General features: G+C 53.8%; 51 protein-coding genes (1 of these 51 cut by a window edge). 21 read left to right on the plus strand and 30 right to left on the minus strand.

Annotated features, from left to right (window positions below; translation table 11 throughout):
• Together aroC and VFO10_RS22300 are read right to left on the minus strand one after the other, a co-directional pair.
• Window positions 1-717, minus strand: partial view of a chorismate synthase gene (gene aroC, locus VFO10_RS22295; protein ID WP_325144195.1) — the 5' portion only. Its footprint begins 393 nt before the window's first position; the window shows 717 of its 1,110 coding nt (coding positions 1-717); its start codon is at window positions 715-717; its stop codon lies off the left edge, out of view.
• A gap of 168 nt (window positions 718-885) precedes the next feature.
• The gene (locus VFO10_RS22300; RefSeq protein ID WP_325144196.1) at window positions 886-1,581 is read right to left on the minus strand and encodes a response regulator transcription factor; all 696 of its coding nucleotides are present in this window, start codon (window positions 1,579-1,581) and stop codon (window positions 886-888) included.
• Window positions 1,582-1,825: 244 nt separating this feature from the next.
• Here VFO10_RS22300 and VFO10_RS22305 point away from each other — a divergent pair, with 244 nt between their 5' ends.
• Both VFO10_RS22305 and VFO10_RS22310 read left to right on the plus strand, forming a co-directional pair.
• Window positions 1,826-3,301: a sensor histidine kinase gene (locus tag VFO10_RS22305; RefSeq protein ID WP_325144197.1), complete on the plus strand. Its 1,476-nt coding sequence runs from the start codon at window positions 1,826-1,828 to the stop codon at window positions 3,299-3,301.
• A gap of 87 nt (window positions 3,302-3,388) precedes the next feature.
• Window positions 3,389-4,315, plus strand: a complete 927-nt coding sequence (locus tag VFO10_RS22310; protein WP_325144198.1) for a PstS family phosphate ABC transporter substrate-binding protein — start codon at window positions 3,389-3,391, stop codon at window positions 4,313-4,315.
• Between the two features lie 72 nt (window positions 4,316-4,387).
• On the opposite strand, the gene VFO10_RS22315 is transcribed toward VFO10_RS22310, so the two are convergent.
• The 3 genes from VFO10_RS22315 to VFO10_RS22325 form a co-directional block, all read right to left on the minus strand.
• Entirely contained in the window at window positions 4,388-4,765 is a 378-nt protein-coding gene (locus VFO10_RS22315) for a hypothetical protein (RefSeq protein WP_325144199.1), read from the minus strand.
• Window positions 4,766-4,802: 37 nt separating this feature from the next.
• Window positions 4,803-5,828 (minus strand): hypothetical protein, encoded by a 1,026-nt coding sequence (locus tag VFO10_RS22320; RefSeq protein ID WP_325144200.1) that lies wholly within the window; start codon window positions 5,826-5,828, stop codon window positions 4,803-4,805.
• A gap of 374 nt (window positions 5,829-6,202) precedes the next feature.
• A complete protein-coding gene (locus VFO10_RS22325; protein ID WP_325144201.1) occupies window positions 6,203-6,691 on the minus strand; it encodes a hypothetical protein in 489 nt (162 codons plus the stop codon).
• A gap of 198 nt (window positions 6,692-6,889) precedes the next feature.
• Here VFO10_RS22325 and VFO10_RS22330 point away from each other — a divergent pair, with 198 nt between their 5' ends.
• Both VFO10_RS22330 and VFO10_RS22335 read left to right on the plus strand, forming a co-directional pair.
• Window positions 6,890-7,390, plus strand: coding sequence for a DUF333 domain-containing protein (locus VFO10_RS22330; RefSeq protein ID WP_325144202.1), 501 nt, complete (start codon window positions 6,890-6,892; stop codon window positions 7,388-7,390).
• Between the two features lie 87 nt (window positions 7,391-7,477).
• On the plus strand, window positions 7,478-8,104 hold the full coding sequence (locus VFO10_RS22335; RefSeq protein ID WP_325144203.1) for an exopolysaccharide biosynthesis protein: 627 nt from the start codon (window positions 7,478-7,480) through the stop codon (window positions 8,102-8,104).
• Between the two features lie 79 nt (window positions 8,105-8,183).
• Here the strand turns inward: VFO10_RS22335 and VFO10_RS22340 are convergent, their stop codons facing one another.
• From VFO10_RS22340 to kdsB, 5 genes are all read right to left on the minus strand, one after another.
• Window positions 8,184-8,621, minus strand: coding sequence for a hypothetical protein (locus VFO10_RS22340; RefSeq protein WP_325144204.1), 438 nt, complete (start codon window positions 8,619-8,621; stop codon window positions 8,184-8,186).
• Between the two features lie 9 nt (window positions 8,622-8,630).
• Complete coding sequence (locus tag VFO10_RS22345; RefSeq protein WP_325144205.1) at window positions 8,631-9,065, minus strand: hypothetical protein; 435 nt, start codon at window positions 9,063-9,065, stop codon at window positions 8,631-8,633.
• Window positions 9,066-9,191: 126 nt separating this feature from the next.
• Complete coding sequence (locus VFO10_RS22350) at window positions 9,192-10,286, minus strand: metal-dependent hydrolase (RefSeq protein WP_325144206.1); 1,095 nt, start codon at window positions 10,284-10,286, stop codon at window positions 9,192-9,194.
• A 55-nt stretch (window positions 10,287-10,341) separates the two neighbouring features.
• Window positions 10,342-13,389, minus strand: a complete 3,048-nt coding sequence (locus VFO10_RS22355; RefSeq protein WP_325144207.1) for a hypothetical protein — start codon at window positions 13,387-13,389, stop codon at window positions 10,342-10,344.
• Window positions 13,364-14,104 (minus strand): 3-deoxy-manno-octulosonate cytidylyltransferase, encoded by a 741-nt coding sequence (gene kdsB, locus VFO10_RS22360; protein ID WP_325144208.1) that lies wholly within the window; start codon window positions 14,102-14,104, stop codon window positions 13,364-13,366. Before kdsB ends, VFO10_RS22355 begins: the two co-directional genes overlap by 26 nt.
• Before the next feature lie 172 nt (window positions 14,105-14,276).
• Between kdsB and VFO10_RS22365 the strand changes: the two genes are divergently transcribed.
• The 5 genes from VFO10_RS22365 (at window position 14,277) to VFO10_RS22385 (ending at window position 17,321) form a co-directional block, all read left to right on the plus strand.
• The gene (locus tag VFO10_RS22365) at window positions 14,277-14,729 is read left to right on the plus strand and encodes a hypothetical protein (protein WP_325144209.1); all 453 of its coding nucleotides are present in this window, start codon (window positions 14,277-14,279) and stop codon (window positions 14,727-14,729) included.
• A gap of 19 nt (window positions 14,730-14,748) precedes the next feature.
• Window positions 14,749-15,603: a hypothetical protein gene (locus VFO10_RS22370; protein WP_325144210.1), complete on the plus strand. Its 855-nt coding sequence runs from the start codon at window positions 14,749-14,751 to the stop codon at window positions 15,601-15,603.
• Between the two features lie 52 nt (window positions 15,604-15,655).
• Window positions 15,656-16,705: a glycosyltransferase family 9 protein gene (locus tag VFO10_RS22375; RefSeq protein ID WP_325144211.1), complete on the plus strand. Its 1,050-nt coding sequence runs from the start codon at window positions 15,656-15,658 to the stop codon at window positions 16,703-16,705.
• A 14-nt stretch (window positions 16,706-16,719) separates the two neighbouring features.
• Entirely contained in the window at window positions 16,720-17,040 is a 321-nt protein-coding gene (locus VFO10_RS22380) for a hypothetical protein (RefSeq protein ID WP_325144212.1), read from the plus strand.
• Window positions 17,041-17,153: 113 nt separating this feature from the next.
• On the plus strand, window positions 17,154-17,321 hold the full coding sequence (locus VFO10_RS22385; protein WP_325144213.1) for a hypothetical protein: 168 nt from the start codon (window positions 17,154-17,156) through the stop codon (window positions 17,319-17,321).
• Here VFO10_RS22385 and VFO10_RS22390 read toward each other — a convergent pair.
• Complete coding sequence (locus tag VFO10_RS22390) at window positions 17,318-18,625, minus strand: MFS transporter (RefSeq protein WP_325144214.1); 1,308 nt, start codon at window positions 18,623-18,625, stop codon at window positions 17,318-17,320. The two genes, VFO10_RS22385 and VFO10_RS22390, sit on opposite strands and share 4 nt — an antisense overlap.
• 145 nt (window positions 18,626-18,770) lie before the next feature.
• Between VFO10_RS22390 and VFO10_RS22395 the strand changes: the two genes are divergently transcribed.
• The 3 genes from VFO10_RS22395 to VFO10_RS22405 are packed head-to-tail and all read left to right on the plus strand — an operon-like array spanning window position 18,771 to window position 23,567.
• On the plus strand, window positions 18,771-19,400 hold the full coding sequence (locus VFO10_RS22395; RefSeq protein WP_325144215.1) for a hypothetical protein: 630 nt from the start codon (window positions 18,771-18,773) through the stop codon (window positions 19,398-19,400).
• 42 nt (window positions 19,401-19,442) lie between these two features.
• Window positions 19,443-21,512 (plus strand): adenylate/guanylate cyclase domain-containing protein, encoded by a 2,070-nt coding sequence (locus VFO10_RS22400; RefSeq protein WP_325144216.1) that lies wholly within the window; start codon window positions 19,443-19,445, stop codon window positions 21,510-21,512.
• Window positions 21,513-21,521: 9 nt separating this feature from the next.
• Complete coding sequence (locus VFO10_RS22405; RefSeq protein WP_325144217.1) at window positions 21,522-23,567, plus strand: adenylate/guanylate cyclase domain-containing protein; 2,046 nt, start codon at window positions 21,522-21,524, stop codon at window positions 23,565-23,567.
• 4 nt (window positions 23,568-23,571) lie between these two features.
• Here the strand turns inward: VFO10_RS22405 and VFO10_RS22410 are convergent, their stop codons facing one another.
• Entirely contained in the window at window positions 23,572-24,597 is a 1,026-nt protein-coding gene (locus VFO10_RS22410) for a hypothetical protein (protein WP_325144218.1), read from the minus strand.
• A gap of 229 nt (window positions 24,598-24,826) precedes the next feature.
• Here VFO10_RS22410 and VFO10_RS22415 point away from each other — a divergent pair, with 229 nt between their 5' ends.
• The 5 genes from VFO10_RS22415 (at window position 24,827) to VFO10_RS22435 (ending at window position 32,932) form a co-directional block, all read left to right on the plus strand.
• Complete coding sequence (locus VFO10_RS22415) at window positions 24,827-26,812, plus strand: PAS domain-containing hybrid sensor histidine kinase/response regulator (protein WP_325144219.1); 1,986 nt, start codon at window positions 24,827-24,829, stop codon at window positions 26,810-26,812.
• A gap of 81 nt (window positions 26,813-26,893) precedes the next feature.
• A complete protein-coding gene (locus tag VFO10_RS22420) occupies window positions 26,894-28,702 on the plus strand; it encodes a DeoR family transcriptional regulator (RefSeq protein WP_325144220.1) in 1,809 nt (602 codons plus the stop codon).
• On the plus strand, window positions 28,699-29,529 hold the full coding sequence (locus tag VFO10_RS22425) for a hypothetical protein (protein ID WP_325144221.1): 831 nt from the start codon (window positions 28,699-28,701) through the stop codon (window positions 29,527-29,529). Before VFO10_RS22420 ends, VFO10_RS22425 begins: the two co-directional genes overlap by 4 nt.
• Before the next feature lie 507 nt (window positions 29,530-30,036).
• The gene (locus tag VFO10_RS22430; RefSeq protein WP_325144222.1) at window positions 30,037-32,190 is read left to right on the plus strand and encodes a response regulator; all 2,154 of its coding nucleotides are present in this window, start codon (window positions 30,037-30,039) and stop codon (window positions 32,188-32,190) included.
• A gap of 16 nt (window positions 32,191-32,206) precedes the next feature.
• Entirely contained in the window at window positions 32,207-32,932 is a 726-nt protein-coding gene (locus VFO10_RS22435) for a response regulator (RefSeq protein ID WP_325144223.1), read from the plus strand.
• Window positions 32,933-32,935: 3 nt separating this feature from the next.
• Here the strand turns inward: VFO10_RS22435 and VFO10_RS22440 are convergent, their stop codons facing one another.
• Both VFO10_RS22440 and VFO10_RS22445 read right to left on the minus strand, forming a co-directional pair.
• A complete protein-coding gene (locus VFO10_RS22440) occupies window positions 32,936-34,486 on the minus strand; it encodes a hypothetical protein (protein WP_325144224.1) in 1,551 nt (516 codons plus the stop codon).
• Window positions 34,487-34,788: 302 nt separating this feature from the next.
• Window positions 34,789-35,871 carry a hypothetical protein gene (locus tag VFO10_RS22445; protein WP_325144225.1) on the minus strand — a complete coding sequence of 361 codons (1,083 nt, stop codon included), beginning with the start codon at window positions 35,869-35,871 and terminating at the stop codon, window positions 34,789-34,791.
• 166 nt (window positions 35,872-36,037) lie between these two features.
• Here VFO10_RS22445 and VFO10_RS22450 point away from each other — a divergent pair, with 166 nt between their 5' ends.
• A complete protein-coding gene (locus tag VFO10_RS22450; RefSeq protein WP_325144226.1) occupies window positions 36,038-37,384 on the plus strand; it encodes a hypothetical protein in 1,347 nt (448 codons plus the stop codon).
• Here VFO10_RS22450 and VFO10_RS22455 read toward each other — a convergent pair.
• Together VFO10_RS22455 and VFO10_RS22460 are read right to left on the minus strand one after the other, a co-directional pair.
• Window positions 37,296-37,814, minus strand: coding sequence for an HD domain-containing protein (locus tag VFO10_RS22455; protein WP_325144245.1), 519 nt, complete (start codon window positions 37,812-37,814; stop codon window positions 37,296-37,298). The two genes, VFO10_RS22450 and VFO10_RS22455, sit on opposite strands and share 89 nt — an antisense overlap.
• Window positions 37,815-37,845: 31 nt before the next feature.
• Window positions 37,846-38,937, minus strand: a complete 1,092-nt coding sequence (locus VFO10_RS22460; RefSeq protein WP_325144227.1) for a hemerythrin domain-containing protein — start codon at window positions 38,935-38,937, stop codon at window positions 37,846-37,848.
• Window positions 38,938-39,082: 145 nt separating this feature from the next.
• Here VFO10_RS22460 and VFO10_RS22465 point away from each other — a divergent pair, with 145 nt between their 5' ends.
• Window positions 39,083-39,508: a BLUF domain-containing protein gene (locus tag VFO10_RS22465; RefSeq protein WP_325144228.1), complete on the plus strand. Its 426-nt coding sequence runs from the start codon at window positions 39,083-39,085 to the stop codon at window positions 39,506-39,508.
• A gap of 3 nt (window positions 39,509-39,511) precedes the next feature.
• Here the strand turns inward: VFO10_RS22465 and VFO10_RS22470 are convergent, their stop codons facing one another.
• On the minus strand, window positions 39,512-39,655 hold the full coding sequence (locus VFO10_RS22470; RefSeq protein ID WP_325144229.1) for a hypothetical protein: 144 nt from the start codon (window positions 39,653-39,655) through the stop codon (window positions 39,512-39,514).
• A gap of 293 nt (window positions 39,656-39,948) precedes the next feature.
• Between VFO10_RS22470 and VFO10_RS22475 the strand changes: the two genes are divergently transcribed.
• Entirely contained in the window at window positions 39,949-40,218 is a 270-nt protein-coding gene (locus VFO10_RS22475) for a hypothetical protein (RefSeq protein WP_325144230.1), read from the plus strand.
• A 53-nt stretch (window positions 40,219-40,271) separates the two neighbouring features.
• Here VFO10_RS22475 and VFO10_RS22480 read toward each other — a convergent pair whose 3' ends face one another.
• From VFO10_RS22480 to VFO10_RS22535, 12 genes are all read right to left on the minus strand, one after another.
• A complete protein-coding gene (locus VFO10_RS22480; RefSeq protein ID WP_325144231.1) occupies window positions 40,272-42,101 on the minus strand; it encodes a hypothetical protein in 1,830 nt (609 codons plus the stop codon).
• 24 nt (window positions 42,102-42,125) lie between these two features.
• On the minus strand, window positions 42,126-42,947 hold the full coding sequence (locus VFO10_RS22485) for a DUF6209 family protein (protein ID WP_325144232.1): 822 nt from the start codon (window positions 42,945-42,947) through the stop codon (window positions 42,126-42,128).
• Between the two features lie 195 nt (window positions 42,948-43,142).
• On the minus strand, window positions 43,143-43,511 hold the full coding sequence (locus VFO10_RS22490; RefSeq protein ID WP_325144233.1) for a thioredoxin family protein: 369 nt from the start codon (window positions 43,509-43,511) through the stop codon (window positions 43,143-43,145).
• 184 nt (window positions 43,512-43,695) lie between these two features.
• Window positions 43,696-44,007 carry a hypothetical protein gene (locus VFO10_RS22495; RefSeq protein ID WP_325144234.1) on the minus strand — a complete coding sequence of 104 codons (312 nt, stop codon included), beginning with the start codon at window positions 44,005-44,007 and terminating at the stop codon, window positions 43,696-43,698.
• Between the two features lie 53 nt (window positions 44,008-44,060).
• Window positions 44,061-44,489: a TM2 domain-containing protein gene (locus tag VFO10_RS22500; RefSeq protein ID WP_325144235.1), complete on the minus strand. Its 429-nt coding sequence runs from the start codon at window positions 44,487-44,489 to the stop codon at window positions 44,061-44,063.
• Between the two features lie 56 nt (window positions 44,490-44,545).
• A complete protein-coding gene (locus VFO10_RS22505; RefSeq protein ID WP_325144236.1) occupies window positions 44,546-44,848 on the minus strand; it encodes a hypothetical protein in 303 nt (100 codons plus the stop codon).
• Window positions 44,845-45,894, minus strand: coding sequence for a hypothetical protein (locus tag VFO10_RS22510; RefSeq protein ID WP_325144237.1), 1,050 nt, complete (start codon window positions 45,892-45,894; stop codon window positions 44,845-44,847). Before VFO10_RS22510 ends, VFO10_RS22505 begins: the two co-directional genes overlap by 4 nt.
• A 174-nt stretch (window positions 45,895-46,068) precedes the next feature.
• Window positions 46,069-48,711: an alpha-amylase family glycosyl hydrolase gene (locus VFO10_RS22515; RefSeq protein ID WP_325144238.1), complete on the minus strand. Its 2,643-nt coding sequence runs from the start codon at window positions 48,709-48,711 to the stop codon at window positions 46,069-46,071.
• Between the two features lie 15 nt (window positions 48,712-48,726).
• Entirely contained in the window at window positions 48,727-49,683 is a 957-nt protein-coding gene (locus VFO10_RS22520; RefSeq protein WP_325144239.1) for a hypothetical protein, read from the minus strand.
• A 205-nt stretch (window positions 49,684-49,888) separates the two neighbouring features.
• Window positions 49,889-51,604 carry an ATP-binding protein gene (locus VFO10_RS22525; RefSeq protein WP_325144240.1) on the minus strand — a complete coding sequence of 572 codons (1,716 nt, stop codon included), beginning with the start codon at window positions 51,602-51,604 and terminating at the stop codon, window positions 49,889-49,891.
• Entirely contained in the window at window positions 51,601-54,453 is a 2,853-nt protein-coding gene (locus tag VFO10_RS22530) for a CheR family methyltransferase (protein WP_325144241.1), read from the minus strand. The genes VFO10_RS22525 and VFO10_RS22530 overlap by 4 nt, the downstream gene beginning before the upstream one ends.
• 87 nt (window positions 54,454-54,540) lie before the next feature.
• Window positions 54,541-55,458, minus strand: a complete 918-nt coding sequence (locus VFO10_RS22535) for a chemotaxis protein CheB (protein ID WP_325144242.1) — start codon at window positions 55,456-55,458, stop codon at window positions 54,541-54,543.
• A gap of 126 nt (window positions 55,459-55,584) precedes the next feature.
• On the opposite strand from VFO10_RS22535, the gene VFO10_RS22540 reads away from it, so the two are divergent.
• Window positions 55,585-56,133, plus strand: a complete 549-nt coding sequence (locus tag VFO10_RS22540; protein WP_325144243.1) for a hemerythrin domain-containing protein — start codon at window positions 55,585-55,587, stop codon at window positions 56,131-56,133.
• Window positions 56,134-56,283: 150 nt separating this feature from the next.
• Here the strand turns inward: VFO10_RS22540 and VFO10_RS22545 are convergent.
• The coding region (locus VFO10_RS22545; RefSeq protein WP_325144244.1) for a hypothetical protein at window positions 56,284-56,544 on the minus strand (261 nt) is incomplete at its 5' end.

Here is a 56,544-nt window from a genome sequence, read left to right on the forward strand (position 1 = left end):
CATGCCTTTTGCAAGATCGGCTTCGAGTTTATCAAAGACGGGCTCACCGAGTCCCACAGGGCATTGACTGATGCCGCAGAAGATAGTGCCGCCAACGCTGTCGCCGGTTTTCTTGGCGTGAATGATCAGTTTTTCCATGGCATCGCGCTGGGCTTCATCGGGACAGCGCAGCGGGTGTTCCTCGACCTTATCCCGCGTGAGCGCCTCACCATAATCCGTGCGGCCCTGCACATCCTTCACGCGATCGACATACGCGACCACTTTAAAACCAGGGATCAGCTGCTGCAAAACAAGTTCCGCGACCGCAGCTGCAGCCACACGACCGATGGTTTCCCGCGCGCTCGCACGACCCCCGCCCGAGGGTGCTTTCACACCGTATTTCGCATCGGTCGTATAATCGGCGTGCGAGGGACGATAGACATCCTGCAAATCGTTATAGTGATCCTTCTTCGCATCCTGATTCCTGACGATCAGAGTGATCGGAGTTCCGAGACTCACGTCATCCACCAGACCCGATAGGCATTCCACCCGATCGAGTTCCCCACGCGGACTCGCGAGGTGACTCTGTCCCGGACGGCGCCGATCGAGCTGCTTTTGAATATATTCGATGTCAATCTTATGCCCGGCCGGGCAGCCGTCGATGACGACACCCACAGCCCCACCATGCGATTCGCCGAAGGTCGTCACGCGGAATAGTTCGCCGAAAGTATTGGCCATTTTCTCTTCCCTGGGCGCGTTGCGCCGTCATGTGGACACAGGAGTGTTCCTTATAATAGGAAGTAATAGCCGAATTGAGGCTCTTTTCAAAGAGGGGATGTCGGCCTTTTCTGTCCTCAGTTTGGGAAGTTTACCGGCCTGTAGTGGGTCGGCAAGGGAATGTCCAACTCAGGCTTTGCGGAAGCGATAACCCATGCCGCGGACGGTTTCGATAAGATCCCGCGAGGGGCCCAGCTTTTTACGGATGGATCGCACATGCACGTCAATATTTCGATCGACCAGCAGACCGCCGCCACCCGTAACGGCTTCGAGGAGCTGATCCCGTGAAAGAACCATTCCGGGTTTGGCAACAAGAGCTTCAAAAATTCGGAATTCAGCCAAAGTCATCGGAATATTTTCGCTGGCCACCGTCACCTGATGCTGGGCTCTATCCAGTTCGACCGTTCCTTCCTTCAGAATGCCTGTGCTGGCACGAGGCCTTGCGATCGGCGTCTGCAGTTGACTGCGCAGCCGCGCATAGACGCGGGCGACGAGTTCCTTGATGCCGAAGGGCTTGGTGATATAGTCATCCGCGCCCAGTCCAAGCCCGAAAACGATATCGGTCTCTTCGCTCTTCGCTGTCAGCATGATAACCGGGGTCAAGCTCGTGTCAGCGTTTTGCCGAACACGCTGGCAGATTTCAATGCCGTTGACGGCAGGGAGCATGAGGTCGAGAATGATAAGGTCATGCCTTCCATGCAAGGCCTGGTCGAGCCCTTCCGCACCATCGCTGCAAAGAGTCACCTCAAAGCCTTCGCGTGCAAGATTGTATTCCAGGAGTTCCCTGATATCGCTGTCATCTTCAATGACAAGTATCTGCTTCATGTGATCTCCGTTCGACTGATTGCCATCGAGTTTTGTTTGCATTACGGCTGAAAAGTCAGGGAATGACGAGTGTTCTTATGCCTTTGAAGCGTTTGTGGCCCCACTTTCCCCGTCCATGGTCGAACACTGTATTATATAATAACCGGATATACGGAAGCTCAAAAGTCAAAGCCGGGGCATTCTTTCTCAAAGCTCCGTCCAGCGAAGACTCCAGGTCCTTGCCGACACCGATTCGAGGGCACTTATGTTTAGCTCCAGGTTCTTTTGGAATAATTTCCTGTCCTATGTGCTCGTCATCCTTATCACGACATTCATGGTGTCTTATCTCCTGGTGATCAAGGCCGAGGAATTCATCGAAGAGACCGCGCTTGAAGTCCTGCGCGAGAAACTCGTATTCTTTGAACCCTACTTCGCCGATGGCATCGTATGGCGCGATCCTGAAACGATCAAGCACCTTGTGCAGATGGCGCGTGAAGCGAAGACCCGGCTGTCCGTGCTGGACGAATCGGGCGCCATTCTTATGGAATCGGAGGTTGAGGAAATCACGCCTTCAGAAAAACAGAAGCGCACTCCCGAGCTGCGTGAGGCGGCCGAGCAGGATATCGGTATTGCCAAGCGGTATTCCGATGTGAAGGCCTCGCAAACCCTTTACACGGCGAAGAAGATCCAAACGGAAGAAGGTCCTCTCTTCATTCGATTGGGAGTGCCTGTCCTGAGCCTGCAGGACCGGGTTTCTGAAATATTCGCCGCAATCGCCATAGGAGCCTGTGTCGGCGTGATCGTGTCGCTCCTGATCGCGCTCTTTCTGGTGCGTCGCACGACAGGTCCGATTTCCGAGATGACCAAGGTCGCAGAATCCATCAGCCATGGCGACTATGAAGCGCGCATTCACGATCTTCCTCGCAATGAAATCGGTCAGCTCGGAGAAGCCATCAACCGTCTGGCGGCCGCCGTTCAGGCCAATATTGCTCGTCGTGAGAAAATGGAGCGCATCCGCCGGGAGTTCTCCAGCAATATATCCCATGAATTGAAAACCCCCCTCACATCCATTCGTGGCTATGTCGATACCCTGATGTCGGGGGCCCTGCATGACCCCAAGAAAAACATGCGATTCCTGAAGATCATCGAGTCCAACAGCGAGCGCATGAGCAACCTTGTGAACGACCTCTTGCGTCTTGCGACGATTGAAGCCAATCAGGAAACGATACAGCTGGAAGCTGTGGATTGGCACGCAGTCATCCAGGATGCGGTGGCCCGCCAGCATCCCAAATTGAGCAGCAAAAATATCGAGCTGAAAGTAAGCTTTGAAACCAAGGACACCCTGGTTCGTGGCAATGCCAATGCCATGTCTCACATCCTGGATAATCTTCTTAGCAACGCCATCCGCTATACCCCGGCTGGCGGCAAGGTCGCGATCACCGTGCGACTCCGGGAAAAATGGTGTGAACTCCTGGTCACGGATAACGGGATTGGGATATCCACAACTGATCAGACGCGAATATTCGAACGCTTCTTTCGGGTGGACCAGGCTCGCACCAAAAGCGAGGGCGGAACGGGTCTGGGCCTCGCTATCGTCAAGCATCTGGTCATGCAGCTGCAGGGCAGCGTCGAGGTGGAAAGCGAGCTGGGCAAAGGAACCACCTTCATGGTCCGCTTCGCCGCTGCCTCGAAAGAACAGGTTCTCGCTTTGGATCATGAAGCAAAGGCTGATGCGAGCTGAGCTTCAGTAATGGTTGTCCTCTTTGGACGCAATTTTTGGTAAAATGCCAAGACATGCCACCGCTTTCCTGCTGAAGGAGTGCCTTCAATGTTCCTGCACAATATTCTGCTTGGCCTGGCTCTTGCCTCGAGCGGCTTTCCCACTTTGCACGCGGATAACAGTCTTTCTGGAGAGATTCGCATCGACGGTTCCAGCACTGTCTTTCCCATTGCGAAAGCCGCGGCGGACGAGTTTCAAAAAATTCATCCCGGCACGCGCGTCCAGGTCGGGCTTTCGGGAACGGGCGGAGGTTTCAAAAAATTTGCAGCGGGTGAAATTGATGTGACCAATGCCTCCCGTCCTATCACCGCCCCCGAGGTCAGAAAGCTGGCGGCCAGCAAAGTCGAGTATCTGGAATTGCCGATAGCCTATGACGGGATCGCTGTGGTCGTGAATAAATCCAATAGCTTCGTCAAAGCCATGTCCATCAAAATGCTGCGCGAACTATGGGAGCCGGGAAGCAGGGTCAAGACCTGGAAGCATCTTGATCCAAGCTGGCCTGATCAGCCGATCAAGCTTTACGGACCCGGACCGGAATCGGGGACTTTTGATTTTTTCACCGAGCACGTGATGGGGACGGCGCGCCTCTCGCGCAACGATTTTTTGGCGAGCGAGGATGACAACGTTCTGGTCAATGCTGTGAGCCAGGACCCCCAGGCTCTAGGTTACCTGGGCTTTTCCTATTTGGAAGAGAATAAGAAGCTGCTGCGGAATATTCCCGTCCAAAGTCGATCGAAGTCGGCCATGCTCCCCACGGCCCAGAGTATACAGGATGGGTCGTACGCGCTCTCACGACCGCTTCTTCTCTATACGAATCTAGCCTCGGCGCGCCGGCCTGAGGTCAGGATGTTCATTGAGTTCCTTTTGAAGAATGCAGCCAAGCTCGTAAAAAAGGCTGGTTATGTGCCTTTGCCTGAAGCGGAATACGTCGAATCGCAGAGAAAATTTCAATCGGCATTGCAGCCCAGAAAATAGTCACAAAAAAAGATGAAAGCCCGAAGGTACCTTCAGGCTTTCATTCCAGGGATGGATTAGGGTCTAAGCGTCTTACTCATTGTCAGGGCCTACTTCGATCTCCACTTCACATTCGACTTCAAATGGCTGCCCGGACGCAATAAGTTGCTCAATCACTTTGGGATCAACCTGGGGACAAGCTCGGGCGATGGCTGCGGCCCGTTCGGCCGCCGTGCCGCTGGCAGCTCCGTCCACGGAAGCTGTTGGGGACGAACTGGCTTTGCCGTCTCGTGCGTCCTTGCCCGTGCCTCGAGCGGCTTGATCCACGGTGCGTCCGCTATCGCTCGTATCCGCGTTGCCGGCAGCTTCTGTTCCGGCGATTTTTCCTGTCGTGCTTTCTTTGGCATCGAAAATGCCGGATGAACATCCGCTGCACACAAGCAGGATCAGGGTGAATGCTGGGAATCTCATCGTCAATCTCCTCAAGGTTTGTCGGCGGAATGAATCATCAGCCCGCGGTGGGCTTATAGGTCAGACGGACTTTGGACCCATCCTTGACCTTATCACTGTTCACAAGCGTGACCGTGTTGGTGTCAGGATTGTAAACCCAGTCCGCCGCCGCGAGTTTTGCCTGATCAAGCATCACGCCAATGCCCTTGGGATCGCTTGGCTTTTGGCTCAGCGCGAAGGTCACACTCCGCTGCACCATGTCTTTGGAAAGCCTTGTAATCAAACCGGACCAGTCCGGAGAACAGATATCCAGCATCGACCCGCGGCTGGCTTGCGCGAGAGCGATGTATTCCATACCTATGCCGGAGATATCACAGTTGCCGCCTTCAATGGTGGTCGGAAGACCAACGATAGCACTGAAGGTGGCCTTGGCATTCATAGGATTGAAATCAGCGGCAAGATTTCCGTTGCCATCACCGTTGTCGTCTGAAACTACGACGACTTCGAGATTGGCGTCCTTGCGGAATGCCAGTGGCGTGGGCATGACTACGCCCGACGGTGTCCGATAGGACGCTGCGTACGTGCCTGCGAAGAGAGCATTGAGCTGACTAATGGAATTGCCTGATCCGACTTCCTGATTGATGAAAGCCACTTTTTTGGGATCGACGCCAGGGGGCAGGGCCATCATCAAGTCCATCATCATATGAATCTGAAAGTCGATGCGGCCGGTGTTTAATGCTGATATGAGTCGCCCCATATTCGTCTGCAAGGCATTGATTTCATCATCCATGCTTGCGCTCGTGTCGATGGCGAAGACCATGTCGACTTTAAGAGAAACCGCGTGTTGATCGGTAATGGCCCCGGCCGGCATGCTGCTCGAATCGCCTGAATCAGCGTCCGACGCCTTAGGTGCGCTCATGGCATCTTTGGAATCCGCGCCGGTATCCAAAGGAGGAAGTTCGGCGTCCTCGACTTTCGTGACCGTTTCTTCGGGCTTGGATTCTCCCTGAAACTCTGATTTTTCTGTGCAGGCAAGCAGACCAAGAGTCAGAGCGATGGGCAAGAACACTTGTGTGGCTTTCATATGGAGTCCTCCTTAGCATTGCTACGATGTTCCGTAATGCCTATGAGTTTGCAACTCGCATTCCACGCCAGGCGGCAATTTCGGAGAATCCTTCAAAAAACCGTTTTTACTGTTTTTTTAAAAAATCTTTACAATTCGAAAGCCAAAGGATCCTGTGGCTTTGTAAAGATTTGACAGGTATGGGGCTTCGGAGCGGAAACGGAGTTTAGGGTATATCTTAGTCGAAACAGGTGCTTAAGAGGCATGTCATGTTTCAGAGCAGGGTTTAAAATCGGTCTGACTCTTTACACTATCTTTAAATATCCTTAATTTTAATGACTTAGGGCCCTGTCCGCGACCAAGCGTGTTTGGTTTTTGACAGGACCCAGAGCGCATCAGCCGTTGAGCATCCAGGTCGCGCAGGCGGCGGGCCCAGGGTTTCCCGGGCCCGAATCCTGAAGATTCTGAGCCAGCGAATCGAGTTCCTTGGTGATCCTCGCATCGCTCACCCTGGTCTTCACAAGATTCACCATCTCCACGGGACTCGGCCCACCGATCGCATCGAAGCAGGAAAGACCATTTTTAAGCTGCGCTGTATCCTGCTCGGCCAGATTCTGCTGCAGCCAAAGGCTTCCGACGCTGATCACGAAGCCTTCCATCCAGCCGCGATTGGGCAGTACGACATTCGCATCCCCAGGCGATGGATTCTGAGGATCATTCCAGGTTTGCAAAGTTTCCTTGGCAAACACGGCTGATTGATAAACAGCATAACCCACGCCACCGATGACCAATGCGAAAAGGGCCATCAGGGTCACGCCGATCACGATGATTTTCTTTTTATAACGGGCCCAGAGCGAATACTTGATGCTGTTCTGATAACGCATAAGGGTCTCCTTGCTTGTGCCGGACTTGCCTCAAAGGCGAGTATGAACGAAAGCGATGACTTTGTTAAAATAGATAAACACTCTATTTTACTTCGTTTGATGCGATATGGGGTGCTTCCCCTGCTTTTCAAGCCTTTGGTTCCGTGTTACGAGAACACCTGAGTTCAAAACCATGTTGTTCCAACCGCTGGAGGTTTTATGAACAGATTTTTTCCCACTCTCGCTTCCCTGGCGCTGTCTTTATCCCTTCCTCCCTTGTCCATGGCTGGTGTCGCACTTCCCAACCCGGCCTCGCAGCTCTGCGTGGAGTTGGGCGGGGCCCTGAAACCCTATGTCCAGGAGGACGGCGGTGCGGTGAGTCTTTGCGCTTTTCAGGATGATGTCTATCTCAACGGACTGATCGAAGAATGGACCCTTTATCGTTATAAAAAGGGTGACGCCGCGCAGTCGTTGGCGGTGAAAGCCTACTTTGATCACGTTGCCTATCAGGCTCCCACCGAGGGACCTGTGGGCCATCCCGCTCTGCGTTACTGCGAGCAGGTCGGCGGAACACGATACATCATCACCGAGGCTTCGGGTGATGAATCGGGTGTTTGTAAATTTGAAGATGGATCGCAGCTTGAAGAGTGGACCCTCTTCCGTGGGCCGGAGGTTCATAAGAGTTTGACCAAAGTGCTTGAAAACGGAACTCAAGATTAACGTCAGACGCTGTCCCTGCCAAATCCAGCTCCCCTCCAGAGTATTTTTTTGAGATAAGATCAGGGAATACTTCTGAAAGGGGTTGGCATGGAACAAAGCAAAAGTCGTGGACCACTTCTCGATCATTTGGACGAGATCGAGGCGCGTTGCCTTCAGGGTGACCCGCGTTTGAAGGACATCATCGACATCTTCGGAGCCGATGGTCATTACGTCCTTATACTGTTCTTTATCCTGCCTTTTCTGCAACCGATCCCTTTATTTGGTCTCTCGACACCCTTTGGTCTTGTGATCGCAGCGATCGCGGTCTTATCCTATCTGCAAAAACCTGCCTTTATTCCAGAGCGCTGGGCCGAGCGCAAACTGAGTGCTGCGACGGTGAAGCGCATAGCTGTGGGTTCGGAAAGGATTTTTGAAAAGATCGGCTTTCTCTTGCACCCCCGCATGAAGTATATGCTCCAGGGGCCTTTCAAGTTACTGAATGCCATCCTCCTTGTGTTCAACGCTGTGCTCCTGGCCCTGCCCTTGCCGATACCGTTTTCCAATACTCTTCCGGCCTGGATGATTATGTTTCAAACTTTGGCTCACCTGGAAGAAGACGGTGTGTTCGCCATCTTATCTTACGTTCAGACGTTGATCTGTCTCATCTATTTCAGCTTAATCTGGTTCGGACTCGGCACGGGCATCGAATTTCTCGACAAGCAAAAACTGTTTTAGCGACCAGGATCGCTATCGAGGAGAGCGGGATCGCGCGTCGAGCCGTGACGAAGATATGTCAGGGCCTTTACCATTGAAATCAATCGACCAGGGCCCCTGCATTGCGATTTTCCAGATAAGCCACCAATGCCGCGCGATCAGCTGGGCGCAGAGTATAGCGCTGCTGCGTAGGTGGCGGCATCAGGCTGTCCTTGACCTGCATCAGGATATTCGGTGACGCCATCACGGTCGTCGCATCCGCATGACAGCCTGCAAAGATGCAGCTGCCGCGAACCAAAGCCAAGGCCTGAGCTTCATTCAGGGGTGCTGGAGCCGGAGTGGCGCCCGGCGTTGGAGTTGCTTTGGGAGTGGTCCCAGACGTGGGAGCGTCCGACCCTTGCGTCTGTTTTTCGCTGACATCAAGCTCCCCTGCTGGGGAAGTTTCCTGCACCGAGCGTCCGCGATAATCGCTCGACTGCTCGGTGCAGGCCAGTCCAGAAAACATAATGCTGAAGCTTGTCATCCAGGCCTTTGCCATGACACCGCCTTAATTAAATGTTCTTTCGGCCACTGCCGGGCAAAAGTTCTCGCTTGTGAAGCCCTCGGCGCGCATATCACGGACGGTTTTGCCGTCAAGCGTTCGCTTATCAAAGAGGATATAGGTTGCTGGAATGGATTGGGGGCCGATCGCGACAGGGCATTTAAGCAAGGGCTTGGATGTGGCGTCGAGAACAGGAAGCGTGGCTGGGCAAGGACCAGCCTTGGTTTCAAAACTCTGGATGGTATAGGCGGCGGCATCAAGTTTGGCCTTATCAACTTCCACGCAGCCCCAGGCTACCGAGAAAAAATGAATGTACACACTTGAGGCAGCGGCAGGCTGTCCATCGGCAGCCTGCTGGGCGCCTCCCGTGGTCGATGACTGGGAACATGCCGAATACATGGCCGCCATTGCCAGCATGCAGAGTTTGAGACGCTTCATCATTCTGAGCCTCATCTATAAAAATGCTTTTACGGGGCGCGTAAAGGATCGGTAAAAACGGCTGAAAACTTGAGGTTTTTTGTCCCTGTACGATTTAACATAAAGGTTTTGATAGGTTTCCACCGTGATTCAAAGGGGAACAAAAGTTTCGACCATTCCAATCCCCCTCCCTTCGTTCTGATCAGGACGCACATAGCGGAGATCACGAATCACGACTCGATAACCCTGTTCAAGCACCTCTACGTCATAGATTGGAAAACGCATCCAATTCACAAAGCCACGAATATCAGGGTTGGAAAGCGCCTTATGAATGATGGGATCCTGTTTGGGAAGCGGTATGCGTTCAAAGCGTTGCTCTATCTCAGCATGATTGAAAACAGGAACCAGCAATCCATAGTAGTGCGTGGAACTCACCGCAACGACTTCGCGATAAAATGGATTGGCAGGCAAAGGTCCTGTCATGACGTCTGTAACATCCTCACCATGATTCGTACGAATCCAATCTCTGACCTTGTTCTGGACCTGCTGATTTCCTGCGGAAGTGGCAGCCAGATAAAGACAAAACGCTGCCACGCATCCCAAAGCTAGCATTCTCTGTCGTGATAAGGAGAGGCCACGGATACGCAAAGCTCCAATCACCAGAATACCCAACCACCACACGAGCTTCGCGGCCCAAGGTACAAAGGCGGCTCCCGTGACAAGAGCGGATGTGGCAAGGCCAAGACCAATCCAAAGGACCTGCGACCAACGTGTTTGGGAATAGCCCAGAACAACCGCAGCGCCCATGAGAAGCCACATCCAGGCATCCACAATAAAGAGTGTGTCGCCATAAAACCAGCGTCCGCTGAAGGGCATGAGCAGGCGCACGCCATAGGTATTAAGCCAATCCAGAAGGGGATGACTGATCACTCCGATATAAGCCAGCAGCATGATTTGAAGGGGCCTGGCTGGGCTGAGATCCGTGCGGTGTCGCCTTCGTACCAGGCGATCAAAAGCCAGGATAGCAGCGGTCAGCAGAAGAGGCAGGAGCAATTGCGCGACAATTCCATGGGTCAGACCCCGACGGTAAAAGAGAGACGCATCCGAACCCAAAAAACTCATGACACCGTCGATATCCGGAAGATTCGCGCCGATGACCAGAGTCGCCGTGGCAAGAGGCGTGAGTTTACGCAGACCTGTTTGAGCCAGAGTAGCTCCAGCCAGAGTATGGGCGATGGGGTCCAAGGCAAGTCCTCCACTTCAAACCAAAAAAGCAGTGTGCAAACAGCGCAGCTCCAGCCTAACGTTTATCCTGATCAATCAAAGCATCAAACCCAATCAAGCCGAAAACTTCCCAATCCTGTCCAACGACCTGACCGGTACCAAGCCCCACATTGAGTTTCACGCCTTTGACATCCGCCTGAAGATCGAGCTTATAACCATGCGCCGCGGTTCCGCTATCAAAGCGCGGATCAATCTGCTGAAACCAGGCGCGGCCGTAGTTATAAAACGCAGTCGCATCAAGGCGCTGCAAATAAACGATATGCAGAAGCTTGGCAATATCCGCGACCAAAGGAGTGGTCCAGGCGAATTGCAGACGGCCCTGGGTATCACCGTACTGAAGGTTGGTCAGATAAGGATCGCCGTAAAGCTGGGAATTGATCTCGTTCAAACCGCCGCCGCTGCCGGGAATAAACGTTCTTAGAGGACTATAGGCTTCCTGCAGGAACTTGCGCCGGCTCCCGCGGACGCGACTATAGGAAGCTCCCCAGCTTTGCGAGGTCGGCTGGCCGAGGATCGAAATGGGAATGCCCATGTTGATGCCGACGCCGGTTTTCTCATAGTCGTAGTTGGCATTGAACTGCTTGGAGGCAATCGAACTATTCAGATAGTAACTCAGATAGCCCCAGTGAAAGCCGTGCGATTTGCTGAGGCCGATGTTGAATTCGCGCAGATAACCCTTGGCCAGAACATCCCAGAGCGCATCATCACCGAGATAGGGAATCATCCAGGCGTTCTTAAGGGAAAGGCTCAGACTCAGACCCAGGGAATGAATATAACGCAAAGCGCCGATTTCAGCCCCGCGTTCATCAAAGTAATAGGAATCCGGTCCATAGTTTCTGTTCCAGGTCTGACGCCGGAAAACATCCAAAGTATAAGTCGTTTTAAAGCGGGTGGTGTAAGCACTTAACTGAATATCTGGATAACGGCTCTCGGCCCCATAAAGCGCAATCAACTGCACATGCTCGTTCTGCATATGATCCATCAAAGGAACTGTTAAAGCACCATAGGAAAGCCCGAGCGCATCATAACCAATCCAGGGAAAGGCAAACACCGGTCGTCCGCGCCAGTTGATATCCTCAGCATCCTTGATCGGAGCCCCTTGTCTTTGTCCCAGGATCGGCGCACTGGCTATCCGTTTCTGATCATCGGCAATCGAAGCTTCCGCCCGGTTCTGCCAGGGATCGGCCTGGGCCATGAGTTCTTTCAAAGGCTTCTGCGTATCATGCATGGCCCTTATCAATGGGGAAGTCGGTTCATCATGCAAGCGGCAGGGTTTTACCGGCGCATCAATGTGATTGGTCTTCACCAGCAGCGCTCCGCTTTCCTGCCAGAGGGCCATCATCAGAAGATCGCTGGTGCTGTTATGAAGACTCGTCACGATATTTGCAAGATCCCGTTCCTCGACGCAGCGGCCGTCCTTATCCAATCGCCGCAGAAAATGATGCGAGCGATCCGCGAGCGCCAACCATGTATCCCGCGCATTGAATGCTACAGAAATAGGCTTCCCACGCAGATTCTGAGGCAAATCCCGAAGCCGCCCATCCTCAGGTGACCAGCGCAGAATCTGATGCCGATCCCCGTAAAGCGTTTCTTCCGAACGATTCAGCCAGACTTCGGTCATCGTATCGTTCTCACCGAGCGAACGATACCCGAGGATATTCAAACTCTGCGGATAGGTCGCAACCAAAGGACAGCGGATATCAGCATTCTTCAAACGCTGACCCTTTTCCACCAGCTGCCGCGGGGCCCAGCATAGCTGATTCTTCTCCAAAAACTCTTCAAACCAGACCAGCTTGTCATCACTCATAAAGAGCTGGGAAATATAAGCCGATCGCGTCATCAGCGGAACCTTGGCCTCGCCCTTTTGAATCCAAAGAGTCCGCTTCGGATCCAGATTGTCATTCACTTCACCCGTGGTGAAGAGAAGATAATTCTTCCGCACCAGCCTCACCGTTAAGGCATCATCCGGCAGGCTTACCCCGCGCTTATAATCCTGCGCGATATCGTTCTTCCAGGTCACTTCCGCTTCAAAAAGATCCCCGCCCTCACGCTGCACAAACATCAGTTTGTCGCCGCGGCTCTGAAAGGAGAAGGTGGAGTTGAAGGTGATGGCTTCTCCCGGCAAACCCAGACCTGGCGTGCTGGCCGGAAGCGTTTCGTAAGGTTTGAGTTCAAGACCCTTGTTCGTCCACCGATAGAACGCAAGATCCTGCTGGCTCTTCCAATATTTGGTCGCTGCCGCCTTATAGTCCTCGTAAAGCTGCGGCCCGTTTTTCCCCGTATAATTTTCCAGAGCCTGGTCCATCGGCATGAACCCATTGAACGGCACAAAAGTCCAAGGCCACCACCAGGGCATGCTGTAGTCATAAAAATCCCGCATCACCTGTGGTAGCTTACTCGCATCGTAGGTCCTTAAAATATAGGATACGAAGGCCCCCGAGATCGCATAGCCAATCGTCGAGAAGCGACTGCCATCATAAAGCGCATGCAGCTTGTCATAACTCGGCCAGTTGCCATGGAGCGCATAATACCGTTCGATCCCATACTGAAGATCCGAACCATTCGAAACGCTCATCGCCTCGGCCAGGCCCTCGATCCACCAGGCCGGCATCCAGGGCAGGTGAATGATACTGCCTGCCGGTCCGAAGATATTATCAAGGTGCCGATACATGCTGCTGTGCGTGTACTCATGCCAGGCAAGGTCGCGCCCCCCACGACCCAGCGTCTGAAGTTCCACGGCATCGGTAATGAAGTTGGCAAACGAGGGGTTGGATGTGGTCGACGACAGGATCACTTTCAAAGGTTCCGTGCGCTTCACCTGCAGCCACTCTTCCAGCTTCGGTCGTGCCGATTCCAGGGATTCCAGAACCAGCTGACCTTCGTGCGGCGTCCGCGCATCGTGATAGATGAAAAAGTTGGGTGTTTGAATTTCTTTGTAGATAAGGTCGCCCTGGTTACGGCCAAAGCCGATCGGCAGGGCGAGCGAGACTTCAGGGACCAGCGGCGCGAACGTGAGCACAAGCGTAAGCAGGGTCCGCTTACGAAGGGGGCGAAAAGCGAGCACGGGCAGCCTCTAAATCTTCGGGTGTATCGATCCCGATCGCGGGATGGTCGGCAACACTGACGACAATGGGAATATTGTGCCCGAGTGCGCGCAGTTGCTCCAGACTTTCCGCCAACTCCAAAGCATGCTGGGGAAGTCCACAGAACTTCTGCAGAGTCTCTGAAGAAAACGCGTAAACCCCGAGGTGCTGCCAGAAATATGTGAAAGTTTGTGGTGCTCTGTAATAGGGAAGAGGCGATCGGGAAAAGTACAAAGCCTGATGCGCGTCATTCACCACGAGCTTGACACAGTTGGGATTGTCATAATCCGCGCGCCGACTATTCTTATGCATCATGGTCCCCATGCCCGCGCCGCGCTCGCTCATCAGGCGGGCCAGGGTCTCCAGGTCCTTGGTGTTCACAAAAGGCTCGTCCCCTTGAACATTCATGATAAAGGCCCTGGGCCGTTTCCGGGCCACTTCCGCACAACGATCGGTGCCGCTTTGATGAGCAGCGTCGGTCATCACGCTTGGGACCTGATGCTGGCGGCAGGCGTCCATGACCCTTTCGCTGTCGGTGGCGACGACGACATCCGCACCCATGTCGGCCAACGGTTTCAGGCGTTCATAAACGCGCACGACCAGGGGTTTGCCACAGAGGTCGGCCAGAGGCTTTTCGGGAAGACGGGTCGAGCTGAGACGGGCTGGGATTACGATAAGCCAATTGTTCCAGATCATTTGAAAGGCCTTTTTGCTAAAGGGGCACAAACCTCGGCAGTATAATCGGGAACCGCCGAAGGCTCAGCAAAAACCGCAGATCCCGATCCAATGGGCAGTCATACTTGCCACTCCCTCTCAATCGGGGGTATTCTATTAATTGCATTCAAATAAAAATTTGGGGTGCCGGAACATGGCTCAAAATGGTGCGCGAAAATACGATGCCGGGGCCGCTGCGTTTTTCGTCGAAACGCTCTGCCAGGACGCAGACACCTTGCTTCGCTTTGGTTTTGCGATGACGCTCAGCGAAGAAATCGCCGGGCGCCTTGTGTACAAGACCTATGAATCCATCGTTCCGAGCTTGCCGGAACTTTTGAACAAGGACGCAGGGGTCATCCGCCTGCAGCTTCTCCGCCGGGCGTGGGAACTGCATCACGAGATGAATCAGGAAGGCAGCAGCAGCGAGAACGTGCTCTATCCGCTTCTGAAGCCCCTGGACCTGGAAACCAGGAGCTGCCTGTTCCTGGTCGATGTCGTCGGCCTGTCGATGGACGAGGCGCGCGAGATCACCAAGATGGACGAGAACGAACTCCGTCGCTACCTGACTATCGGTCGCAAAAGACTGCTCAGTTTTCGTTTTGAATAAGTGAGGGGAGGACCGAGGCATGGCGCAGAAATCCGCGGCATTGAGCGATGAAGAATTTGTATTTGGCTATCTCTCCGAATATCTGGACGAGACGCTGCCCAATGATCAACGCAAACGCTTTGAAGATGTCGTTCAGCGTTTGAAAATGGACAGCCTCGCGACCGACTACGGCATCCGCCGCGGTCGTCTGCAGATCGAAGCCCAGAGGCTTTATCTCGACGAAAAACACATGCATGACATCCACGACCTCGTCGAGGATGATGCCGCCCGTGCGAATCACGAAGCCCATGACATTGATGATGTCGGCCGTTCGGAGCTGGTGGGCAACGCCTTCCGCTTCGTGATCCTGATCGGCTTTCTGGCCCTCATGATCTTCGGTGCCATCAAATTCTTCGGCCCCGAGAAAAAAGCGCCTTTCAAAGCTTTGGATTCGCTGATTTATGAAGCCATCGTCATGGCGGAAGACGCCGAGGGTCGCCTCGATTTTCCCACCGATAAACTCAGCGAGCTGAATTCCTACTTCAAACGCTATCCCGAACTCGGCTTCACACCCAAGGATATGCGCGAGCCCGGTGGTGATTGGGAGCTGAACGGCGGAACGGTCATCGACTACGAAGTGGCGAAGATCATGGCCGTACAGTTTGCCGGGAAAAACAGCCGTGAAAAACTCTACCTCTTCCTTTGGGACGGCAAGCTCGAGCAGCTGCCCAAATCGGAACCCGGTAATTTTCAGGGTCTTGTGTATCAGACCTATGCTTCCGACAAATGGAATATCGTCGCCTGGCAGGCGGCTCCTGGTGTGACCGGCATGATGGTCGGACATCGCGGCGCCAAGGAACTGGCCGAGCTGGCGTTTAAAGTTGTCGGTCTTTGATCCCTGCGGTATGGTCGCACCCTCGGTTTCATAAACGGAGCACAGTGCGACCATGGCCCGGAATATCCTCCTCATCCAGCTTCGTCAACTTGGCGATATTTTGCTGACCACACCCTGCTTCCGCGAAATCAAACGCGCCTGGCCTGATGCCCACATCACTTTTCTTTCGCATCCCATGGGTCGACTCATCGTCGATGAAAATCCTTATCTCGCGCGGCATCTGACCTATGACCCGAATGGTGGCTGGCGGCAGGAGCTGCAGCTGATCAAAGAGCTGCGCGCGGCCCGCTATGACCTCGTCCTGGATTTCATGTATAACCCGCGATCGGCGCTTTACGCCCGGGCCAGCGGCTCGCCCCGGCGGCTGGCATTTCCTTCGCGGCGTGCGGTTTTTTTCACCGAAATCATTCCGCAGGCCGGTTTTATTGATTACATCGTGCGCGAGAAATTCCTTTATCTGAAGCATCTCGGCATTCAGCCCCAGGAGCAGCGCCTTGATCTTCCCTGGAGTGAAAAACACACCGGCCCTCTTCTGAAATTCCTGCAGGAGACCCCTGACTTTTCCCAGGCGCCTTTCCGCGTGGCGATCAGTCCCACGCACAGGCGCGACGAACGGCAGTGGCCGATGGAACGTTACGCGGCGATTGCCGATCGCCTGCATCTGGAATGGGGCGCTTCGATCGTCTGGCTTTGGGGACCGGGTGAAGAAGAATTTGTGCGGCGGGTGATGTCCTTTTGCAAGCAGCCCACGCACCTCGCTCCGAAAACCAGTTTCCGCGAACTGGCCGCGCTGATTGCCAACTGTGATGTCTTTATCGGGAATTCCAACGGACCCAGCCACGTCACCGTTGCTGTTGATACGCCGTCTTTACAGATTCATGGTCCGACCTACGCTGCGACCTGGTGCCCCATGAGCGAACGCCATCAGGCCGTGCAGGCCCATGCGGGCACAGCGGAAGGCCGGGGGCCGATCACCGCCGTTACGGAGGCCGAGGTCTGGCAGAGTTTGGAAAAGATGCAGCCACTCTTCAGGAAAACAGCCGAGTCAAGGCAACAAAACGGTGTTAGGATGAGCTGGTCCCCCCTCCTTTTCTCAAAGTAGCGATGGAGTCCATCATGTTCGTCAATCTTTTCCGCGTCGACCCTACTGAGAAGAGCCGATCGCGCAAGTTTTCCTGGCTGCCTCGTTTTGGGATCGTCGTAGATTTTGCAGGGCGTCGCTTTTCATTGCGTCACGCGCCCTTACTTGAAACAATAGCTAATCTGATCGAGCGCGGTCCCACTCGGGGGAATCTGGAAAAGATTGTCACCGAGCAGCTCTATGAGATATCCTTACCGTCCTTGATTCGCCGGAAGACTGTGGATGTCAAGGCCCGTACCATTCATGAAAGGCCGCGGAGGCTGAAGGAACGGGGCAAAAAAGAGAGCGAGAGTTAGTCATCCTTTGGGTTCGCTGGTCCTTAAATCCGATAGGATTCCAATCCATAGCAAAGGTAGAGGTCGTGTCGTTTATGTTACCGTTTCGCGTGTTTGACAAAGAAAAAAAGCAGATGTGGCAAGTGATCAACTATCATCCGGGTGCCAACGAAGGCAGCTATCTCGCGACCAAGGAAGATGACGATGCCACTGATGGTGACATGCGTATCATTCCTGCTTCCGAGATCGTGAACTATAAGTTCGTCGACTTCCTGGAAGAAGTCGAGCCGTTTGAAACTTAAGTCTGGGCCCGGCGTTTGCCGCGCTCGATATCGACCCGACTGAGCAGTATCATTCCCATTATAAAAAGCAGCACGATAAAGAGCACACTGAGTCGACTGCCTCCGGTCTTTTCAGCCAGAAGTCCGAAAACCAAAGGCCCAAAGAGTCCTGCGAATTTCGAGGAAACGCTGAAAAGACCGAAGAATTCCCCGCTATGCTTCAGGGGAACCATCTGGGCGAACACCGATCGGCTGATCGCCTGGCTCGCCCCTTGAACCGCCGCCACACCCCCAGCTAAAATCCAAAAATGCCAGGTCGTTGTCATGAAATAGCCGACCATGGAAATCAGGGTGTAGACCAAAAGGGTCAGCATCAGGGCTTTTTTCGGCCCGATTTTATCTGTGATCGGTCCGAACGCGAATGAACAGGGCACTCCCAGGAACTGCACGACCAAAATCGCTTTGATCAGATCATTGGTGCCGATGCCCACCTCGCGGCCATAGATGGTCGCCATGTTCATGATCGTGCCGATGCCATCGCTATAGGCCCAGAAAGCCAGGAGGAACATCAGGACATCTGGATACTTCTTCAGCTGCGCCAGCGTCCTGAACAGTTGAAATACGGCCTGGAACGACGTTTTCAAAACCTTGTGAGCGCCGGGAGCCGAAGTCTCGGGTTCCGGGACGTGACGGAAAAGGGGCAGGCTGAAGATGAGCCAGCAAAGACCCACCGAAATGAAGGAAAGCTTGATTCCGGCCACTGTGTCAGGAAGCCCGAACGTGTTGGGCGCCATGATCCACGCCAGATTCAGCGCCAGCAAGACCCCGCCCCCTATGTATCCCACGGCATAACCGGAGTTGCTGACGCGATGGATCTCCTTCTCATCGGCAATATGCGGCAGCAGCGCTTCGTAGAAGATGTTGCCGACGTAAAACGAAAAGCAGCCGAGAACGAAAAGTAAGCCCGCCAGCATCCACTGCCCGGGCTGGACCCAGGCCAAAGCGATGGAGGACAGGACCCCCGTGACTGTGAAGACCGCGAGGAATTTCTTTTTTGCGCTAAAGACATCAGCAATATAGCCAAGCGAAGGGGAAACGAGCGCGACCACGATCATCGTCACCGAATTGAAATAAGCCCAATAGGCCGTTCGCATATTCTCTGGCAAATCCTTGGCCAATGAATCATGAAAATAAAGGGGCAGGACGGCGACCATGATCGTGGTGGCAAAGGCTGAGTTTGCTACATCGTAGAGTGCCCATGATCGAAGTTCCCGTCGGTTGAGTCCGAGTGATGCTGACAAACGGGACCAAAGGTTCAACGCCATGGGTCATACCTTTCGAAAATGAGAGGAGACTTTAGTTGTTTTCACCAGTGTAGCCGGATGGAATGGAATCTGCACGAAAAACGTGGTAGATCATGTGTCTCGATTCCCCACTTACCCGTGCCGGTAGAGAATAAAGAGTAGAGTTATGAAGATCATGCTGGAATTTCTTGAATCCATAGGACTGGGAATCTGTCTGGTTCTTGCGGCTCCGCTGAGTTTTTTTCGGCGTCTTGATCATCTCTTTCAGCTGGCAGATCATGCGGGCTATCTGATGCGTCAGCGTCTTTTTGCAGCGTTGCTGCGCGCGCGCCTCGATTACCGCATGGGTAACTACCAGCAATCGGTGGTTTTATTAGGTCCCGTCGTTTTGCATCTGGAACAGAAACTCAAAACGGGCAAAGCCCTTCCGCTGAAATTACGCCGCCTGTTGTGCCTGCTATACAGTGACATGCAGAGACTGTATCTCCTGAGTGGGCAGGTCGAGGATGCGGTGCAGGTCGTCATTCGTGCTCAGCAGAACCTGGGTATTGATCGGCTGCCAAGCAACCCGGACCTTGATATTCGGACAGCGCATGTGATTCGAGCCGGGCTGGCTGCCAGCAAATTGCTGGAAGAGGGTGGCCTGGCGACCCTGATGGTCCGTCAGGGCGAGGAGCCGATCGTCAGTCGGACACCGTCATCGGACCAGAGAAACAAATCCGCGACACGTCCACAGGCCATGAAATCCGAAGGCCGCGGGGCCCAGATTATCGAATTTCCCAAACCCAGTCATTAAGACCCTGACTCCCGTATCCTTCAGTCACATCAGGAAATTCCGATGCGGACCGAAGAATACGGGAGTTTCATGCTGCGACTCTTCATCATTCTTTGGATAGCGATCAGCTCAGCGTCATTGGGCCTGGCTGTTGACGTCCAAAAAGATCTTGCTGACCTGAAAAGTCTGGTCTTCGATGCGCCGCAGATGGCTATTCAGCGGGCCGAGAAGATCGAAAAGGATTTGGGTGGTGTGCAGGCCGGCTCGCTTTGGCTTCAGGTCAAAGCCTTGCAGGCTCTCGCCATGACCAAGCTGGAACGCGTGGATGAAGCGCGGGCGGTGGCGACTCAGGCTTTGGAACAGGGCGCCTGGATCGACGACAAACTCACGAAATTTTCTTTGCAGTTGACTCAGATCGATGCCGGGTCGGCTTTGGGCCTTGTGGAATGGGACCAACTCGCTCCGCGATTCGATCAGTTGCTGGAAGCCATCGAGGCTTCAGGTGATCCCACGATCCTGGCGCGCGCTCTGACGAGTTATGCGGCTGCGGCTGCGACTTCAGGGCGCCCGCTTTTAGCAACCGGCATGATGCAGAAGGTGCTCGCGCTTCTGCCCCGTCTGCAAAAAGATGAGTTCTATTATTCCATCCTGAATGATCTGGTCGTCACCTATCAGAACGTGCAGGAAGGTGCTGACCTGGGAACGATCCTCGCCCTCGCCGAAGAAGTCCGGGGCTTTTTGAGAACCGAGCTGCGACGCTTCCTGGGTGCCGAGATCATGTATAACCTCGGCTTCGCTTACATGAGTTCGGAGAATATCCCAAAGGCTCTGGAAACCATGGAAGAGGCTCTGCGCTATGGGGAAGCCTTGGGCAATCCCACGGTGATGGCTTACGGTTGGCTTGGCATGGGTATGATACAGGCGCAGGCAGAACAGTACGAAGACGCCGAAAAAAATATTCGACGAGCGCTGGAGGAATTTGAAAAAGTCGATAACCAGGTGCGGGTGGAAAATGCCCTTCTCGTTCTGGTCGATATCCTTCTGCATGAATCCGAAACGGATGAAGCCGAGCGCCTGATCCAGCGTCTGGATGCTGCGAAGGCCAAAAGGCTTGAAAAATTCAAGGCGCGACTGTTCGCCAAACGCGGGCAGTATGAGAAAGCGGCTCAACTCTATTACGCGATCTGGCAGAAAAATCGCGACGACAATATTCGTCAAGATGCGGACAGCACCCAGCGCATGCTGATGGAATTCGCCGCCTCGCGCCAGGAAATGGAAAGGCTGGAGCTGGAGGAGAAGGAAGGCCTGCAACTTCTGAAAATCGAGCAGGAACAAAAGCAGCAGCAGCTGAAAATATGGATCCTGATTTCCATAGCCCTTATTTCCGCGTCCCTGATCTTTGATTTCATCCGTGTCAAGCGCAAGACGAGCGAGCTCTTCCATATGCATCGGCGTCTGCGCGAGCAGCTTTTGAGCCGCTTTCTGCCCCCGGACCTTGCGCATGCCGTCGCGGAAGGACAGACCGTTTTCGATGAAAAGCCGCGGGAAGTCACCGCCACCATACTCTTTGCCTCCATCGACAGTTTCAAGCCGGGAACCCGGAGCCTTCCGACAGCCCAGGAAGCCGAGATCATCCATGATCTGATGACTGTTTTGAGTGGAGCCGTGCATGCTCACGGCGGAACACTCGATCGCTCGGGGGCGGGTCGCGTGATGGCCTTGTTCGGAGCGCCGCTTCGCATGGAAGCCGCGGAATCCGCGCAAAAAGCCCTGCAAACCCTGCGCGAGATGCAGGCGGGGCTGCAGGTCCTCAATGACAAATGGCAGACGCGCCTGCAGCGTCCACTTTTTCTTAAAGCCGCTGTGCATCAGGGCAAGATCATAGTGGGAAGTTTCGGCTGTGAACGGCGCAGCGATTTTACCGCTCTGGGTCTGCCTGTTCAGATTACGGATGCTTTGGAATCCAGCGCTCATGCCAGCCAGTGTCTGATTTCGGAATCCATACTGCCCTATGCTCAGGGTGTGGAAATGCGGGACCTCGGTCCTCAGCAGGTGAAGGGTCTATCCAGGCCGCTTCGCGTTGCGGAGTTGACTCTGGACTTAGGCCCCATGATGAAGGCCAATGCCTCGTAAGGAGTGCGCATGCAAAGGATCATGATCCTGCTTTTGCTGCTGAGCGGCCTCGCTGCCACGGGCAAGGTGCATGGTCAATCGCGTGAAAGCATTCAAAAGGAGCTGGATGAAGCCACGATCCTTTTAAGGGATATTCCGGCCAAGGCCTATAAATTGATTGAATCCATCAGCAGTCATCCGACCCTCAGGGATCATCCCGATCTTTATTTCAAGACTATGCAGCTGCTCCTGGAATACGAAGGGCGGATGAAGATCTTCACGCAGACCGAAAGGCTTCTTGAAGAAAGCGCTGCGCTCGTGCCAAAGCTCAACGATCCCAAAGCGGAAATCGATCTGCTCCTGGCCAAAGCCGCTTATGCCTATGACGATGAAAAAATCGATGGCATCAGGACTTCGCTTGATCGAGCCTATGATCTGAGTCTTCAGATCGGAGACGTGGAGTCCCAGGCCATCATCCTTTCCGAGCAGGGGAACCTGGATCGTTTGGAGCTGAATTATCAGGCCGCACTGATCCATTACCTTCAGGCCTATGAGCTGATCAGGACCCGGCCCAAATCCGAAGGCTATGCGCGGGTGGCCAATCAGCTGGCCGTCTTTTATCTGGAAGGCTTAACGGTTCGCTATGACGAGGGCATCCGGCTTTTGGAAGAGCTGGTGGCCTTTGCCGAAGCCTCCCCCCATCCCAGGCGCCAGGATCTGCAGATTTTCGTCAGTAACCTCGGTTCGGCCTATGTGAAAAAGGGCCTGCATGATAAAGCGCGGCATAGCTTTGAAAAGGGAGTGCGCCTCGCCTATGAAATTGAGGACTGGACGGGCCTTGCCTATTGCCAGGGTTATATCGGCAATGTCCTGAGCAAGGAAAAAAAGTGGAAGGAAGCCCTATCCTACTTCACCAAGGCGCATGCTTACTTTGAGAGGACCAAAAATCGCCAGATGATCATCAGCGGGGCTCAAAAGCTGATGAGCATTCACCTGGAACTGGGGCAGCAGAAAGAAGCCGCCGAATACTGGAAGATCGTCCAGACCGTGAATGAGAAATCCATGCCGCTGAATCAACGAGTCGAGCATATGCGCCTTCGTGGACGACTCGCTGCGCTTGAAAAACGCTGGAAGGATGCCTACGAGGCATTTGAGCAGATGAATAAGCTGGAAGATAAGCTCAACGCCCAGCGCAATGCCGACAGCGCCCGCTACTACACAGCCCTTTTCAACATCGAGCACAAGGGGCAGGAGAATCGCCGCCTCGAACAGAAGGGCCGCGTTCAGGTCATGCAGCTGGAAAACAAGCGCAAGCAGAGCGAGGTCCTGAGCTGGATCCTGATCTCCGTCACGGTCATCGCCATGATCTTCGCCGTGGATTTTTTCCGGGTTCGCAAACGCCGCTGCAAGATTCAGAATCTTATGGACGGCGTTCAGAAAACCCTTTTGCAGCGCTATCTTCCAGAAAGCACGGTCGAGGCGGTGATGGCCGGTCAGCAAAAGCTGGAGGATGAGCCGAACTATCGAATGGTGACCGTCATGCACTGTGAGATCTGTGATTTCACGCGCGCGGCGGAGCTGCTCGGTCCGCAAAGAATGGGCCGGATTCTGAATGTTTTTCTGAGTGAGATGATGTCTATCATCGGCAGTGAAGGCGGGATGATCGATCGGTTTTCCAATGGATCGCTCCTGGCCGTCTTTGGTGCGCCTGCGGCCCAGTCTGTCGAGGTTCAGGCGGCTACGGCCGCTCGCTGCGCGCGCCGCATGCAGGATAAGCTTCAGGAGCTGAATCGCAGCTGGCAAAGGACGGATGGCTGGGTCTTTGCCATGCGCATGGGACTTCATCAGGGGGAAACCCTGGTCGGCAGTCTGGGGGCGGAAGCGCGAAAAGAATATACGGCTGTAGGTCCGGCTTTGGATCTGGCTCTGAGCATCTGCAGCCGCGGGGCTCCTGGTGATATGCTGGTGTCTTCGTCACTGGCCCAGCATCTGGAACCGAAGAGCCTTCAGGTGATGAATCGTCTGCGATCCGGTGGCGAAGGCGAGCTTTATTCGCTCCTTCGCGCCAGCGCCTGATCCCTTAGGGAGCTGTCAGCAGACGGCCGAGGAAAATACAGTCCCAACCCATGGAATCCTTTTCGGCGCTTTCCGCGGTATCCCGCTCCCAGGTCCACTGTTTTTTATTGTCAGGCGCTTCCCGCGGGCAAAGATTCTTCAGGGCCTCCTGCAGCCTCGGGCTCGAACCTTCATGCAGATACTGGAAAAAAAGATTGTCCGGTTGGCGTTCGCTGATCGTGTTGATGAGATCCCACTCGAACGCAAAATTTCTCCCCATCTTATGATAAAGGAAAAAGATCACCGCTTTCAGGTGCAGCGCATAACCCAAAGGCGCCTGCTCGGCCTCCATGATCAGAGTCTGTTCGCCGTTGGTTTTCATTTCCTTATGCAGCGGCAGCTCCAGATGTTCCCAGACCCGACGCATCACCGACCACATGCCGGGGGTGATGAGGCAGCGACCATCGGCATCATCACGGCAAAAGCGGTAGGTCCGCAGCTGACACACGCCGCCGACATTCAGCTGACACACCGAATTCTGATCCACCCACCGCAGCCATGCTTGTGCAGCAGCGCTGTCTTTGGTGGCGAGCAGATAACTCAAAGCTCCAAGCGCCATATCGCGGGAAAAGGAATTGCTGCTGTCCACGCCCACGCGTCTGGGCGAACGCCAGAACTTCCCTGCCGCATCCTGAGCGGCCTTCACCGCCGCGCAGCCGGACTCTTCACCCGCAAGGCATAAAAGTCCCGAAAAAAGCGTTCCATCTCCGTCATCACATGCGGCCTTGGAGGGATGCCCTTCGCAAAGCGGTGCCCAACTGCGCCATGCAGTAAGGGGCAGGATTTCGGGGGCTTTTTCCACGGGGCCTGAATACGTGGGTATTCCTGGCGATTCTGTCGTGGGGGCATAGTCCAGCGAATTTTCGGTCGCAACCGTGGCATCCGCGCTTGCGGTCACCGGCGGGGGTGGGGGAGCGGGTTCACTCACCGTCTCACCACAGGCGGTTACGAGAAATATTTCGAGAACGAATAAAGTCTTTAAATAAGCCATTGTGCAGCCTCCACAGGGGAGGGATCGGACTGAGTGGAGCTCTCGTTGATGCAGGAAGGGCAAACCTTCTCAAGTGTTGAGGCTTTCCTTGGGAAAAAAATACAGCCGAACGCCCGTGCAGTCGGTCCCCGATGATTCCGTCTTTTTAAGAGTCATCAACACCTGCTAAGATGCAGGCATCACCGGGACAGCATTCAAATGGACATGGGGAAAGATCTGGTACTATTCTGTGGACTCTAAAGAAGGTCAGGTAAAATTTTCTGCCACAGGTTTTGTGGAATTCGAAGAGTCGGATCTGCCGCCGCTTTTGGGACAGTCCGGACGGGCGGGCGCGCGTCTGAACGCAAAAGAGCAATATCTGGCGGTGAACAAGGATTTTTCCCAGCTCATGCAGACGATAGGTCCAGTGTTCCATGGCTCGACGCTGGCGGATTTATGGGAACCCTATACCTTGTCTCGTATCCAATCCGGCTTGATAAAATCTGTGCACGCGGGTCCGCAGATGGTTCGCTCGTGCGCCTTGCGGAGCGATCCTCTGCGAAGACTGTTTGATATCCTCTTTGTCAGCGAATCCGAGGATACGATACTCCAGCTCCTTTTTTCTGCGGTAGACGCGGCCGAGCCCCAGGACACCCAGGATGAACTCCGGCGTCTCCGTGCGGTCATAGATCTGGCTCCCGTTTTGATTTCCATCAAGGATCGCCACGGCATTATCCGCTTGACCAATCGCATGTTTGGGATTTTGAACGGGCCGGAGCCCGAAGAGTATGTGAATCGAAGCGTCTTTGAACTTTTTCCTCCCGAGATTGCCGCGCAGCTTTGGAAAAATGATCTGGCTGTCATTTCCAGCGGGCAGATGGTCGAGGCCGAGGAGACTGTCATGCATAGGGATGGCAGCGAGCACATCTATCTTACCTATAAATATCCGCTTTTGAAGAAAGACGGTGAGGTCCTCGAAGTCTGCGCGATTTCCACCGATATCACGGCGCGCAAATACTATGAAGGGAAGGCCCTCGAAGCCATGCGCAAGGCCGAGGAGGCGAATCGGGTGAAGTCGGATTTCCTGGCTCATATGAGCCATGAGATTCGCACGCCGCTGACGGTGATTCGCGGCTATGCGGATATCATGGCTCGTAAAACGGAAGCCGACGCCGGGATGATGCGGCCATGGATCAGCAGCGTCATGCGCGCCAGCAAGCAGCTGGAACTGATCGTCAATGATATCCTCGATCTGTCCAAGGTGGAGGCCGGCATCACCGAGATTGCCAAGAGTCCTGTGGATTTACGCCTGGTTCTTCAGGAATTGCAGCAGAGTTTTGTGCTGAAGGCTTTGGAAAAGAATCTGAACCTCGTGGTCGAGGTTCGGGATTCGGTGCCGGCCTTGATCAAGACGGATGCGCTGCGACTCAGGCAGGTGCTGGATAACCTTGTCAGCAACGCTCTGAAATTCACTGAAGAGGGTTCGGTCGCCATTACGGTGGAAACCGCAGCGCAATCTGAGCAGCTCCTTCATATTTGGGTCCGGGATACCGGGATAGGTCTGAGTGAAGACGAGCAGAAAAAACTGTTTCAGCCCTTTGTTCAGGCCGATGATTCGATCACCAGAAAATACGGCGGCACCGGCCTCGGTCTTGTCCTGGCTCGCCGACTGGCGCAGCTTTTAGGTGGTGATGTCAGAATCCATCGAAGCGCGCCCCAGTGCGGTACCGATATGCTGGTCATCATCGCGACCGATGATGCGCGAGAGGATGCGTCCTTGATTCCGGCCGTAGTTTTTTCAGGAGGCGGCTTGGATCCTGATCAAAGGCTGCGGGGCCGCAGTCTTTTGGTTGTGGAGGATGCACCCGATATACGTGAGCTTTTGCGCTACTTCCTTCTGCAGCATGGGGCTCATGTGGAAACGGCCTCGTCAGGTCAGGACGCGCTGGCCTGCATGAAACGGAGGGCCTTTGATGGGGTGCTGATGGACCTGCAGATGCCCATACTGGATGGCATGCAGACCATGAAGGCTCTGCGGGCCTCCGGTTTCGAAGGGGTCGTCATGGCTGTTACAGCCCATGCTTTGCAGGGAGAGCGGGAAAAATGTCTGCAGGCAGGCTTCGACGAGTTCGTGACCAAGCCGCTGCAGATGCCGGAAGTTATAGAAATTATTGGGAATATTATAGCATCCAAAAAGGCTGGCCTGATTCCTATCAATTCATGTCACGAGCCGTAAGGAGCGTTGACTTCACCCTAAAGTTTCCCTATGACATGCTTCACCCGTGGCAGAGCTGATCAAGCGTCAAAGTGAGGCGATATGGAAAAGGTGGAGAACCTGGAGGAGCTTTTTGTTCGGGGTGAACACAAGGCAATATTGGATCAAACGATAGATAACCCAAAGTTCCGCCGACCTTCTTCCGGATTTGAATACCTGATCGCCTCCTTATGTTTCGTCGGTCGCCTGCCGGAAGCCTTGACGCTTTATTCCATGTGGCGGGAGTCCATGACGCCTGAAGCCATCGCAGCGTCAGAGGCCTGGTTGAGTATTGCCGAAGCGCGGGCCGGTCGTCTGAAGCAGGCTCTGGTTTTTATAAGGTCCCTGGAGAAATTCCGTCGCGTCCATCGCATCCCCACTGTGAATTTCTATTACGAGCAGGCGCAGGCTTTTTATTACTGGCGTCGGCATCGTTTGCGCTTGGCTCTGCAATTTGCGGAAAGAGCCCTGGATGCCGCGTGGCGTGCGGAGTTTTTCTTTGGTCGCGCTCTGGCCACTGACATCATGGGGCATCTTTTGGTGGACCTGGGCCAGGTGCAGCGGGGGATGGCGGCCCTGGAGAAGGCGCATCAGTATTTTACGAGCCTTGGTTACTGCCAGTATGTGGAAGTGATTGAGACGGCTTTGATCGGCTATCAGCTCGAATTCAATCCCTACGGAACGGATGCGCTGGCCAACCTGCGTCAGCGCATCGACAGTCTGAATCCGGAAACCAACAACTATACGCTCAGTTTTCTTTATACCGAGCTGGGTCATCAGCTCGCTTTGCGCGGTGATCTGGTGGGCGCAGGCGAGGCTTTGGAAGACGCCGGCTCTTTGATTCAGCGCTATGGTTTGAAGCGCGATCAGGGTTGGCTGCTCTTCCGTAAGGCTTACCTTGCTCATCTGAGCGGCAAGGATTCGATGGCGCTTCAGTATCTGAATGATCTGATCAAGCCCCGCATCGCCGCCGGTGATGAGGACCTTCTGGTCAAGGCCGAGGGCCTGCAGCAGCTGGTGGGCCTGAATTTGGGGCTCAGCCTTCCGGTCCAGCGGGAGCATGGGAGCTTTCACCGAAAGTTCGGCTATGCCGTCGCCGAACGCATTCATCGGCGCCAGCATGGACAGAAGGAAACAGCGGAATGGGCTCAGGATGTGATGGGTGATTTCCTGGATAGCCTCCAGTCCGATGATCTTACGGTTCTGGAGAAAATCCAGGCGGTCTTAAAATCCGGGCTCTTATCTTTCCTGCCGGAGCTTTTGTCGATTCCGCGTGCGGAGCGCGTCCTATATTTTGATATCGAGCCGCAGACTCTGGTTCTCTTTGATCACGGATCTGTTTATAAGGCTGAGGGTGCGGTCACGACCCAGATGCAGAAGTTCGTTCGCTTCCTCATCGACGGCCCGAAAACCAAGGCCGAGCTGGTCCACGCCATCTGGGGATATACGTATCATCCCCTGCGGCATGATCCTTTGATCTATGGGCTGGTCTATCGGCTTCGTTCGCTGCTCGGGCTGCGTGAGGATTGGATTCAGGCGCAGGGTGAAGGTTATTCCCTAAGGCCTGATATCAAGGTTCACTTCTTTCAGCTGTATGCGAATATTTCGAATGCGCCGCTGCCTGAAGAGGAGGCGAAGAAGACGGCGACCGATCTGAACATTCGGCAGCTCAGAATTCTTCAGTATCTGCAGCAGCATGAGACGATAGATATTCAGGGTTGCGTGGAACTCTTTCAAACTTCCAAGGTGACGGCTTCGCGGGATCTCTCGAATCTAACCGAACGAGGGCTCCTCATGCGCACCGGCAAAGGCCGCAACACCTGCTATGGTTTGCCTAAGAATATAGATAGAAACAAGGAGATGGATGTATGAAGATTTTCAAGATGATGCTGATGGTTTGGGCCCTGGCCCCGACCGGAGTGATGGCGCAGGATTATTACGCGCCGACGGATAAGGAGAAGGAGCCGGTAGCGCGATTTCCGTTTGACGTAAAACCGGAAATCAAAACCGAAAATGGTGAGAAAGTCCTCAAATATACTCTTCCCAAGATGCTCACCGGCAACGTGAACGTCATCCGAACCACTGCCGTGGATCTGCCTGGACTGAATGATCTTCCCAATCCGGTGAAGATGTTTGTCGGAGATAAGGCGACTATCACCTGCATGGGAGCCGATTCGAATCCAGGCTGTATGGTCACGCACCGGAATTTGAGCTTGAATAAAGACCTGGCTTATCAGGAAATCGACAGGACCTACTACGATCCGCAGCTGCGCACTGCAGCACGGGCCGTGGTCGATGAATTTCAGAGTCCTGTGGAGCATTCGGGCAACCAGCCGATTGGAATAATCGGAGCTTTGAAGGAACGGAAGGATAGTGGCTTTCCCAGGGGGACGGTGAAAACCCAATTCGATCGAGCGGGAAGCATCACGACTGCATGGATTACGTGGAAGATCGAAGATGGGACTGGAAAATTCGCCAATACCGCCGATTTTAAACTTAATGGACGCGATGAGAAAGGCTCTCTCACGGACGTGAAACAGTTTGGCAATCGTGTTCGCGGTCGTTGGTCAGTTGCCAATGAATCCGGTTGGTTTGATTTTGAATTCAATAACGACAAGACTCGTTTTGAAGGGTTCTATGGCGTTGGTGATAACGGTTCGCCACGAGTCGGGCGCTGGACGTCGGTTTCTGTGCGCTAGGTGACGGCTTGCGCAATAACGCTATCCAGGTGCTGCTGGCAATCGGGGTGGACGCTGCTCGACGGGGCTGTCACCCTTGCCATTGAGCTGGGCTTGAGCGCCGCAGGGTATCGTATCGCTGGAGTTCGCTCTTTCATCGTTTATAGAGAAGCTTTGCGTATAAACATGGCAATCTCGCCTTCGTTTTCATCAAGGTCATCAGCCTGCTTTCATGCATATTCTTGAGGATCTTTGTCTGCGAAGTCAAAAAGCTATCATATTCATTCCTTGTTAAGCTTTTGAAATCATATTCATGAGACAATTCCTTTTTAAAGATTTCTTTCCATGAACCATCTTGCGGTTTGGTGCAATCTGAGTTAGCTTCAAATCAAACACGCTTGGATGATTTGAAGCCAATCGTAGCTTCAGAATGTGCCTTTAACATTCTTCGCAACATCATTTCAAAAAATGCTAACAGTTCCCTCCCCCCCTCCCGATACTGCTGAAAAAACTCATTGTGAGGATTGAATGAATTATTATTTCGCCAAACCTAGTGAAGCAAAAGTTCATGTGGTGGAGCCGCAGGTAACGCTAAGGTCTGTGATAGTGGAAGCATTGCGGGCCCAAGGATTCGTGCAGATATCGGCTTTTGGCGATCTGAAGACCCTTATGGACAGGCTTTCTCAAGAGACTGCAGATTGGATCCTGGCGGCGCCTTGTCTGGAAGGTGAAGTCAATATCATGCACCTGCTTAATATTTGCATCGAAGAGCCTCGCCTGAGAAAGACGAAGGTCAGCTTAATGATTCGCGAGCACGAGAAAGATATACTCCCCTTTGCTTTTGAATGGGGGCTGCTTTCATACCATAGCACTACTTTGCCAAGTCGAATTGCTGAGGACATTGCTGATCTTTTGCGCGTGCTCCGATCGGTTTCCTACAATTGCACCCTGGCTGCCGCCAACTTCCTGAACCGGGTCCTTAAAGAAAAGCGTCAGTGGGATGCGATTATCAACTGTTCTAAGAACCTATTGGAAGTTTTCCCCGGTTCTCCGCAAGTTCTCCTGAATATGGCGGAAGCGGAGCTCAGTTCTTCCAAGGAGGAAGGAAAACAGACACTGAAACAGGTCATGCTCTTGGATCCAGGGTTGAACGAAGTGGTCGAGCACGTTGCACGACGTTTCTCTTTTGACGAAGAAATGGAAGCACCACTGGATCTTGAGATCCTGGCCCTGAGCCGGCCCATTAACAATGCTCTTGGTCTTGCTTCGTGTGTTGTCATTGATCCCGATACTGATGTGCACTTTGCAATTCGTCAAACTTTGAGCGCAGCAGGCGTTCAGAATATCGAAACCTTCGAGACTGGCGAGTCCGCCTGGCATTGGCTAATCAATGGGCCGCCCCCTTCATTGATTCTGATGGAGTGGCGCATTCCTGATCTGAATGGCCTTCAACTGATCCAAAGAATTCGAAATAGATTTACGACCGTAAACATAATAATAGTGTCGTCTTTGGTAACGCAGAAGGAAGAGCCCTTGCTCCAAGAGTTGGGAGTCAAATGGGTGGTGGAAAAGCCCTTCGATATCCCAACTATCCTGCGAAAAATAGTGACGGCCGTGCAGCAGTATCGCTATCCCACTGAGCAGGATAGCATGGATATTAGGATCCGCGATTGCCTCAGCTCAAATAAGCGCGAAGAAGCCAGCCGCCTCGTGGCCATTTATCTTTCCCATCCTAACTTTGATAACGCCGGAAAAATTCGTGTTCAAGCAGAATTCGCCTTCTTTGAAGGTCGGTTCAAGGACAGCTGCAATTTAGCCTACGAGGCCTTGAAGCTGAACGGTGACTCCGTGGAGCTTCTTAATCTTTTAGGCAAGGCTCTCATGAAGTTGGGCGACTTTGAGAATGCCCTGAGGATATTTGAAAAGGCTAATGTTTTAGCTCCAAAAAATATTGAACGCATATGCAATATGGTTTGCGCATCCACTGGCGCCGGTGATGCACAGAAGGCTGAAGACCTGCTTGCTGAGGCTAAAACCATCGATTCCAGGAATGCGCTCGTGATGGAGACGGAAGCCTCGCTGGCGATTGAGTTGCACGATCAAGAGCGTGCCCTATCGACTATGCAGAATGTCGAAAGTCTAAACCGAATCGTGGCCTATATAAACAACAAAGCAGTGGCCAAGATTCGGAATGAGCAGTTTGAGGAAGGGATAAAACTTTACGTCACAGCGCTGGAATCCTTGCCAGAACCTTGGGGAGCGACCCATGACACGGTCTGTTTCAATCTAGCGTTGGCGAAAATTCGATACCTGCGATATAGCGAGGCCCTGGAAGTCCTGGACCGGACCAAAGCGAATCCCAGCTCCATTATGGGTCAAAAAGTGGCGGCGCTTCAATCCAAACTCAAAGCTGCGATTCAGACGAATACGCATCTTCAGTTTTCTGTAGAGAAAAATCCGAAGGATGCTGGTGAGAAAAGCGAATTCGTGGATATTGATTTCTCGAAAATGATTGATGCGTTGGTTCCGGCGCGCGGTGATATTTGTTGCTACAGGATCTTCCATGCTCAAGACCTTGCTGATCCTGGAATACGAAAGCTGCTGGATAATAAGCCACGATTGACAGCGCGGCCAATGATTCACAGGGATGACATTCAGGCTCCCAGAAAATACACACCATGAGAAGTGAGGAGGAGCAATGTCGCAGTTGAAGGTTTTGGTTATCGACGACGAAATCGAAATTGCGAACGTTCTGCGAGAAGCGCTTGAAGAATTGAAATGGCAGGTCGTCAGCGTTCATGATGGGGAGACAGCCCTAAGAAGGATCAAGGCGGAATCTTTTGATGTGATCATTTCTGATGTCTGCATGCCCGAAGTGAACGGGGTTCAGCTTTTGCGAACTCTCAGTGAAAGCAAATTGGAAGCCATAATGGTGCTCATGAGTGGCTTTGCCAGCATCCCGCTTTGGGAGGCCTATGATTTAGGGGCGCAGGCATTCTTTGGCAAGCCGTTTCCATGCAGCGATCTCATTGAGGCAGTCCATAGGCTGCGTACTCCTCTATCGGAGCGTTGGAGCAAACCTTTGGCTGATGATTTGAATCTATCCGGCCATATTCAAGTCGACGAGCGTTCCCCATTAGGGAAATTCAGTCTTGGTCGTGGAGGAATCTTCATTGCCTGTACTGCGCATGATTTTGCCAGGGGCAAGTTGGTAAGTTTCAGCGTAAAAGCTCAGAACTTGTCCTTGGAAGGGATCGGCAAGATCCTATGGACGCGTGGTGCGAACCATGCCAGGCTCTTGCCAGGGGTTGGATTGGAATTTCTGTACCTTGAGCCGCCTTGCCGTGACATCATCATCAAGGCGATTAAAAGCAGCAAGGAAAAGGCCTATATCCCCAGGGGAAACATCAGCGAGAGCGCCTAAGCCTTATTCTGCCATCCTTTTCAAGTTGCTCTTGAGCTGTTCCTTTTGATTTGTTGTCAAAGTCCGATAGGGCGGCATCTGTCCCGCCCCGGTTTTCCCTATCCGCTCCAGGATTTTGTTCAGGCCTGCATTATCATCCGCCTTTAAATAATCCCGAAAAGCCCCGGTCCGATCAAACGGGATCTCCGGAATTCCACGTTTGCTGGCTTCCAGACTATGACAACCCATGCACTCCCCAAACACTGTCGGCGCGGGCTGGAATTTTGTGAGAGACGGCGTTGTGGTCTTCACATTCTGGAGCTGCAGCAGGCTCTCATCCTGGAGTTTTCGGCAGTCGAAAACCGCCCAGGTATATCCGTACCCTCCGCCATTCGACAAGGCTGGCTTAAGCTTCTGAAAAAGATCCTGAGCGATCAGAGTAAAGTCGGTTCCCAGATCAAAATCAAGATTGCTCGGCACCGACAGCATATAGGGATTCAACCCCTGACTCATCGCAAAATCCCGGGTATTCACGCCCGCCAGTTCCAAAACAAACAAGAACTGCGCTGTTGTTAAAGTTTCACCCGCCAGCCGCTCATGATCTATAGGAAACAGGGTCTTTCCCTTGGGAAAAAGTTTCTGATACCGTGCCGCCTGGTAAGCGATGAACCGCTTCCTCTCCTCCTTCACTTTCTGATGCCAGGCGGGAAAGCCGGTCTCAATCACAGCCTTCCAAGCAGGAGGAAAAAACGTCGCCAGTTGCCGCGCCGCGTCCTTGTCATTCTCATAAGCCGCACACTGATTCAAAACCGCAAGCAGAGCCGGCACCATCGGCCGAAATGAAGCCTCCGTCTGCCAGCGCTGAAGGCTCGCAAAAATCTGCAGCTGCGTAACGTACTGTGTAAACGCTTCGATCCCATCCATCCCGGTATTGTTATTCGCAGGCGGCATGGGAAAATTCAACCTGGCATAAATGCCTTTTTTCGCTGGATTCAGGCGCACCGCATCATAGGCCTTCTTCTCGGCATCGGTCTTAAACCGCGCAATCGCACTTCCATAAGCATTCGGCCAGAAGTCATAAGGATCCCAAAGAGGTTTTCCATTGACCCCATGGCAGCTCTGACAATTCCCTGGGTCCTTTTGAAAGCTCGCTTCAGCCGGAGTAAACTTCAATTCCGCAAACTCAAATGCCTTCCCATTAAACGCAATCACCTCAACCGTCCGCTCGTCCCTTCCCGGATCTTCAGCAAACGCGAGCATCAGCCCGTCACCAAACAGAATCACCCGCGGGTGCTCACGATCCGCATACTGAAGACTCCCGCTGTCATGAATAAACACCGGACTTTCAAATAAAGACGGCCGCCGCGCTGCGAGAAAATCCAAAAACTCTTCATAAGACCGCAGTTCCGCCACGCGTGCCTGCAGCTCCTGCAAACTCAGGCGATCCGCAGGCAGAAAGGCACTCATATCCAAGCGATAATCCGCACCCAGACGCGGACCAAAAGCCGTAAAATCCTGAGGCTTCGCCTCCAGAAGCGTGGATAGAGCCAAAAGGGTAAGAATAAGATAACGCATGAAAGCCTCGTCGCCAGGGATTGTTATCCCTTCACTAGGCCTCGCTGGGGCTGCTGTCAATAAAAAGTGAGTGTGCGCCGAAACTTCCAGGTCACATCGTAAGGAAAGAGCAGGCCCCGCAAATCTTGCCCAGCGGAGCCCACTGTAAAGAATCTAAACTTTCCATGGAACGCCATCAAGCGCCCGCCCGGAATCCTTCCAAGCTTCAAAATAAGCAAGGGCCGCCGCTGTTTGCAACAGGGTTCATATCCCGTGCAACCGAGAAAGCAGGCGATTTCACTGAGCGGTTGAATGCGGTTGAACTAAGCCTGCTCCAGTATTCGATACCGATAAAGCGTCAGCAGAACCTCGTCAGCAAGGTCGGCCTGCAGTTCCTTCTGGATCTTCTTGCGCGTTTCGGCTGTGCTTTGCCTTCCATCGAAGGCCACCAGCAGGGGATACACCATCCCCGGCAGGGCCAGCGCATCGTATTCACTGTAGGCGGACAAGGCGACCTCGCCTGTGTCCAGCCAGCGAACGGTGACCTGCGGATTCAGTATCAAACGATCCGGCAGTTCCTCACTCCGGGAACTCTCCAGTTTTCGCAAAACATCGCGACGCTTGATCTGCCCATCCAAACCCAGGATCTTCTGAATTTCATCCGCTGTCAGACTGGAAACGATCGCATAGCAATCCCGATAGAATTCCTCTTCACGACCTGCATACTGCCGCCAAAGCCTTTCATAGAACGCGGGCGACGGCGGCTCTTCATCCAGATGCTCCTGGGTCAGGTCCTCCTGATTATAGAAGGTGACCAGCCCATCATCGAGGATATAAGCCTCATCCAGTTGCAGCATCGCATATTTGGACAGCTGTTTTTCCACAAGGTTCATATAGCCCTTGAGCGATACCCAAAAATTAAGCCCATCCTTGCCCGCCTCGTATTTGCAGTACCAGGTCGAGCACACGGCTTCGCGATAGGCCCATATCGTGCACGATCCTTCCTCGGCCGCATAATAGGGGCAGCGGAGACGCGCAGACTTTCCAAACGAAGCCTTCGCATGACTATAGATGTGCTGATCAAGCTGCGACGAGGAAACCCACCAGGGCGTTACACCAATGCGGGACGCGAGACGCTCACGCATGCGCCGCTGCCCTTCGCGCAAAGCAGGGCGTTCATCCTGCAATAAGCCGCCGACCAGATAATTCACCAGCCGCGGATGATAGGTGCAGCATTTGGTATCACTGCGGAACAGATGCTTCTGCGCGCTGCCAAGGGCCGGATCTCTGAGCGTCATACTGCAGTTGGCGCAATGGGCTTTGGATTCACGCGGAACAGTCTGGACCATGATATCGGGGAGCATGGTCTGATAGAAGGCCGGAAACTGATCATAGAGAAAAGGCATGGCATCACTCCCTTTTTCCGGGCGACCTTAACACAGCACCCGATCTTTGCCTGAACTTTTTTTCGATTAGGCAATCTCACCAGTGCAGGAGCGATCGTTCATTCCATTGAAGACCCAGGCGTGTTATGGTGGGAAACCGCTAGACATCCAAGCGGAGCTGCGAACCATGGACAAGCCCTTCGAACTTCTTCAACTCACTGGCCGTCATCTGCGGCCCGGACAAACTCAATTCCCTGACCGAACACCGGCTGATCCCGTGGTCTTTGTCGAAGGCGCGACAGGCGCCGCCATGATTTATGGAACCCAGGTGGAGGGTTCGGGCCTCACATTTCTTCGCTATCCCGATTTGAAGACTCTCCTGGCAGCTGGATCCTTTGCAAGAATGACCCGCGAGGTTTACCTGACCAACGGTCAAAGACTGGAGGGAAGGGAAGCGATCTGGGATGCTCTGCGCCTCAGCTATCATCATCTCAAAGCCTGTTTTCCACAGCTCGATACCTTCTATCACGAGCAGAAGATTAAGGCGGCCAGCGATATATACTACGGCGGGGTCGCCCTGAACCCGGACGGCACCCTTGGCGATTTCCCTGCTGATAACTGGCGCCGCCGCATTCATGCGATGGTGGAACGCGAGGACGGACGGCTCGAAATCATCGCCGAGCCTGTCTTCAACCCGATCCCTGCCAACGCCAAAACCAGCGATTATATAGGCTTTGGACTGTTGCCATCCCTTCCTGGAAATTATCTGGGTCACGCCTATGGGCCCAACTTCAAAATCGAGGGCGGTGAACTCTGGATGATCCATGAAGAGGTCTCACGGCGGGCTCTTATTCAGGGTAAACACGTCGAGATCACAGAAATCTTCGCGCGCCGCATGCTGACGCCACTTCATGCAGAAGCCGGAAGTGTTCGCCTCGTCTCCGTGGAAAGCCCTGATGGAACAATGTCACCTGACGCCTGCCGCGGACCGCTTTTGAACTACACCCAACTCCTCGAAGGCTTCCGCCCCACCCAGGTGGACGCGGGCGGAATTCATCTTGATGAAGCCCCCGGGCGGGAATTTTTTTTCCTGACAGGAAGCAGCGGAAACTTCGCGGGTGATGACTATGATGTGATCATGGCGGTTCGGGAAGGATCCGCGATTGGACCTTACCGCCTGATCACAGACTCGGATACAGGACGCTGGAAGCGCTATCTCAGAGACATTAAAAAAGCCCACGGATTGTCCTGGGCCGGTCGCGGCAGCTTCGTGCAGGATAACGACGGCGGCTGGCATCTTCTCTTCCATGCCGTGGACAAATCCATAAAACCGGAGGGCTCCTATACCGGAGCCATTCCTCCCAATACTGCGGACTACCATCGCAACCTTTATCTTCTGCCTTTGGAATTTTTTATGAACGAGACCGGCGAGCCCGATGTCTGCATCAGGAATCCTCGCATAACGCTAGCGCCTCACGCAGCGTCTCGTGCGCCCTTTGGTAAAGGACAGGATCACCGTCCTTCAAAACTTTAAGAAGCGCCTCGGCCTCGCGAATATAAACCCGGCCGAAGCCTCTATCATGCTGCGCAATGTCCCTTGCGTTATGAATGATATCCGCGAGCTTCACCGTCATGGCTTCCGGCCTCGCCCGGGCCAGATGCTCGCGATCCAAAGCTTTCCTCTGGGCCCGATTCCCATCCGAGGGTCGGGAAATATCGGTGAGGTTTTCCACGAGTTCGGCGACATCAGGACCGAAGGCGGCTTCCACCTCGTCCAGAGTCACATCGGTGTCCTCGACCACATCATGAAGATAAGCCGCGGCTATGGTGCGCTCGTCCTGGGTGACGCTCGCAACGATGGCCGCGACAGCGATGAGATGAACTTCATAGGGTTCGCCCGAGTATTTACGCCGATGATCCTTTTGCCGATGAGCCTTCTGCGCAAACTCCCGGGCCCTGGTCACAAGATCCAAACGTTCTGATCCTTTCCCGTCTTCACATCATGGCGGGCGGTGGAACCTCAGGCCCCCTGGGAGCCATACCCGACACAATATGCGGACTCAATGCCCTTTGAATATGGGCTTTTCGTGTGATGAAATCCTGAGCCATGCGAACCAGTTCGTCTTCGCTCACTTTCGAACGAATCACCTTGAAGATCTCATCCTCTTCCTTGTCCACATGCTCCTGCACGATGGACTGAAGATCCTTCATGCGATCCGTAAACATCTGGCTGCCCGCATCGATATTGCTTAGGATATCCATGACGCTGCGCATTTCATCATGCTCGCTCCAGGATTCATCAAACAGCTCCTTCACCTCGGTGAACTGCTGGCAGCGGCGGTAGACGACCTGCTCTTCAGCCTCGGAATGCGCGAGGAGGTCCAGGCGCAGCTGATAGAAAAGATCGTTCTTGTCCAAAGGCACAGCCGCTTTTTCAATCTCGTTGAAAAGAGTCCTGACCTTCAGATGATCCATTTTCAGGATATTCAGAACGCTCATTTCATCCCCAGGCTTGCCGACCGTATTGATCACCGCGCCGGCGACGCTCACGACCGCATCGCGCACCGTGCCGGCCACGCCGCTCGGCGGCAGTTCCCCGGTCATGAGCATGACATTGGCCTTTTCCACAAGGCCTTGGACCTGGCTCACCTGTTTCATCATGGAGCTTTCCACACCCGCGAAAAGCCCCATAGCCTCTTTTACATCAAGTTTGGAAACCTGCGCAATCTTATGCGCAAGGGTGCAGCACATCGCCTGATTTTGCTTCACAAGGGCATAGGCCCCCAGCTTTTCCACGACCTGGGCGCCAGAGTCCGCCATGCGCTGGGATACAAGGTCCGTGAACCCTTTGGTGAACACTTTGGGTTCGACGCGGACGCCGAAGCTGGTCATCACGGTTTCAAGCATGCGGAGATTTCTCTCGTCCTCGTCTGCGATTTTTTTCATGATCTCCTCACCCTCTTTGATATTGGGAAGGAGACCGCGCAGCATGCTATTCCATTGCACAACCGCTCGTTGGCGCCATTCGATGTCGGCCAGCTCGCTGGCCAGGGCCAGTCGTTTGTTCTGTTCTGATAGTGACTTCATAAGAGATCCTCCATGTTGGGAACATGTCGGCTTTACTATAGGCGGGTCCCAAGGGTGCGTGCACCAGTCGAATTCTGATTTCGGCGAAAACAGCCATTTTATGTTAGAATTATTCTCCAGCAACTATCACAGAAGGAGCCCCGCTTTGGATCCAGCATTTCTGCAGCTTGCATACATCAGCCGTGCCACGGAACCCTTCGAAGAGGACGAGCTTTTTCAACTGATCGACCACTCGCAAAAAAGCAACAAGGCCCGGGGACTGTCGGGCATGCTCGTCTATAATTCAGGCTATTTTCTGCAGCTTTTGGAAGGTCCCGCCCCGACGGTGGAGGCATTGATGGAAAAGATCGGCCGCGATCCCCGGCATGTGGAGATCAAGCGGGTCTTTGAAAAGCGTGGGGCTCAGCCGATCTTCGGCAGCTGGTATATGGCTTACAAAAATCTTTCCACCTTCAAGCCAGCCCTGCGCCAACGCGTGGAGGCCCTGATCGTGCAGCTGGCCGGCAAACCGAAGGTGGAGTCGCCCGAAGAGTTCATGAAAGTCCTGCAGATGATGCGGCAGGAATTTTAATTCCTATTCCGCAGGACTGTAATCGTTTTCGTGCGCCTTGCGCGATAGAGTCAGGTCCTGAAAGGCCGGTGCTTCACCAATGGCGCCAGCCCTCCACACCGTTCCATCCTGCGGAAGGATCCGGATGGCAAACTCCAGATGACTCATGATAGAGCTGCCGCGTGCTGCCACCTCCACCGCCTGGATCTCCGCCTTCCCAAGCCCTGGTCCCAAAGCTCGAATACCTGGCTTGCAACCGACCCTGGCCAGGAGTCGTGATGCCTGATCACGTTGCGCTTCATACGGTGCATAGGTGATAGCGGCGTCCAGCAGCGCCTGAGAAAAATACCCTGGGCAGCTTGGGTTATAGGTGCGACCGACAGCGGTCAGCTGCCTGGCAGAATTATTGCACCAGGGTTAGCGCGTTGTGTTTGACTGCTTTCACGGAAAGAGAGGAAATAATGACACTTTCAGCTAAAAACATCCTGGGTCAGGAACACGATCATAGCGAAGGCCCTATTGCAAAAACGATTGAAGAGCAAACCGCCCGTTTGCCTTCGGACCTTTTCCTTTGGGCCGCTGTGGGTTCGATCGCAGCGTCGGCCATCTTCCAGCTCCGCGGCCGCAAACAGACCAGTAATTTCATTGGCCAGTGGGCTCCCACGCTCCTTATTCTTGGCCTTTATAATAAGCTGGTGAAAGTTGCAGGCTCGGATCAGTATTCGCAATGAAGCATTCGGTCCGCAAGGGATAGGGCGTTGGATCGCGCCAACGCCCGCAGCCTTTAAAGGCTCAATTCAAAGCGGCTGACGCGGTGATAGCCGAAATCCGCCACATAGAGAGTATTGCCCTGAATCGCCACGCTCATCGCGGTGGAGCTGATGGCTCCTTCCACCTGCTGTGACGACTCATCAGCATACCGGGGTGTGATGCCGGTCCACTTGGTCAGATAGCGGCCTGTCTTGCGATCCAGCACGACGAACTGATAGTTCTGCAGAATCACGATGTAATCCTCACTGACCGCAAAATCCTGCGCATAACCGAATTCATCTTTGGCAGTTTGCTGAATGAAGTTCAGCTTTCTGAGGCTGTGACCTTCCAGATCGAGCACTTCGAAATACTGATTGCTGCTCTCAAAGCCCTGATTATCATAAGCCAGCACCCAGATCTCTTGGCCGCTGACCCTAAAGCCTTTGACGGTGTAAGGCAGGGTGAATTTTCTTTGATACTGACCATTGTGATCAAAGACGGCAATCGAGTTTTCATAATAGGAAAGGACATAGAGCGAAGTGCTGCTGGCCTCAAGCTGCACAGGAAGTTCGATCATGTCGGCCGGGATGCGCTGCGACTGGACCAGTTCGCCTGCAGCATTATAAAGATCAAGCGTTGGATTTTCGAGACCCGACAGGGTTGCCGTGTTGCCGCTACCATACGGGGCGATATCCTGCAGGGGACGGCTGATGGCCTGCCTGTCGAGCTTCTGCTCCGCGCTGCTATATTTGAAGAGGGCGGCTTCCTGATAGTCAGCAATGAAAAGTACGTCGTTTTGAATATTCAACTGGCGCGGCCAGCGGAATTCCTGCGTTCCAAACGAACCGAGGGCTTTCACCTGATAGGACACTTCGAAGGGATAGACCTGCTCGGTGCGGAAGCCTTTAACGTCTTCGGCCTCGATTTTCAGCTGCACGGAAGTTTCCGGGTACAGTAGCGCGGTATCTATGAAGACGGACAGTCCCTGGGTGGTCACGGGCTTGCCATTGATTGTGGCAGTGAACTTTTTCCATTCGTGAATATTCGAATCGGCGAAGGCGATGATTTCATAACCGGCCAGGCGTGGGCTATTACCGTTCTGACGATAGGGGCGGGGACCGATCTGGTAGGTATAAAGACGACCATCATTATCATCGACCAGAGTTTTGCCCGCGACCACATATTCAAGTTTGAAGCGCAGTTCAGTCGAGCGGGGCGGTGTCAGAGGAATGCGGAAGGTCCAGTCGTTGCCGCTGACATAACGGGCCGCGACGCGTTCCACAGTTCCCTGGTCCCTTTGAAATTGAACGATGATTTGCTTTTCGGGCGCAATGTTTTTGACCTTCAGGCCGCCTTCAAACCAAAAGCCGCTGGCATCCTCTTTGGTTCCGGTGCGGGTCAGGAAAATGTCGCGGTTCGCGAAGTTGCCGATCAGATGATTGTTCTGCACGTCCCAGATGGTCTGACCGTTGACCTTGATATAGGCGGCATATTCAACCGTATTCACATGCTGGGCAGGAAGATTCACATCCACGCCCCATTTTTCACGACCCGCATCCAGGCTGCCTTCATAGACGGCCTTTGCGGTTTGACTCGTCTTCCAATCATCGACGGTCCAGACGACACCGGCTTCGGTGAATGAGCCTGAGCCCTTGCTGACAGCAAGGTCAATCCAGAAAGAATAAGAAGGCGGCTGAAAACGGCTGGACGGCGGTACGCGCATCCAAAGGCCATCACCCAGACGGCTGACGCTCGCGCTGCTGCGGGGCGCTTCCTGAAGGGTGGAGGCCGAATCCTGCTGACGGCCGCAGGCGCTGATCAACGACTGGCTGAGTATAAGAGAGAAGAGAATTTTCTTAAGCATGAGTCTTTCCTCGCTGAATAGAAATCAATTCAGGGTGAAATGAAAGTTTTTGCCGAAGTCGGAATCGTAAGCCATGCAGGAGCGTCCTGCGTAATACTCATAGCCGCTGTTTTCAAACCAAAGGGTCAGTTCCTTGCCTTCAGGCAAAGTTACGAGGACATCCTGCTGTCCGCGGCGGCTCCAGTAGATGGGGTAGGTGATGGTCTGAGCGGGCACAGGCTTGCCATCCACAAAAAGTTTCGGCGTCACATCCCACGAAGCGGAACCATGGTAACCGCCGGTGCGGCAGGTGGTGGCGCGGTCGAGGTCATAGTGCAGACGAACGGGTTGTCCGGCTTTCAGATTACCATTCTGCAGGACATTCCAGCGGCCGGTGAAGGTCAGGTTGGGAATATCGTCAAGGCGATGGATCGTATAGGAATAATTTTGATTCTGATTGGAATCCCACTGCACGCAGCCATTCACATCCGAAGCCTTGAACCACACTTCCAGACGCTTGCCATCGGGAATCAGGACATTGGCAGGAGCAGTATAAGGAAACTGCGTGCCGCGGCCTTCGATCAGATCAAGGGCCAAGGGAGCTTCGCCGTCGATGGCAAGGAAAGCCTGGACAGTCCAGTCTTCCACGCCGCTGCTGTTTTTTCCGCGGCATTGAGAAAGTCGGATGGGATCGTATTCGATCGTCAGGTTTTGTCCCGACAGCACAACGCCTTCCGTCACAGCACTGCCGTTCGCTGCAAAACGCAGAGTGGTGGGCGCGATGCGATCGGCTTCCGTAGCGTGAGCCAGAGATCCGACAGCCAGGCAGGTCAGAAGCAAAACGGGCGAGAGCTTGTGTGTTGTCATGCGAGTCTTCCTCAAAGGGCTAGTGGATTATTGCGAAGTCCACTTGGCTATACCGGGAGCCCCAGGGAAGGTCAATGTTGTTTTATTACATATTTTGCGGTATTTGTGACTATTATGACGTGGTTTATGTAGTTTTTCTACAAACAGGAACGAAAGCCGGGCTCCTGCTGAGTTCGGCAAAGTTCGGAGAGTGGATCAACGCTTCACAACGCTGTCATCAAAGTGTTGGTACGCTTTGACGAAGCGTTTTTTATCCCAGCCTTTCAGCACAAGATCGGGTCCGCCCGGTTTGGCGAAGCGGAAGACTGGAAGCGAACTGTAACCCATGCGTCTCATCAGCCGCAGGTCATCGGCTTTGACAATGACCACCCGATCGCCCCGCAGCCGCGCCTCGCGCTCCACCACAGGTTTGGCCTCGCGACAGGGTTCGCATTCATCCGTCGAAAACATATAGATGGTCGGCTCCTTCGCTTGCGTCGCGGGTCGGTACTCATGGATCGTCATGGTTTCGGTTGGGGTGGAGGCGCACCCGATCAGGCAGGACAGCAGAAGCAGATGTTTCATGGGGCTTCTCCGGTACAGTTATAAAGTTTATAACCGCGGGGGCAGCTGTGTCTTAATGTGGCAGCCGGCCCTTTGATATAGGAGAAGTCGATGCAAGGCGTTTGCCATTTGCGACAAAACGCATTTCCTGGTTTGCGCGGCGGCCCGGACATAGGGCCCGGACACCCACGAAACCTTGAGACTGTCATTTTTTGACGAGAAGGTTCAATTTTGGATCGAATTTGCCATTCACACCAAGTCGCAATCCACCGCGAGGACCGCGAACAACTTCCAGCTTGCAGCCGGGCTCATTGAAAGCCCGTAGAAGATCAGCCACGGCCTTGCAGGATGTATCCGCACGGACCTTGAAGGTCACGAGCCCCTGGGCTGTTTGAATATGCACGGTATCCACGCTGGTCCCGGCCGATACCGAATCGTCCACCCATTCGTCCCTGTTTTCCCGACCTTTAATCAAAGTCTCCAGCTGGGAAACCCAGCCTTCCTTGAGTTTTGCCAAAGCCAACCTCGTCCATGGTATGATGAAACATTTCAGTTCCATCATACATGAAATCAAGGATATTGGGGATGTCGCGTCGGGAGATAACGTTGCCGATTGATCTCGTCAATTTGCCCATTCAGCGTGAAAAAATCATAAAGCACGCCGACCAAAAACAGGCCGCCCGAAATCAGATAGAGAAAACCCGAGATCCATTTGCCCATGACAAAACGATGAACGCCGAAGACGCCGAGGAAGGTCAAGAGCAGCCACATGATATTGTAATCCAGCGGACCTTCCTGATACTTCCGATCCGCCTGTCGATCCATCGAGGGGATCAGAAAGACGTCAATGAGCCAGCCGACCCCCAGGAGCCCCAGCGTAAAAAACCAGATCGTGCCCGTGATTTGTTTGCCGTAGTAAAAGCGATGGGCGCCGGTGAAGCCGAAAATCCAAAGCAAATAACCGAAGAGTATGCTGTGTGTGTTGTTCTGGACCCGCATGATGAAACTCCTGAGTGGGAGGGCTGGGGATCTGCTCCCCAGCGCGCGGGTGGGATTCAGGTTGTGGCCCCACCCCAAAGATCGAGTGCGCTTTTATCCGAACGCTCATGAACAAAAGGTTTTTTCTTGATCAGCGTCGGTTTTTCCATATCGTCCGGCCTCAGCGTATCAAACTGATGCGGGAACTCCCGTTCTATCATGACAAGGCCTTTGATGGCCAGAGCCTTGAGCAAATCAGGCCCAGCCACGTAGAGCACATCCGCGATCTGAATGTGCCGTCTTTCTTCAATCGCCTGGGCTATCCTGGACTCCAGAGGATTTTCGGTCGACAGGGATATGCTGATGGTCTTTTTGCTCAATGCATGGTTCCTTTCGCCAGAGAAGTGCACACCGTATTGGAGTTGCCAAAGTCTGCGATCAGATAGGTTCCGGGATCAGCCGCCAATTCGATGATCTTGCGGTAACCCAGAGCGGCTGATTTCATCGCCAGTTCCCGCGGCACATAGACGAAAGATACGTTATGGTGGTCCGCAAACTTTTTGGCGATATCCTGAATCGGCGAGTAAATCGAACCGCCACCCGTGACAGCAATGCGGAGGTCATCCGTTTCGAGTGAATCGAGCAGCGAGCGAACGTGTGGCTTTAAAGTTTCATTCGCGTACTGTTCCAGCACCTGATCGGCAATATCCTTCAGCTCGGAACTGGGAATAATTCCCTTGTTGCTGTTCAGATTCGGAACCTTGGCCTCATGATAGGAACGATAGAGCCACTCATCGTAAATCTGATCATTGCCCGCCGCCGAATCCGGTTCCCGTATGGCGTAATCGTTGAGCAGACGCCGTCTGAATTCCTTGACCGCATGCCGGATGCCGGTCTTCATCGAGTGAATCGAGTTCTTGATCGGCTGCCCGTCTTCCCGCAGAAGAACGGATTCCACCGTGCCGTAGCCGATGGATATGGTGAGCAGCTTGCCAGGAATCGACAGTTCATGCTTGATACCCACCGCATGTCCGATGGACTCACGGAAGGACACGACGCGTTTGATCGAGATGCTTTTGCGACCGGCGGGTTCTTCCCAGGACAGCTGGCGACCGTTATAGGTCGCGGCGAGTTTCATGTTCTGTTCAAACGTGAGATCGGGAAAACCACAGGCCAGATTGATGGAACCTGTGACTCCGGCGTGCATGGCCGAGGACACGACCAGGAGTTCAAACTCCCGCTCCTCGACGGAAAGATTCAGCGCCTTAGACGAACGGAGCTGCTGCGTGCGCACCAGATTGCCCACCGCTACATATTCATTCTCATAAATGAATTGACAGGAATCCCCGTCAGATTCGAGAAAGCTTTTATCAGAGAGACGTGCAATTAACGAGGGAAAGCTGACAACGTTTACAAAACTTTCCATGCTGGACCCTTCTGTGTGCATTTTACGACCAAATTCATCCGGCTTCGATAGATGAAGTCTAAGCAGAGTGCAATCACATTCATGGAAAATTTTTTGAAGGAAATTCGTGACACGAAAAATTATGCAGAAGCGGGACGCGGGGCGCCCCTTGCCGGAGAGGCAAGGGGACCTTGATTATTTCGCAGCCGCTGTGACTGTCAATTTCGGAAAGGTGGTGGTGGGCTGGCAAAGTTTGATCGTGACGTTCTGATCTTCACTCAGTTCGAGCACGAGGTTTCCAGGTGTTTCGTTCAGCTCACCGAATTTGTTGAGCGTGCGTGTTTCCTGGTTCCATACCAGAGCGTTGCCATCACGGCTGCCGATATCGAGTTTTTTCCAGCCCGCGTCGGCAAACTTGAAGATTTTTTGACCTGCGCGCATCGCGACGGTGGCACCCAGGCAGGAATCATCCAAAGGCTCCAGTTCGTAGGCGGCATCCACCGACCAGGAGTTGAAGCTGCCCATCAGGTAAACCGGGTATTCCGGCAATTCAGCCTGGGCTGTTTTTCCGGTTTCGCGGGTGAAACTGATATCAGCCAAAACTTCCTTGTCTTCGCACGCGGCGGGCAGAATAAAGGCAGCCGAGCGGCCCGGCAGGGTCGGTTCGGTCGATGAACGGGGACGCAGCACGGACTGATCCGCCTTCACTTCGAAGCGGCGGCCGCTCATCAGTTCCACATAGCAGCCGGCTTTCAGGCTGGGGAATTTCAGGTTCTTAAGAGCCAGAGCCTCTTCGCCGGAATAAAGAATCGCCAGAGCCTGATCACCGCGATCGACGAAGAGAAGATCATTCCGCTCGCAGTTGTCACAGAAATCCTTGCCCTGGAAGCGATCGGAATAAGGCAGACGACCGGCTTCCTGACGGAAACGGTTGGCGGCCAGTACGACTTTTTCCTTATAATCCGCACCTGCGTTCACTTTTACATTCTCATCCGAACCGTAGACCAGAACACGGCCATCGGTCGCGGTCAGCATATAGGCATGACCCAGCATCGCCTGCTGATAGTTCTTGATGATGAACATATCGCCGACCACAGAGTCGTGAATACGAGAGAAGCGAATCGCCTGCTTCAGGTTCTTATGGAAGCGTTCAGCGCTGAAGTCATTCAGCGTGAAGGAGGATTCCGCCTTGCTTGCGCCTTCCGGATAAAGAGCCACCTGCCAGTTTTTGTTGTTACCGGCTTTCAGGGATTTTTCCAGAGCGCTGCGGCGGAGCTTTTGCAGGTTTTCCTCACCGCGACCATAAAGATCGAAGCTTTCATCAAAGACTGTCGTATACATGTAGGTGTCGAGCAGGAAGAAGTCCGTCACATCCATGTTCTGACGGTAGAGGTTGGCAATATCCGCTTTGCTGGTAGCCATTTCACCGTAAACATAGAGCGGCTTTTGCAGAACATTCACGCCATCGACAACAAGGTCTTCACCCTGCAGGCGATCTTTCAGCTGTGTGACGAGACCCGAGAAATACTCCTGGGGAATGTGCTTCACAGCATCCAGACGGAAACCATCGATGCCGAGGCGCACCATTTTTTCCAGAAGGTCCACATGGGTTCCCTGCACCACGCTGCTGCGTTTATCGAGCGAGGGAAGGCCGGGGTACCACTTCACGGCGACTTTTTCGAGGCTGTCCCATTCATTTTGATAGATGGGATGCTTGTCGGCCGTCAGCTCATAGTAGTAGGAACGTACGATGAGCGCGCCCTTGCCAAAGAGCGAGGTGAAGGTGCTTTTGAAGCTGCTGTTGCTTGCGCAGTCCACCGCCTGGCCGAACTGGGTACAGCTGGGGTAGTCCCCTTTCCAGCTGATGGTCACGCCCTGATCGCGGGTCAGGCGTTCCAGGTCGGAATACATCCACGGCATCACCTTACGGACGAAAGCCGTTTCATAAACCATGCGACTGTCCTGATCTCTCAGAACGTCCTGGCTGCTCTGTCCCCGTTCCTTCAAAAAGGCTGTGAACTTTTTATAAAGCGCGCGATCCGGTGAATAGAAATATTCGATCTCATTCACATCGCCGGCCAGGACTTCGAACTTATAACGCACATGGTCCAGGAAGATGTCATAGTTCAAAAAGTCTTCGGGCTGGTAAAGGTTGCTATAGCGCAAAGGATCCTGAGGCGCGACGCGCAGAGGATCGGCCATGTGGTTCAGGACCACGTCGGCAATCACGCGCAGCCCGCGGTCATGAGCGCCTTTCACGAGCTTCCGCAGTTCCTCTTCGGTACCCAGTTTGTTTTCGAAGACGCGGTGATCGAGCGGCTGATAGAGTTCCCACCAGATGCCGTACTGATTCAGAGTTTTTTGGGGGGGCGAGATCTGAATGATGGAATATCCAGCATCCTTCAGTTCGTCCAGCTGCTCATAAATATAGTTATAGGACATATTGAAGGCCTGAAGTATGGTTTCTTCATCCTTGGATTCAGACGCCGTTTTCTGCTTCTGAATAAAATCAAGTCCCGACCAATCGATGGCGCGGTCAGCACCATAGAGCGTCTTCACTTCATTGACGCCTGGGGCCACGACCTGACCGGATCCATTGATATCATCTTTTTTGCCGATGCTGGTCTTGATGCCTTTGCTGTCCGGCACGGTTTCACCGAGCGCAAACGACGTTTCCTGCGGCGGTTTAGGGCTGCAGTCAGGGTCTGTCTCGGCATCGCAGACAGGAGGCAGCGGCGCATCTTTGGACGTGCGCTCGCCTTTTTTGTGAATCCAGGAGCAGCCCCCGGCGATGTTGCCGATGAGCAGGGCATGAACGAGGAGTTGCGAGTATTTCATGGATGAATCCTTCTATTAAAGCGCAAGTTGCGTTTGGAGTTGAAGGGACCAATCCTTCTGATCCACATAGGTCCCGTCCTTCTCGCCCACGGCCGTATCCACAGCCAGGGCCGCGCCCAGGTTCAGGCTCTCGCTCAGCTGATAGCGTCCACCGACTTCCAGACTGCCGTGCGCCGCCGTCTCGGCATTCAGTGTGCTGGCCTTATGAAAGGCCGCTGTTTGATAGCCGATGGCGCTGTCGAGGGTGAACGCGGATCCGATGGGAACTTCGGAGAAGAGTTCAAGGCTATAAGCATCATGAAGATCCGTATCGACCGCATGGAAATTCAGAACGGCCACTTCAAATCCGACCAGCGCCGGCAGAAGATTGCGCGTGCTGCCGAAGACGGAGTAACGATCCGCTTTCTGAATGTCGACGCCATTGATGGCCTTTTTATAGCCATCCGCGATCGAAAGACCCAGCTCGGTGCCGGCTTCCGGATGAAAGGCGACGCTGGCAACGCCCTGACGCACATGACGGGAGCTGCGATCGACGTCACCGTCGAACGACTCGTCTTCCTGGTTGATGATGGTCAAATTTTGTTGATAAGCGAAGGTCACGAGGGGCGAAAGCTGAAAGCTGACCCAGGGATTCAGGCCATAGAGACGAACATCGCTCCGCTTTTGAATAGGCGCGCTGACGTTTACATTGGTGCTTTCCAGATTCAAACCGAGCGACCACGCACCCATGGTCAGGAGCTTGCTTGCGACCCGCAGATCATAACGCTCTTCGTCCGCTTCACGACGGTCCGCCGTATTATCTTCTGTCAGATAAAGGTGATGAATGCTGAGAGAGGCCGCAAGGGACTGAGGACGAATGGAATCATACGAAGCCGCATGGCGTTGCGCGGGTTGAAAGAAGCCGGAATTCCGGGTCTCCTCCGCCTGTGCCACACCTGTCAAGGCCAGTAAGGCGCACAAAGAGCGTTTCATGTCATCTCCAAGAGAGGTTAGTCGACGTCCCGGAGTAGACAGAAAGTGTGAATATTTATTGCCAGTCTTGTCGTAAAATTACATCAGATTGGAAAATTTGTTTTCCATGATGGTTAGAAATTCTAACGCTTAAGGTTAATTTCAGCAGGAAAGGTTAATAATTTTCGATGAAGTGTCCTTGTAATAAAACGACAAAGACGATGCGTCAATGAAGCTCCTGCACCCGGCTCTTCCTGAGGTCCCGTTCCTGGTGCGCCCATTTTTTCACGGTGTCGACCAGCGGTTTAAAGCCGATGGGTTTGGTGAGAAAGCCGTCAAATTCTGAGGAGTGAAGCACCCGATGCCGCTCCTCATGAAAGGCATGGGCCGTGAGTGCGAGAATGGGTTTGGCGAAGTGCAGTCTGCGCAGCTCCAGAGTTGCCTTATACCCATCAAGAAGAGGCAGCTGCAGATCCATAAGGATAAGGTCGATGGATTTTTCCAGAGCCAGGGATATCGCGTGAACCCCATCATTGGCACAGAACACAGTGCCACCCGCAAGCTCAAGCATGCTGCGGACCATAAGCTGAACATCAGGGCTGTCTTCGACCAAAAGCACGCTGACGCCCTGCAGCTCGCTGTGTTCAAGCCGGGGAGACTTGGGCTGCGTCGCGAGGACGAGTCCATCGCCGACAGCGCGCATATTGATGCAGACGCGAAAGGTACTGCCGCTTCCGACTTCGCTTTCCAAAAGACTCACATCTCCACCCAGAGCCTGGGCCAGACGCCGCGAAAGATAGAGCCCAAGACCTATGCCTCCAAACTTCCGCGCATCGGACGCATCCGCCTGGGAAAAGGGCTTGAAGAGGGAAAAATAAGACGAAGCGGGAATGCCGCAGCCGGAATCCTGAACATCGAACTGCAAAAGCCAGGGCGTCTCGGCATCCGGGCCGGGCACTGCGGAAGCCTCGATCGTGATGCCGCCGCGTTCGGTAAATTTGATGGCGTTGCTTAGGATATTCAAAAGGATCTGCCGCAGGCGCGTGGTGTCGGTGAGGATGGTCGGGGGAATATTTTTCTTCCAGATCAGATTGAGCGAAAGGCCCTTGGCCTCGGCCTTGGGCTGCATGCTGTCGACCAGCTGCCTCACTTCGATTTCCGGCTGACTGGGAGCCAGGGCGATCACCATCTGTCCGGCTTCCACCCGTGAAATATCGAGGATATCGTCGATCAGCTGCAGAAGATGCTCGCCGTTGCGTTTGATCGCCCGCAGTGGATGACTCAGGGAAGGATCCCTTTCCTTTTCAGCGAGGGCCAGCTCGCTATAGCCAAGGATCACGGCCAGAGGCGTCCGCATCTCATGGCTCATGTTCGCCAGGAATTGGCTTTTGGCGAGGCTCGCCTGCTCGGCCTTTTCCTTGGCGTGAATCAACTCGCCTTCAATGCGCGTTTGGCTGGTGATGTCGCTCAGAATGCTGCGAACCAGCACCTCGCCCGTTTCATCCTCGTGCCAGGCCACGCTCTCGATCTGCCCATAAAAAGGCTCGCTGCTCTGGGTCATCAGGCGCAGTTTGCAGGTCTGCTTTTCACTTTTGCCAATCACATCCTGAAGATGCCTTTGGAAGATTTCCCGATAGCCATCATAAATGAAGTCGTAGAAGACCGAGCCGATCAGCTGAATGCGATCCTTTTGCAGGCTCGCGGCTCCCTTCAGATTGATCTCGCGGATCACAGCGTCGCGGGTCATGGTCAGGTACCCCACCGGCGCGAAGTCGTAAAGGTCGCCGTAGCGCTTCGCCGCCTGTTTGAGTCGATATTCTGCGTGCCGCAGCTCTTCGTTCTGCAGCTCAAGTTCGATCCTCTGCGTTTGCAGCTCATGGATCAAACGCTTCATATCCATCATGCCGACCAGCTTGCTGTGGTGAGCTTCTTTACGATTCATGCATGTGACTCAACTTTGTGAACGATCAAAAGATAGTGGGGCATCGCCTGCAAAAAATTGACTTCCGAGATGCTTACATCGGCAGTGATCGCATGCTCCAGGCGCCCTTGCAAGCGGATTTTTCCGGTCCAGCTGCGATTCTCATGCTGTGGGATTCCGTGAATGACCAGTTCGTTGAGAGTCGAGGTATGAACGTCAGCTGGCCTCATGTTCAGATGCGTGCAGAATTCCAGATTGGCGAATACCACTTTTTTGTTTCGATCGTAAACAAGAAGCCCGCTGGGGATTTTCTCGCAGATGGCGCGGTACATGGCGGCCCGGGTCTCCAGTCTATTCTGCTCTGTGATATCGGAAAAGCCGATCACAACGCCGTCGATGACATTTTCGGCTGTTTTATAGGGTGTAATACGCATGAATAAAGTGCGATTGTCCTTCAGCTCCACAATGCGTTCAATCGGAGCCAGAATATGCAGGACTTCCTCGGCATCCTGCAGCACTCTGTCGTACTTCATCTGCGTGGCGAAATCACCCAAAGAGCGGCCAATGTCCGAAGGGATCAGATTGAATATCCTGGTGGCCGAACGCGAATAGCGGGTGATCAAAAGGTAGCGGTTCAGAAAGATCGTCGCGATGCTGGAACTCGACAGAAAATTATCCAGGTCATTGTTCGCGGTCGAAAGCTCCTCGATCTTGATCTGCAGCTCGGTGTTTAGGGTCACCAGCTCCTCGTTGACCGCCTGCAGTTCCTCCTTGGCCGTTTCCAGCTCTTCATTGGAACTTTGCAGCTCTTCGTTCGAACTCTGGAGTTCCTCGTTCATCGACTTCAGTTCTTCATTCGAAGTTTCCAGCTGCTCGACCAGCGCCTGCATATGTTCACGGGTGAAAAGAAGCTCGCGTTCCAGATTCTGGGTGTGCTCGTCGATGCGCCTCTGATCGAGCTGGATCACATTCTCGGCCGTCAGGGGTTCGACATGCGTCGCCTCGAAGCTGACCATGATGAGTCTTTGCTGAAAGGAACTTTCGGTGACCGGACGGGCCACGATATCCACGCTCAGGAGATCGTGCGGGCGCTTGACCTTCACATCCTTGAAACGCACCGGTTCCTGATGGCTGACGACTCTTTGAAAGCAGCGGCTGAGTTCCAGTTTGATTTCGTCGCGGGCCATGGTGAAGATGTTCATATGCGCTTCGCCCTGGGCCGTTTCCAAAAAATCCGACATGCGGCCGTGGACGAAAAGTATGTCGCCCGCGCTATCACAGATGAGACTCGGCGGGACATAGGACGTCATCAGAAAACCCTGGCTCAGGTCCCGGATCGAGGGCCGCCTTTGCAGGCTCAGGTCCGCCCGCGCGCGTTCGGTTGGCAAAGGTCGCGACATGGATCGCGCTTCGATATCAGCAGCCCGCGAGGTCGAGCCGGTGCTCTTCCTTTCAAAGAACTTCCACTTTTTATCCAGCGGCGTGAAAAGGCCGCTCGCGTCGCCGGTGGTTTCCGAACTGCCGAGGAAGAGGAAACCGGAAGGATTCAACGCATAATGAAAGATGCGCAGGAGCTTTTGCTGCAGGACGGGTTCCAGATAGATCATGAGATTGCGGCAGCTGATAAAATCCACCTTGGAAAAGGGCGGATCGCGCACGACATTGTGCACGGCAAAGATGATCCGTTCCTTGATCTCGGGTTTGACCTTGTATTCATGCACGCCTTCATAAAAAAAGTTCTTCAGGCGCTCGGCGGAAACTTCGCTGGCTATGCTCTTCGGATAGCGCCCTTCCCGGGCTATGTCTATGGCGTCCTTATCAATGTCGGAGGCGAAGATCCGCAGATCCACCGGGTTTTCGAGACCTTCGCAGGCCTCCATGAGGCAGATCGCGATCGAATACACCTCCTCGCCTGTCGAGCAGCCGGGAACCCAGATCCGAAGGCTGCCTTCCTGGGCCGCATTCTGGATCAGTGGGGCGATGACAAGGTCTTTCAAAACGTCAAAGGCATCGTGATCGCGAAAAAAGCTCGTGACACCGATCAGTATCTCCTTGAGCAGCCTTTCCCGCTCCAGGCTCTCCGTTTCCAGCAGTCGAATATAGTTCGATAGGGAATCGACCTTTTGGGCGATCATGCGCCTTTCAATGCGACGCCGCAGAGTATTTTTTTTATAGAGCGTGAAGTCATGACCGCTGTGCGCCCGCAGAAGGCTCACGATCTTTTGCAGTTCGACGCTGGTGGAATGCGAGATGACCACCGGCTCCGCTTCCGGCACGAGCCTCCCCTGATTGTTGATCCAGTGGAGGATATGCTGGGGAATTTCGAGAGGACGCGAGACGAGGTCGGCGATCTTCACATTGAAGGGGTCGCCGCCAGTTTCAAGGTCCTCCGGCTCGGCTTCCTGTACGATCACAAGGCCGCCTTCCTCCTTGATCCTTTTCATCCCCTGCAAGGCTTCCTGACCCGTGCCGGCCAGAATCACCGCGATGCTGCGTTCTTTTTGATCTGCAGCCAGAGACTGCAGAAAAGCATCGGCTGACATCGGGCGCTCGGCATTCCGTGTCAAAGTATTTCCCTGGAGGAGCACCTCATGATCGGGCGGTATGATATAAACATGATCCGCCACGACCGGCAGCTCCTTGTCCACGGGCAGCATGGACATGCTCGTGTGGAATTGCATAAGCCTTTCGCGAGGGGGAACGCTCGATGCGTCACAGGATAGAAGCAGGAAGACGACCAATCCGCGGCCGCTCGGCATGTGACTCAGGATGTGCTCCAGCACGACAAGGCTGGATGCGGTCGAACTGAGACAGATGTAGGATTGCGGCTTGGGGGTCAAATGCGGGCCTTGCGGATCTTGAGATTCCATCCTGTCCTCATGCGTCGAACTGTTAGGATGCAGCACCTGGGAAAGGCTCCATTGTAAGCATCGCTTACGAAGAGAGGTACTGCTTTTTCAATCCAGATCGCCAACCTTGCGTTGCACAGGTGGACAGCGATCCAGAATCTGTCGAATGAGTTGGATATGCACTTCCGTGCTGTCGATCTGCTTTTGATATTTGTGGGCGGCCAGAGTCTGATTCAACTCCTCGGCCCTCTGCATGAGGCGGCGGGTGAGCGCAATTTTTTCATCCAAAGCGCGAACGGCACTCCAAAGAGCGGTATGCAAAGCCTTATCCTGTCCCTCAGGAATAATGTAGGGCGAAAAGGCATAAGATTCGTGCTGCGGCATGTCGCAAAACGAAAAAGTTTCAGGCCTCGTTATGACCTCGCGACTCGGCTTAAGATCCGTCGTCATAGCTGGGGCTGGATCCTTGCTCAGAGTCAGAAGAGCAGCCGCGATGTCCTTGTGAGAGAGCAGAAAGTCGGGATGCACCTGCTGCAAAGCATGCCGCGGCATGTCATGAAAGGGCGTATCGGCGGGGTCCTGGATGATGACGCGACCACCTTCTTTTCGGATCGCGAGGAGTCCATCAGTGCCGTCATCCAGATATCCCGACAGCAGAACGCCGATCACCGCGGGTCCGAAGGCTGCGGCGGCTGAGCGAAAGAGGGGATCTATGGCTGGCCGGCAGCGATTCACATGTAGCCCGCGATGCAAAAGGATGCGGTTTTTATGGATGACCATGTGGTGATCGGGTGGCGCGACATAGATGTGCCGCGGCATCAGGAATTCCTGAGTCTGGGGATGTTTGGCTGGAATGCCGCTTGTGGACTCCAGGAGCATAGGCAATACGCTACGCGCGTCGGGATGAAAATGAATGACGACACAGATGGGCACAGGAAAATGCGCGGGTAATCCGCGCATGATCTCCATCACAGACGGGATGGCTCCCGCTGATCCGCCAATCACGATAAGTCTGGGTCGTGTCATGTCTTTACCCTTGCCTCGTGTCGTGAGGCGCTCCTTTCGTTTTTGGTATGCATGGATCATTCCTGTTCCATGGCACAGCGATTGCTTTGTCTCAGCCGGCACATCTGCAAAATCAGGAGGACGATCATGCCACGTTCGAAGAAAAATCAGGAAACCGAAGTCAGTATCGACGCGATTGAACTTCTTCAGGATCAGCATCGTGAAGTCGAAGAGCTCTTTGAAGAGCTGGAAAATACCTCGTCGCGCGCCATGAAAACCCGGCTTCAGCTGGTGCAGAAATTGGCAGTCGCCATCGAGGCCCATGCTCAGATCGAAGAAAAAATATTCTATCCAGCCGGCCGCGAAGTGGATGAGGGCATGACGCTGGAAGCTTACGAAGAGCACAGCGTGGTCCGCCACCTTATCGAAAAGCTGAAGCAAACAGAGGCGGATGATGAAGTCTTCATGGCCCGCGTCACGGTTCTGAAGGAAATGATCGAGCATCACGTCGAGGAGGAGGAAGGCGAATACTTCCCTAAACTTGCTAAAAAATTCGGCAATAAAAAATTATCGGCGCTCGGCATGGAACTTCAGGAAGCCTATGATGAGGCCACCGAGCAGCTGCAGCAGGATATGCAGGGTCGAGCACCTGCAGCGTCGCGGAAAAAGTCTGCTCCAGCTGATATGCATGCCTGAGCCTGTAAAAAGCTGACAGACATCCGCGATCTCAGGCGCGGGTGTCTGCCCCCTGTATCTTTTTTCGTGCATCCAAAAAAAAGAAGCGCCCGGATCGGAATAAGACCCTGGCGCCTGGGATATTGGGGTATAAAGGAGGATCGAGTCTCCTTATTGGGCGAGACGCTCGGAGGTCGACAGCACTGAGCCCTTGCCGATGAATCCGCGAGCTTCTGCGCTGCCGGTCTGTGAAGTGGTCGAGCTGAAAATTTTGGCCTGAACTTCGATCGTATGAACACCAGAAGTCAAGTTATCCGTCAGGAAGTTGAAGGATGCCGCGTTCATGGTGCTCAGGAGGAGCGAGAGCTCTTCATCAAGAAATTCACATTCGCTGGCCAGGATGGTGCCGTCGCCATTCGCATCGGTACAGCT

Source organism: Oligoflexus sp. (assembly GCF_035712445.1).
In the GTDB taxonomy this organism is placed as follows: domain Bacteria; phylum Bdellovibrionota_B; class Oligoflexia; order Oligoflexales; family Oligoflexaceae; genus Oligoflexus.

What these genes read in the sequence shown, in the direction of transcription:
- VFO10_RS22310 (WP_325144198.1), top strand. Translation starts at nt 3,389, where the DNA reads ATGTTCCTGCACAATATTCTGCTTGGCCTGGCTCTTGCCTCGAGCGGC.
- VFO10_RS22475 (WP_325144230.1), top strand. Translation starts at nt 39,949, where the DNA reads ATGACACTTTCAGCTAAAAACATCCTGGGTCAGGAACACGATCATAGC.
- VFO10_RS22515 (WP_325144238.1), bottom strand. Translation starts at nt 48,711, where the DNA reads ATGAAATACTCGCAACTCCTCGTTCATGCCCTGCTCATCGGCAACATC.
- VFO10_RS22340 (WP_325144204.1), bottom strand. Translation starts at nt 8,621, where the DNA reads ATGGCAAAGGCCTGGATGACAAGCTTCAGCATTATGTTTTCTGGACTG.
- VFO10_RS22540 (WP_325144243.1), top strand. Translation starts at nt 55,585, where the DNA reads ATGCCACGTTCGAAGAAAAATCAGGAAACCGAAGTCAGTATCGACGCG.
- VFO10_RS22430 (WP_325144222.1), top strand. Translation starts at nt 30,037, where the DNA reads ATGAATTATTATTTCGCCAAACCTAGTGAAGCAAAAGTTCATGTGGTG.
- VFO10_RS22385 (WP_325144213.1), top strand. Translation starts at nt 17,154, where the DNA reads ATGTGGCAAGTGATCAACTATCATCCGGGTGCCAACGAAGGCAGCTAT.
- VFO10_RS22365 (WP_325144209.1), top strand. Translation starts at nt 14,277, where the DNA reads ATGGCTCAAAATGGTGCGCGAAAATACGATGCCGGGGCCGCTGCGTTT.
- VFO10_RS22375 (WP_325144211.1), top strand. Translation starts at nt 15,656, where the DNA reads ATGGCCCGGAATATCCTCCTCATCCAGCTTCGTCAACTTGGCGATATT.
- VFO10_RS22390 (WP_325144214.1), bottom strand. Translation starts at nt 18,625, where the DNA reads ATGGCGTTGAACCTTTGGTCCCGTTTGTCAGCATCACTCGGACTCAAC.
- VFO10_RS22370 (WP_325144210.1), top strand. Translation starts at nt 14,749, where the DNA reads ATGGCGCAGAAATCCGCGGCATTGAGCGATGAAGAATTTGTATTTGGC.
- VFO10_RS22450 (WP_325144226.1), top strand. Translation starts at nt 36,038, where the DNA reads ATGGACAAGCCCTTCGAACTTCTTCAACTCACTGGCCGTCATCTGCGG.
- VFO10_RS22300 (WP_325144196.1), bottom strand. Translation starts at nt 1,581, where the DNA reads ATGAAGCAGATACTTGTCATTGAAGATGACAGCGATATCAGGGAACTC.
- VFO10_RS22305 (WP_325144197.1), top strand. Translation starts at nt 1,826, where the DNA reads ATGTTTAGCTCCAGGTTCTTTTGGAATAATTTCCTGTCCTATGTGCTC.
- VFO10_RS22535 (WP_325144242.1), bottom strand. Translation starts at nt 55,458, where the DNA reads ATGACACGACCCAGACTTATCGTGATTGGCGGATCAGCGGGAGCCATC.
- VFO10_RS22500 (WP_325144235.1), bottom strand. Translation starts at nt 44,489, where the DNA reads ATGCGGGTCCAGAACAACACACACAGCATACTCTTCGGTTATTTGCTT.
- VFO10_RS22460 (WP_325144227.1), bottom strand. Translation starts at nt 38,937, where the DNA reads ATGAAGTCACTATCAGAACAGAACAAACGACTGGCCCTGGCCAGCGAG.
- VFO10_RS22405 (WP_325144217.1), top strand. Translation starts at nt 21,522, where the DNA reads ATGCAAAGGATCATGATCCTGCTTTTGCTGCTGAGCGGCCTCGCTGCC.
- VFO10_RS22530 (WP_325144241.1), bottom strand. Translation starts at nt 54,453, where the DNA reads ATGGAATCTCAAGATCCGCAAGGCCCGCATTTGACCCCCAAGCCGCAA.
- VFO10_RS22330 (WP_325144202.1), top strand. Translation starts at nt 6,890, where the DNA reads ATGAACAGATTTTTTCCCACTCTCGCTTCCCTGGCGCTGTCTTTATCC.
- VFO10_RS22510 (WP_325144237.1), bottom strand. Translation starts at nt 45,894, where the DNA reads ATGGAAAGTTTTGTAAACGTTGTCAGCTTTCCCTCGTTAATTGCACGT.
- VFO10_RS22420 (WP_325144220.1), top strand. Translation starts at nt 26,894, where the DNA reads ATGGAAAAGGTGGAGAACCTGGAGGAGCTTTTTGTTCGGGGTGAACAC.
- VFO10_RS22435 (WP_325144223.1), top strand. Translation starts at nt 32,207, where the DNA reads ATGTCGCAGTTGAAGGTTTTGGTTATCGACGACGAAATCGAAATTGCG.
- VFO10_RS22525 (WP_325144240.1), bottom strand. Translation starts at nt 51,604, where the DNA reads ATGAATCGTAAAGAAGCTCACCACAGCAAGCTGGTCGGCATGATGGAT.
- VFO10_RS22480 (WP_325144231.1), bottom strand. Translation starts at nt 42,101, where the DNA reads ATGCTTAAGAAAATTCTCTTCTCTCTTATACTCAGCCAGTCGTTGATC.
- VFO10_RS22315 (WP_325144199.1), bottom strand. Translation starts at nt 4,765, where the DNA reads ATGAGATTCCCAGCATTCACCCTGATCCTGCTTGTGTGCAGCGGATGT.
- VFO10_RS22335 (WP_325144203.1), top strand. Translation starts at nt 7,478, where the DNA reads ATGGAACAAAGCAAAAGTCGTGGACCACTTCTCGATCATTTGGACGAG.
- VFO10_RS22325 (WP_325144201.1), bottom strand. Translation starts at nt 6,691, where the DNA reads ATGCGTTATCAGAACAGCATCAAGTATTCGCTCTGGGCCCGTTATAAA.
- VFO10_RS22470 (WP_325144229.1), bottom strand. Translation starts at nt 39,655, where the DNA reads ATGAGTCATCTGGAGTTTGCCATCCGGATCCTTCCGCAGGATGGAACG.
- VFO10_RS22520 (WP_325144239.1), bottom strand. Translation starts at nt 49,683, where the DNA reads ATGAAACGCTCTTTGTGCGCCTTACTGGCCTTGACAGGTGTGGCACAG.
- VFO10_RS22345 (WP_325144205.1), bottom strand. Translation starts at nt 9,065, where the DNA reads ATGATGAAGCGTCTCAAACTCTGCATGCTGGCAATGGCGGCCATGTAT.
- VFO10_RS22320 (WP_325144200.1), bottom strand. Translation starts at nt 5,828, where the DNA reads ATGAAAGCCACACAAGTGTTCTTGCCCATCGCTCTGACTCTTGGTCTG.
- VFO10_RS22445 (WP_325144225.1), bottom strand. Translation starts at nt 35,871, where the DNA reads ATGCCTTTTCTCTATGATCAGTTTCCGGCCTTCTATCAGACCATGCTC.
- VFO10_RS22410 (WP_325144218.1), bottom strand. Translation starts at nt 24,597, where the DNA reads ATGGCTTATTTAAAGACTTTATTCGTTCTCGAAATATTTCTCGTAACC.
- VFO10_RS22485 (WP_325144232.1), bottom strand. Translation starts at nt 42,947, where the DNA reads ATGACAACACACAAGCTCTCGCCCGTTTTGCTTCTGACCTGCCTGGCT.
- kdsB (WP_325144208.1), bottom strand. Translation starts at nt 14,104, where the DNA reads ATGATCTGGAACAATTGGCTTATCGTAATCCCAGCCCGTCTCAGCTCG.
- VFO10_RS22395 (WP_325144215.1), top strand. Translation starts at nt 18,771, where the DNA reads ATGAAGATCATGCTGGAATTTCTTGAATCCATAGGACTGGGAATCTGT.
- VFO10_RS22380 (WP_325144212.1), top strand. Translation starts at nt 16,720, where the DNA reads ATGTTCGTCAATCTTTTCCGCGTCGACCCTACTGAGAAGAGCCGATCG.
- VFO10_RS22440 (WP_325144224.1), bottom strand. Translation starts at nt 34,486, where the DNA reads ATGCGTTATCTTATTCTTACCCTTTTGGCTCTATCCACGCTTCTGGAG.
- VFO10_RS22490 (WP_325144233.1), bottom strand. Translation starts at nt 43,511, where the DNA reads ATGAAACATCTGCTTCTGCTGTCCTGCCTGATCGGGTGCGCCTCCACC.
- VFO10_RS22400 (WP_325144216.1), top strand. Translation starts at nt 19,443, where the DNA reads ATGCGGACCGAAGAATACGGGAGTTTCATGCTGCGACTCTTCATCATT.
- VFO10_RS22425 (WP_325144221.1), top strand. Translation starts at nt 28,699, where the DNA reads ATGAAGATTTTCAAGATGATGCTGATGGTTTGGGCCCTGGCCCCGACC.